The sequence below is a fragment of the Streptomyces sp. NPDC049837 genome (assembly GCF_040674455.1).
In the GTDB taxonomy this organism is placed as follows: domain Bacteria; phylum Actinomycetota; class Actinomycetes; order Streptomycetales; family Streptomycetaceae; genus Streptomyces.
The window spans coordinates 55,154-112,125 of sequence record NZ_JBFAMP010000008.1 but is presented as its reverse complement, the minus strand read 5'-3'; the positions used below and the strand labels follow the sequence as shown (position 1 = coordinate 112,125).

General features: G+C 72.7%; 50 protein-coding genes, 1 pseudogene and 1 riboswitch (2 of these 52 running past the window's edge). Of the genes and pseudogenes, 24 read left to right on the top strand and 27 right to left on the bottom strand.

The features are described from left to right. The 6 genes from AB0J57_RS22340 to AB0J57_RS22315 all read left to right on the top strand — a co-directional run. Positions 1-1,656, top strand: partial view of a pectinesterase family protein gene (locus AB0J57_RS22340; protein ID WP_366130025.1) — the 3' portion only. The gene continues 336 nt to the left of window position 1, outside the view; the window shows 1,656 of its 1,992 coding nt (coding positions 337-1,992); its start codon lies off the left edge, out of view; it ends in the stop codon at positions 1,654-1,656. 12 nt (positions 1,657-1,668) lie between these two features. Further along, positions 1,669-3,009: a sugar ABC transporter substrate-binding protein gene (locus tag AB0J57_RS22335; protein ID WP_366130024.1), complete on the top strand. Its 1,341-nt coding sequence runs from the start codon at positions 1,669-1,671 to the stop codon at positions 3,007-3,009. A gap of 216 nt (positions 3,010-3,225) precedes the next feature. After that, positions 3,226-4,002 (top strand): rhamnogalacturonan acetylesterase, encoded by a 777-nt coding sequence (locus AB0J57_RS22330; RefSeq protein ID WP_366130023.1) that lies wholly within the window; start codon positions 3,226-3,228, stop codon positions 4,000-4,002. A gap of 41 nt (positions 4,003-4,043) precedes the next feature. Continuing rightward, a complete protein-coding gene (locus tag AB0J57_RS22325) occupies positions 4,044-5,258 on the top strand; it encodes a pectate lyase (RefSeq protein WP_366130255.1) in 1,215 nt (404 codons plus the stop codon). A gap of 101 nt (positions 5,259-5,359) precedes the next feature. After that, on the top strand, positions 5,360-7,480 hold the full coding sequence (locus AB0J57_RS22320; protein ID WP_366130022.1) for a cellulase family glycosylhydrolase: 2,121 nt from the start codon (positions 5,360-5,362) through the stop codon (positions 7,478-7,480). A gap of 105 nt (positions 7,481-7,585) precedes the next feature. After that, positions 7,586-9,016: an NCS2 family permease gene (locus AB0J57_RS22315; RefSeq protein ID WP_366130021.1), complete on the top strand. Its 1,431-nt coding sequence runs from the start codon at positions 7,586-7,588 to the stop codon at positions 9,014-9,016. Between the two features lie 12 nt (positions 9,017-9,028). Here AB0J57_RS22315 and AB0J57_RS22310 read toward each other — a convergent pair whose 3' ends face one another. Continuing rightward, positions 9,029-9,895 (bottom strand): AraC family transcriptional regulator, encoded by an 867-nt coding sequence (locus tag AB0J57_RS22310; RefSeq protein WP_366130020.1) that lies wholly within the window; start codon positions 9,893-9,895, stop codon positions 9,029-9,031. Between the two features lie 238 nt (positions 9,896-10,133). Here AB0J57_RS22310 and rox point away from each other — a divergent pair, with 238 nt between their 5' ends. Continuing rightward, positions 10,134-11,600, top strand: coding sequence for a rifampin monooxygenase (gene rox, locus AB0J57_RS22305; RefSeq protein ID WP_366130019.1), 1,467 nt, complete (start codon positions 10,134-10,136; stop codon positions 11,598-11,600). A gap of 187 nt (positions 11,601-11,787) precedes the next feature. On the opposite strand, the gene AB0J57_RS22300 is transcribed toward rox, so the two are convergent. From AB0J57_RS22300 to AB0J57_RS22280, 5 genes are all read right to left on the bottom strand, one after another. After that, the gene (locus tag AB0J57_RS22300) at positions 11,788-13,236 is read right to left on the bottom strand and encodes a penicillin-binding transpeptidase domain-containing protein (RefSeq protein ID WP_366130018.1); all 1,449 of its coding nucleotides are present in this window, start codon (positions 13,234-13,236) and stop codon (positions 11,788-11,790) included. Positions 13,237-13,301: 65 nt separating this feature from the next. After that, positions 13,302-13,964: a response regulator transcription factor gene (locus AB0J57_RS22295; RefSeq protein WP_366130254.1), complete on the bottom strand. Its 663-nt coding sequence runs from the start codon at positions 13,962-13,964 to the stop codon at positions 13,302-13,304. Further along, positions 13,964-15,220 (bottom strand): histidine kinase, encoded by a 1,257-nt coding sequence (locus AB0J57_RS22290; RefSeq protein ID WP_366130253.1) that lies wholly within the window; start codon positions 15,218-15,220, stop codon positions 13,964-13,966. The genes AB0J57_RS22295 and AB0J57_RS22290 overlap by 1 nt, the downstream gene beginning before the upstream one ends. A 5-nt stretch (positions 15,221-15,225) precedes the next feature. Further along, positions 15,226-16,164: a hypothetical protein gene (locus AB0J57_RS22285; RefSeq protein ID WP_366130017.1), complete on the bottom strand. Its 939-nt coding sequence runs from the start codon at positions 16,162-16,164 to the stop codon at positions 15,226-15,228. Between the two features lie 132 nt (positions 16,165-16,296). Then, entirely contained in the window at positions 16,297-17,067 is a 771-nt protein-coding gene (locus tag AB0J57_RS22280; RefSeq protein ID WP_366130016.1) for an IclR family transcriptional regulator, read from the bottom strand. Between the two features lie 118 nt (positions 17,068-17,185). Here AB0J57_RS22280 and AB0J57_RS22275 point away from each other — a divergent pair, with 118 nt between their 5' ends. Then, entirely contained in the window at positions 17,186-18,715 is a 1,530-nt protein-coding gene (locus tag AB0J57_RS22275) for an aldehyde dehydrogenase (NADP(+)) (RefSeq protein ID WP_366130015.1), read from the top strand. Between the two features lie 12 nt (positions 18,716-18,727). Here AB0J57_RS22275 and AB0J57_RS22270 read toward each other — a convergent pair whose 3' ends face one another. Next, entirely contained in the window at positions 18,728-19,729 is a 1,002-nt protein-coding gene (locus AB0J57_RS22270; protein ID WP_366130014.1) for a zinc-dependent alcohol dehydrogenase family protein, read from the bottom strand. A gap of 101 nt (positions 19,730-19,830) precedes the next feature. Between AB0J57_RS22270 and AB0J57_RS22265 the strand changes: the two genes are divergently transcribed. Next, entirely contained in the window at positions 19,831-20,745 is a 915-nt protein-coding gene (locus tag AB0J57_RS22265; RefSeq protein ID WP_366130252.1) for an AraC family transcriptional regulator, read from the top strand. Here the strand turns inward: AB0J57_RS22265 and AB0J57_RS22260 are convergent. Next, positions 20,696-22,102, bottom strand: a complete 1,407-nt coding sequence (locus AB0J57_RS22260; protein ID WP_366130013.1) for an MFS transporter — start codon at positions 22,100-22,102, stop codon at positions 20,696-20,698. The two genes, AB0J57_RS22265 and AB0J57_RS22260, sit on opposite strands and share 50 nt — an antisense overlap. A 71-nt stretch (positions 22,103-22,173) precedes the next feature. On the opposite strand from AB0J57_RS22260, the gene AB0J57_RS22255 reads away from it, so the two are divergent. The 5 genes from AB0J57_RS22255 to AB0J57_RS22235 all read left to right on the top strand — a co-directional run bounded on the left by AB0J57_RS22255 (position 22,174) and on the right by AB0J57_RS22235 (position 25,975). Then, a complete protein-coding gene (locus tag AB0J57_RS22255; protein ID WP_366130012.1) occupies positions 22,174-23,160 on the top strand; it encodes a helix-turn-helix domain-containing protein in 987 nt (328 codons plus the stop codon). Continuing rightward, positions 23,157-23,630: a GNAT family N-acetyltransferase gene (locus AB0J57_RS22250; protein ID WP_366130011.1), complete on the top strand. Its 474-nt coding sequence runs from the start codon at positions 23,157-23,159 to the stop codon at positions 23,628-23,630. Before AB0J57_RS22255 ends, AB0J57_RS22250 begins: the two co-directional genes overlap by 4 nt. Positions 23,631-23,697: 67 nt before the next feature. Then, on the top strand, positions 23,698-24,768 hold the full coding sequence (locus AB0J57_RS22245; protein WP_366130010.1) for a class I SAM-dependent methyltransferase: 1,071 nt from the start codon (positions 23,698-23,700) through the stop codon (positions 24,766-24,768). A gap of 3 nt (positions 24,769-24,771) precedes the next feature. Further along, positions 24,772-25,350, top strand: a complete 579-nt coding sequence (locus tag AB0J57_RS22240) for a dihydrofolate reductase family protein (protein WP_366130009.1) — start codon at positions 24,772-24,774, stop codon at positions 25,348-25,350. A gap of 91 nt (positions 25,351-25,441) precedes the next feature. Beyond that, entirely contained in the window at positions 25,442-25,975 is a 534-nt protein-coding gene (locus AB0J57_RS22235; protein WP_366130008.1) for a GNAT family protein, read from the top strand. Here the strand turns inward: AB0J57_RS22235 and AB0J57_RS22230 are convergent. Further along, entirely contained in the window at positions 25,972-26,907 is a 936-nt protein-coding gene (locus AB0J57_RS22230; RefSeq protein ID WP_366130007.1) for a nuclease, read from the bottom strand. The two genes, AB0J57_RS22235 and AB0J57_RS22230, sit on opposite strands and share 4 nt — an antisense overlap. Positions 26,908-27,037: 130 nt before the next feature. Here AB0J57_RS22230 and AB0J57_RS22225 point away from each other — a divergent pair, with 130 nt between their 5' ends. Beyond that, complete coding sequence (locus AB0J57_RS22225; protein WP_366130006.1) at positions 27,038-28,081, top strand: aminotransferase class V-fold PLP-dependent enzyme; 1,044 nt, start codon at positions 27,038-27,040, stop codon at positions 28,079-28,081. Here AB0J57_RS22225 and AB0J57_RS22220 read toward each other — a convergent pair. Then, entirely contained in the window at positions 28,033-28,671 is a 639-nt protein-coding gene (locus tag AB0J57_RS22220) for a MarR family winged helix-turn-helix transcriptional regulator (protein WP_366130005.1), read from the bottom strand. The genes AB0J57_RS22225 and AB0J57_RS22220 overlap by 49 nt on opposite strands. Positions 28,672-28,794: 123 nt before the next feature. Here AB0J57_RS22220 and AB0J57_RS22215 point away from each other — a divergent pair, with 123 nt between their 5' ends. Further along, complete coding sequence (locus tag AB0J57_RS22215) at positions 28,795-29,874, top strand: alkene reductase (RefSeq protein WP_366130004.1); 1,080 nt, start codon at positions 28,795-28,797, stop codon at positions 29,872-29,874. Between the two features lie 195 nt (positions 29,875-30,069). Here the strand turns inward: AB0J57_RS22215 and thpD are convergent, their stop codons facing one another. From thpD to ectA, 4 genes are read right to left on the bottom strand one after another with little or no spacing between them, the layout of a single operon-like run. Continuing rightward, on the bottom strand, positions 30,070-30,942 hold the full coding sequence (gene thpD, locus AB0J57_RS22210; protein WP_366130003.1) for an ectoine hydroxylase: 873 nt from the start codon (positions 30,940-30,942) through the stop codon (positions 30,070-30,072). Positions 30,943-30,945: 3 nt separating this feature from the next. Further along, on the bottom strand, positions 30,946-31,344 hold the full coding sequence (locus AB0J57_RS22205) for an ectoine synthase (protein ID WP_366130002.1): 399 nt from the start codon (positions 31,342-31,344) through the stop codon (positions 30,946-30,948). 32 nt (positions 31,345-31,376) lie between these two features. Then, on the bottom strand, positions 31,377-32,645 hold the full coding sequence (gene ectB, locus AB0J57_RS22200) for a diaminobutyrate--2-oxoglutarate transaminase (RefSeq protein WP_366130001.1): 1,269 nt from the start codon (positions 32,643-32,645) through the stop codon (positions 31,377-31,379). Positions 32,646-32,702: 57 nt separating this feature from the next. After that, on the bottom strand, positions 32,703-33,248 hold the full coding sequence (gene ectA / locus AB0J57_RS22195; protein ID WP_366130000.1) for a diaminobutyrate acetyltransferase: 546 nt from the start codon (positions 33,246-33,248) through the stop codon (positions 32,703-32,705). A 453-nt stretch (positions 33,249-33,701) separates the two neighbouring features. Here ectA and AB0J57_RS22190 point away from each other — a divergent pair, with 453 nt between their 5' ends. Next, entirely contained in the window at positions 33,702-34,703 is a 1,002-nt protein-coding gene (locus AB0J57_RS22190) for a LysR family transcriptional regulator (RefSeq protein WP_366129999.1), read from the top strand. Here the strand turns inward: AB0J57_RS22190 and AB0J57_RS22185 are convergent. Then, complete coding sequence (locus tag AB0J57_RS22185; protein ID WP_366129998.1) at positions 34,684-35,787, bottom strand: aminotransferase class V-fold PLP-dependent enzyme; 1,104 nt, start codon at positions 35,785-35,787, stop codon at positions 34,684-34,686. The genes AB0J57_RS22190 and AB0J57_RS22185 overlap by 20 nt on opposite strands. 84 nt (positions 35,788-35,871) lie before the next feature. Here AB0J57_RS22185 and AB0J57_RS22180 point away from each other — a divergent pair, with 84 nt between their 5' ends. Then, positions 35,872-36,957 (top strand): amidohydrolase family protein, encoded by a 1,086-nt coding sequence (locus AB0J57_RS22180; protein WP_366129997.1) that lies wholly within the window; start codon positions 35,872-35,874, stop codon positions 36,955-36,957. An 11-nt stretch (positions 36,958-36,968) separates the two neighbouring features. On the opposite strand, the gene AB0J57_RS22175 is transcribed toward AB0J57_RS22180, so the two are convergent. Next, positions 36,969-39,029, bottom strand: coding sequence for a penicillin acylase family protein (locus AB0J57_RS22175; protein WP_366129996.1), 2,061 nt, complete (start codon positions 39,027-39,029; stop codon positions 36,969-36,971). 343 nt (positions 39,030-39,372) lie between these two features. On the opposite strand from AB0J57_RS22175, the gene AB0J57_RS22170 reads away from it, so the two are divergent. The 3 genes from AB0J57_RS22170 to AB0J57_RS22160 all read left to right on the top strand — a co-directional run bounded on the left by AB0J57_RS22170 (position 39,373) and on the right by AB0J57_RS22160 (position 42,697). Beyond that, positions 39,373-40,329 (top strand): SCO1860 family LAETG-anchored protein, encoded by a 957-nt coding sequence (locus tag AB0J57_RS22170; protein ID WP_366129995.1) that lies wholly within the window; start codon positions 39,373-39,375, stop codon positions 40,327-40,329. Between the two features lie 149 nt (positions 40,330-40,478). Then, on the top strand, positions 40,479-40,865 hold the full coding sequence (locus tag AB0J57_RS22165; protein ID WP_366129994.1) for a hypothetical protein: 387 nt from the start codon (positions 40,479-40,481) through the stop codon (positions 40,863-40,865). Positions 40,866-40,879: 14 nt separating this feature from the next. Continuing rightward, positions 40,880-42,697 carry a caspase family protein gene (locus AB0J57_RS22160; RefSeq protein WP_366129993.1) on the top strand — a complete coding sequence of 606 codons (1,818 nt, stop codon included), beginning with the start codon at positions 40,880-40,882 and terminating at the stop codon, positions 42,695-42,697. An 18-nt stretch (positions 42,698-42,715) separates the two neighbouring features. Here the strand turns inward: AB0J57_RS22160 and cobC are convergent, their stop codons facing one another. From cobC to AB0J57_RS22115, 9 genes and pseudogenes are all read right to left on the bottom strand, one after another. Then, entirely contained in the window at positions 42,716-43,789 is a 1,074-nt protein-coding gene (cobC, locus tag AB0J57_RS22155; RefSeq protein ID WP_366129991.1) for an Rv2231c family pyridoxal phosphate-dependent protein CobC, read from the bottom strand. Positions 43,790-43,930: 141 nt separating this feature from the next. Continuing rightward, a pseudogene (locus AB0J57_RS22150) lies at positions 43,931-44,284 on the bottom strand (cobalamin biosynthesis protein); the annotation flags it as partial. Next, positions 44,284-45,621: a cobyrinate a,c-diamide synthase gene (locus AB0J57_RS22145; protein ID WP_366129990.1), complete on the bottom strand. Its 1,338-nt coding sequence runs from the start codon at positions 45,619-45,621 to the stop codon at positions 44,284-44,286. The gene AB0J57_RS22145 and the pseudogene AB0J57_RS22150, both read right to left, overlap by 1 nt. Continuing rightward, positions 45,615-46,223: a cob(I)yrinic acid a,c-diamide adenosyltransferase gene (gene cobO, locus AB0J57_RS22140; RefSeq protein WP_366129989.1), complete on the bottom strand. Its 609-nt coding sequence runs from the start codon at positions 46,221-46,223 to the stop codon at positions 45,615-45,617. The genes AB0J57_RS22145 and cobO overlap by 7 nt, the downstream gene beginning before the upstream one ends. Further along, on the bottom strand, positions 46,223-48,232 hold the full coding sequence (locus tag AB0J57_RS22135; RefSeq protein WP_366129988.1) for a putative cobaltochelatase: 2,010 nt from the start codon (positions 48,230-48,232) through the stop codon (positions 46,223-46,225). Before AB0J57_RS22135 ends, cobO begins: the two co-directional genes overlap by 1 nt. Beyond that, complete coding sequence (locus AB0J57_RS22130; RefSeq protein ID WP_366129987.1) at positions 48,229-49,743, bottom strand: cobyric acid synthase; 1,515 nt, start codon at positions 49,741-49,743, stop codon at positions 48,229-48,231. Before AB0J57_RS22130 ends, AB0J57_RS22135 begins: the two co-directional genes overlap by 4 nt. Then, positions 49,740-50,690 carry a cobalamin biosynthesis protein gene (locus AB0J57_RS22125; RefSeq protein WP_366129986.1) on the bottom strand — a complete coding sequence of 317 codons (951 nt, stop codon included), beginning with the start codon at positions 50,688-50,690 and terminating at the stop codon, positions 49,740-49,742. The genes AB0J57_RS22130 and AB0J57_RS22125 overlap by 4 nt, the downstream gene beginning before the upstream one ends. A gap of 129 nt (positions 50,691-50,819) precedes the next feature. Beyond that, positions 50,820-50,894: riboswitch (cobalamin riboswitch) on the bottom strand. A gap of 158 nt (positions 50,895-51,052) precedes the next feature. Then, positions 51,053-51,274 (bottom strand): hypothetical protein, encoded by a 222-nt coding sequence (locus tag AB0J57_RS22120; RefSeq protein WP_366129985.1) that lies wholly within the window; start codon positions 51,272-51,274, stop codon positions 51,053-51,055. 12 nt (positions 51,275-51,286) lie between these two features. Next, positions 51,287-52,561, bottom strand: a complete 1,275-nt coding sequence (locus AB0J57_RS22115) for an inorganic phosphate transporter (RefSeq protein WP_366129984.1) — start codon at positions 52,559-52,561, stop codon at positions 51,287-51,289. 310 nt (positions 52,562-52,871) lie between these two features. Here AB0J57_RS22115 and AB0J57_RS22110 point away from each other — a divergent pair, with 310 nt between their 5' ends. The 3 genes from AB0J57_RS22110 (at position 52,872) to AB0J57_RS22100 (ending at position 56,265) form a co-directional block, all read left to right on the top strand. Next, on the top strand, positions 52,872-53,522 hold the full coding sequence (locus AB0J57_RS22110) for a class II aldolase/adducin family protein (RefSeq protein ID WP_366129983.1): 651 nt from the start codon (positions 52,872-52,874) through the stop codon (positions 53,520-53,522). Positions 53,523-53,653: 131 nt separating this feature from the next. Continuing rightward, positions 53,654-54,778 (top strand): hypothetical protein, encoded by a 1,125-nt coding sequence (locus AB0J57_RS22105; RefSeq protein ID WP_366129982.1) that lies wholly within the window; start codon positions 53,654-53,656, stop codon positions 54,776-54,778. A gap of 200 nt (positions 54,779-54,978) precedes the next feature. Beyond that, a complete protein-coding gene (locus tag AB0J57_RS22100; RefSeq protein ID WP_366129981.1) occupies positions 54,979-56,265 on the top strand; it encodes a hypothetical protein in 1,287 nt (428 codons plus the stop codon). 7 nt (positions 56,266-56,272) lie between these two features. On the opposite strand, the gene AB0J57_RS22095 is transcribed toward AB0J57_RS22100, so the two are convergent. Both AB0J57_RS22095 and AB0J57_RS22090 read right to left on the bottom strand, forming a co-directional pair. Next, the gene (locus AB0J57_RS22095) at positions 56,273-56,674 is read right to left on the bottom strand and encodes a VOC family protein (protein ID WP_366129980.1); all 402 of its coding nucleotides are present in this window, start codon (positions 56,672-56,674) and stop codon (positions 56,273-56,275) included. Between the two features lie 117 nt (positions 56,675-56,791). Then, positions 56,792-56,972, bottom strand: partial view of a neutral zinc metallopeptidase gene (locus AB0J57_RS22090; RefSeq protein WP_366130251.1) — the 3' end only. The gene runs 770 nt beyond the window's last position; the window shows 181 of its 951 coding nt (coding positions 771-951); its start codon lies off the right edge, out of view — the gene reads right to left on this strand; it ends in the stop codon at positions 56,792-56,794.

The window sequence follows — 56,972 nt, the reverse complement described above, 5'->3', positions numbered from 1 at the left end:
AAGACCATCGTCGGCGTCGGCACCAGCGGCGAGATCGTCCACGGCGAGCTGAACCTCAAGCCCGGCACCCACAACGTCATCATCCGCAACCTCACCATCCGGGACTCCTACGTCGAGGGCGACTGGGACGGCAAGACCAACGACTTCGACGCCATCCAGATGGACTCCGTCCACCACGTCTGGATCGACCACAACCGCTTCACGCACATGGGCGACGGACTGCTCGACGTCCGCAAGGACAGCCAGTACGTCACCGTCTCGTACAACCGTTTCGACAACCACAACAAGGCCTTCGGCATCGGCTGGACGGACAACGTCACCACCCAGATCACCATCGACCACAACTGGTTCAGCGGCACCAAGCAGCGCAACCCGTCCGCCGACAACTGCGCCTACGCCCACCTCTACAACAACTACCTCTCCGCGCAGGCCGCGGACGGCGACCCCGTCTGGTCGTACGGCAACTGGGCACGCGGCCGGACCCGGATGGTCATCGAGAACAGCTACTACGACGGCGTCCAGCACCCGTACCAGGCCGATGCGACGGCGGAGCTGGTGGAGCGTGGCTCCGTTCTGCGGGGCACCACCGGCCGTCATGACGAGTGGGGCGCCGCCTTCGAGCCGCGTGACCTCTACGCGTACCGGCTCGATCCGGCCGCCGCCGTGCCCGCTCTGGTGAAGCGGTTCGCCGGGCCGCAGAAGACGATCGGCGTCGACACCGTGCTCGACGTGCCCGCCGCGTACCCCACCGTGCAGTCCGCCGTGGACGCCGTCCCGGCGGGCAACGACGGGCTCGTGACGGTGCGGATCGCCCCGGGGACGTACCGCGAGAAGGTCCGCGTTCCCGCCGACAAGCCGAGGCTGGCCCTGGTCGGCACGGGCGCGGACCGGGACGACACCGTGATCGTGTACGACACGCCGAACGCGTACGGAGGGTCCAGCGCCAGCGCCACCGTCCTGATCGCCGCCTCCGACGTCGCCGCCCGCAACCTCACCTTCGTCAACGACTTCGACGAGGCGGCGGTCGAGCTGAACGCCGAGCAGGCGCTGGCGATGAAGACGACGGGCGACCGGATCGTCTTCGAGAACACCGCCTTCAAGGGCAACCAGGACACCCTGATGACCGACAGCCCCCGGCTGGACGCCATCAGCCGGGTCTACATCCGCGACTCGTACATCGAGGGCGACGTCGACTTCGTCTACGGGCGCGCGACGACCGTCATCGAGCGGTCCCTGATCCGGGCGCTCAGCCGTGGCTCGGCCACCAACAACGGGTACGTCACCGCCGCCAGCACCTGGAAGGACAACCCGTACGGCTTCCTGATCACCCGGTCCCGGATCGTCAGCGACGCCCCGGCCGGCACCTTCCACCTCGGCCGCCCCTGGCACCCGGGCGGCAACCCGGACGCGATCGGCCAGGTGCTGATCCGGGAGACGGAGCTGCCCGCCGCGATCAAGGCGTCGCCGTGGACCGACATGGGCGGCTTCTCGTGGAAGGACGCCCGCTTCAGCGAGTACCGCACGTACGGCCCGGGCGCCGTCGTCACCGCCGACCGCCCGCAGATGTCCGACGCCGACGCCGCCCGCCACGAGGTCGCCGACTACCTCGCGGGCCGGGACGGCTGGGCACCGCACCACTCCCGCACGAACCGATAGAGAGAGCCGCTCATGGATGATGTGAAGTTCCGCAGACGTCGCAGGGCCGCGGTGGGTGTGTCGCTGGCCGCCGTGCTCGCCCTGACCGCCACCGCGTGCGGTGACGACGGCACCACCGCCGCCGGCGAGGAGGGTTCCGGCAAGGGAACCATTGTCTTCTGGGACAACAACGGTGGTGTGCGCACCGCCGTGTGGCAGGAGATCATCAAGGACTTCGAGGCCAGGAACCCCGGCATCAAGGTGACGTACGTCCCGATACCGAGCGAGGACGTGCAGTCCAAGTACGACACCGCCATCGCGGGCGGCGGCCTGCCGGACGTCGGCGGCGTCGGGGCCGCGTACCTCGCCAACATCGTCGCCCAGGACGCCCTGGAGCCGGTCGGCGGCCGGATCGAGGACTCGTCCCTCAAGGGCAAGCTCGTCCCCAGCATGGTCGCGTCGGTCAAGTCGGCCGGCGGGCGGGGCGACGAGATGTACTCGGTGCCCACGTCGGCCAGCAACGGCACGCTGTACTACCGCACGGACCTGTTCCGGGCGGCGGGCCTGGAGGCGCCGACGACCTGGGCGAAGTTCTACGAGGCGGCCGCGAAGCTGACCGAGGTCGAGAAGAACCGGTTCGGGTACACGATCAGGGGCGGCGCGGGTTCCATCGCGCAGGCGCTGGACGCGATGTACGGGCAGTCGGGCATCACGTCCTTCTGGGACGGTGACAAGACCACCGTCAACGACCCGAAGAACGTGGCGGCGCTGGAGAAGTACGTCAAGCTGTACAAGACGACCACGCCCGAGGCGGACGTCAACAACGACTTCAAGAAGATGGTCGCCCAGTTCGACACCGGCACCATCGGCATGCTGAGCCACAACCTCGGCTCGTACACCGACCACGTGAAGGCCCTCGGCAAGGACAAGTTCGCGGGTATCCCCAATCCGGTGGGGGACGGGGGTACGCGGGTGCAGGTCTCCAACCCGGTGGACGGGCTGGGGTTGTTCAAGAGCAGCAAGAACAAGGCCGCGGCGTGGAAGTTCATCGAGTTCGCCGTCTCGCACGAGTCCAACAGCAAGTGGAACGAGTCGGCGGGCGCCATACCGGCGAACACGGAGGCGGCGGCCGACCCGTGGATGAACGAGGCCGAGGCCACCCGACTGGGCGCGAAGGCGCTCACGGACGGCTCCACCAAGATCGTGGAGCTGCCGTACTACCTGCCCGACTGGAACAAGATCAGCAAGGCTGACAACGAGCCGAACTTCCAGAAGGTGCTGCTCGGCTCGATGACGGCGAAGGAGTTCGCCGACACGCTCGCCGAGCAGCTCAACGCGGCGCAGGCGGAGTGGAACGAGCGCAACCAGTCCTGACCCTGCCCGGCCCCATGGGCCGGTGCACCCACCCGCCGTGCGGTCGCTGCCGGTGGGTGGGGGGCGGGGCCCTCCGGGCTCACCTCCTCGAGGCCGGCGGCCTTGGGCGCCGGTAAGGGGAGCCCGTCCTTCGCCGCCAACCTCTGCGGGGGCGACCCTGCACGGCCCCGCCCCGGCCGGACGTCGGCTTTCTCTTTCGTACGAGAGGTTTCCATCATGTCTTTGAGTCGGAGACGGACCGTGGCTGCTTTCGCCGCCGGCCTTCCCCTCGTGCACGCGAGTGCGGGCACCGCCGGGGCACGGCCGCGCAACCGGACGGTGTGGATCGCCGGTGACTCCACCGCCGCCCAGAAGTACGCCGACGCCGCACCCGAGACCGGGTGGGGCATGGCCCTGCCCTTCTTCCTCACCGCACGCCTGTCCGTGGCCAACCACGCGGTCAACGGGCGCAGTTCGAAGAGTTTCATCGATGAGGGCCGCCTCGATGCCTTGCTCGGGGAGGTCTGTTCCGGTGATCTGCTGCTCGTGCAGTTCGGGCACAACGACCAGAAGGCCGCCGATCCCGCCCGGTACACCGAGCCGTGGACGACCTACCGCGAGCACCTGCTCCGGTACGTGGCCGGGGCGCGGGCGCGCGGGGCGCGACCCGTGCTGCTGACGCCCGTCGAGCGACGCAGGTTCGACGCCGGGGGCAACGCCGTGCCGACGCACGGGGAGTACCCGGCCGCCATGCGGGCGCTCGCCGCCGAGGAGGGCGTACCGCTCGTGGACGTACAGGCGGCGTCGCTCGCCGAGTGGCAGAAGCTCGGGCCCGAGCCGTCGAAGGCGTACTTCACGGACAACACCCATTTCACGCCGCGTGGCGCCATCGAAGTGGCGCGGCTGGTGGCGGCGGGCCTGCGGGAGCGCGGGGTGCCGGCCGCCCGCGACGTACGGCGGCTGGAGGAGCCCGTACCCGCCGCCTGGATCACCTGGCCCACTGACAAGGAGTAGGAATGCGTACCAGAGTCATAAGTGCCTCGGTGGCTGTCCTCATGTTGTCCGCCGGTCCCGCTCATGCGGCCGACCTCGGCCGTCAGACGCTCCCCGCCGGTGACGGCTGGGCGTCCGAGGGCGCGGGCACCACGGGTGGTGCGGCCGCCGCGCACACCCATACGGTCCGGACCTGGGCCGAGTTCAAGGCCGCGCTGGCGGCCGGCGGCGGCGCGCCGAAGATCATCCGTGTGGTGGGCACCCTGAACGCCACGGAAGGCGGCTGTGAGGCGTTCGAGGCCGACGGCTACGACTTCGCCAGGTACCTCGCCGACTACGACCCCGCTGTGTGGGGGTACGACACACCCGTCAGCGGTCCTCAGGAGGACCTGCGGAGTGTTTCGGCCGCCAATCAGGGCCGGGCCATCAAGGCGTACGTCCCCGCCAACACCACCATCGTCGGTGTGGGCAAGGATGCGGGGATCGCTGGTGGCAGCCTCCAGATCCGGGACGTGGACAACGTCATCGTCCGCAACCTCACCATGGAGAGCCCGCTCGACTGCTTCCCGCAGTGGGACCCCACGGACGGTGCGACCGGGGCCTGGAACTCCGAGTACGACTCGATGGTCGTGTACGGCTCCACGCACGTGTGGATCGACCACAACACCTTTACGGACGGCCGGTATCCGGACAGCTCGCTGCCCCGTTACTTCGGGGAGGTGTACCAGCAGCACGACGGGGAGCTGGACATCGTGCGCGGCGCGAACCATGTCACGGCTTCCTGGAACGTCTTCGCCGACCACGACAAGACCCTGATGATCGGCAACAGTGACAGCGCGGCGGCCACCGACGCGGGCAAGCTGAAGGTCACCTTGCACCACAACCTCTTCACGGGCGTCGTCGAGCGCGCCCCGCGCGTCCGCTTCGGGCAGGTGGACGCGTACAACAACCACTATGTGGTGAAGGGCGGGTATGCGTACAGCTTCGGCGTCGGGTTCGAGTCGGGGCTGTACGCCGAGAAGAACGCCTTCACCCTGCCCGAAGGGGTCGCCGCCGGGAAGATCCTGAAGAAGTGGAAGGACGCGCCGGTCACCGCGGTGGGCAACCGCGTCAACGGCCGGGCGGTCGACCTGGTCGCCGCCCACAACGCGCTGAACCCGGAGGACCCGCTGCGGTCCGGCGCCGGCTGGACGCCCACGCTGCGTACCAAGGTGGACGACGCGCGGGCGGTGCCGGGGCTCGTGGGCAGGCGGGCGGGGGCCGGGAAGGTCTGCTGAGGCGGTCCTGCCGGGGAGGTTGACAGCGCCTGCGGTGCCTGGCTTGATGAACAGCGCGACTTGGGAGCGCTCCCACACCCATCGGAAGAAGGGGACACACAGTGGGACTGTCACGAACAGCGAGCAGGCTCCGCCGCGTCCGGGCGCTGGTCGCCGCGGTGCTGACCGCCGGGTTACTGGCGACCGCCGCCCCGGCGAGCGCCGGCCAGGCCGGTGACCCGGGGGCGGCGGCCGCCACCGCTCCCGGGGACGACTGGCTGCACACCCGGGGCAACAAGATCGTCGACGCGAACGGCAACGAGGTCCGGCTGACGGGCGCCAACTGGTTCGGCTTCAACGCCACCGAGCGGGTCTTCCACGGCCTGTGGTCCGGCAACATCACCGGCATCACCAAGTCGATGGCCGACCGGGGCATCAACATCGTCCGCGTGCCGATCTCCACGCAGCTCCTGCTGGAGTGGAAGAACGGCCAGGCCACCGTCCCGAACGTCAACACCCACGCCAACCCCGAGCTCGCCGGCAAGACCTCGCTGGAGGTCTTCGACCACTGGCTCGCCCTGTGCAAGCAGTACGGCATCAAGGTGATGCTCGACGTGCACAGCGCGGAGGCCGACAACTCCGGCCACGTGTACCCGGTGTGGTGGAAGGGCGCCATCACGCCCGAGCAGTTCTACAGTGCCTGGGAGTGGGTGACCGCGCGGTACAGGAACGACGACACCCTCGTCGCCATGGACGTCAAGAACGAGCCGCACGGCAGGGCGAACGAGACCCCGCGCGCCAAGTGGGACGGCTCGGCCGACCAGGACAACTTCAAGTACGCCTGCGAGACGGCGGGTAAGCGCATTCTGGCGATCAATCCCCACCTGCTGGTGCTGTGCGAGGGCATCGAGGTGTACCCCAAGGCGGGCGTGAGCTGGACCTCCACCAACCCGGCCGACTACCACTCCACCTGGTGGGGCGGCAATCTGCGCGGCGTCCGCGACCACCCCGTGGACCTGGGAACCGGCAACGACCAGTTGGTGTATTCGCCGCACGACTACGGGCCGTTGGTCCATGCCCAGCCCTGGTTCAACGGCGACTGGAACCGCACGACCCTCGAACGGGACGTCTGGGACCCCAACTGGCTGTACCTGCACAAGGAGAACCGGGCCCCGCTGCTCATCGGGGAGTGGGGAGGCTTCCTCGACGGCGGACCGAATGAGAAGTGGATGAAGGCGCTGCGTGATCTCATTGTGGAACACCGTCTTCACCAGACGTTTTGGTGTATCAACCCCAACTCCGGTGACACCGGGGGGTTGCTGCTCGACGACTGGAAGTCGTGGGACGAGCAGAAGTACGCCCTGCTGAAGCCCGCACTGTGGCAGCACGGCGGCAAGTTCGTCAGCCTCGACCACGAGGTGCCGCTCGGCGGCACGGGCAGCACCACGGGCATCAGCCTGCGGGAGGTGTACGGGGACGGTGACCCGGCGGACACCACCGCGCCCACCGCCCCGGCCGGCCTGGCCGGCACGGCCAGGACGGCGGCCAGCGTCTCGCTGTCGTGGACGGCGGCGACCGACAACGTACGGGTGACCGGCTACGACGTGTACCGGGGCACGGCCAGGGTGAACGCGGCGCCGGTGACCGGCACCACGTACACCGACACCGGGCTCACGCCCTCCACCGCGTACACCTACGCGGTGCGCGCCCGGGACGCGGCCGGCAACGTGTCGGCGCCGTCCGCCCCCGTGAGCGTCACGACCGCGCCGGGCGGCAGCCCGCCGGGCGCGGTGAAGGTCCGGTACCGGAACAACGACTCGTCGGCGACGGACAACGCCATCCGGCCCGGGCTCCAGGTGGTCAACACCGGCTCGGCCGCGCTCGACCTGAGCACCGTGTCCCTGCGCTACTACTTCACCCGGGACGGTGGATCGCCCTCGGTCAGCGCCTGGTGCGATTACGCGGCGGTGGGCTGCGCCCAGGTGAGGCTCAGGGTGGTCCCGATGGCCACGCCGGTGGCGGGGGCGGACGCCTACCTGGAGGTGACGTTCGCCGCCGGGTCCCTGGCGGCCGGGCGGGACACCGGGGACATCCAGGTGCGGATGAGCAAGTCCGACTGGTCCGCCTTCAACGAGGCGGACGACTACAGCCGTTCGGTGTCGACCGCGTACGCCGACGCCCCGGCGGTCCCGGCGTACACGGGCACCACCCTGGCCTGGGGGACGCCGCCGGCCGGCGCCTGAGCCGACGGGGGGGGATGGTCGTCGCGCGAGGTGTTACATGCCGTAAACCCGGAACGGCGCCCCGCGCGGCGACAATCGGTGCACCCCCATCCGGCGAGGAGTCCCATGACGGCAGCACAGGCGGCGGCACGGGCCGTCGACCGCCACTTCCGCATCAGCGCACGTGGATCGAGCTTCGCACGCGAGGTCCGCGGCGGGTTCGCCACCTTCTTCACGATGGCGTACATCCTCGTCCTCAACCCGCTCATTTTGGGTGGCGTCGAGGACAAGTTCGGTACGCAGTTGTCCGGGCCGCAACTCGCCACCGTCACCGCGCTGGTGGCCGCCGTGATGACCGCCGTCATGGGGCTCGGCGGCAACCTCCCGCTCGCCATCGCCGCCGGACTGGGCCTCAACGCCGTCGTCGCCTTCCAGCTCGCCCCGCTGATGAGCTGGGCCGACGCGATGGGGCTGGTGGTCCTGGAGGGGCTCACCATCTGCGTCCTGGTGGTCACGGGGCTGCGGGAGGCCGTGATGGACGCCATCCCGCAGCAGTTGAAGCAGGCCATCAGCGTCGGCATCGGCCTGTTCATCGCGTTCATCGGCTTCATCGACGCGGGCTTCGTCACCCGCATCCCCGGCGACACCGGTACCGTGCCCGTCCAGCTCGGTGCCACCGGGCAGCTCGGCGGCTGGCCGGTCCTGGTCTTCTGCCTCGGCGTGCTGCTGACCATCGCGCTCATGGCCCGCAAGATGCGCGGCGCGATCCTGGTCTCCATCGTCGTCATGACCGTCGTCGCCATCGTCATCAACGAGCTGGCCGACATCGAGCCGCTCGCCTGGGGCCTGACCGTGCCCACCATCCCCGACGACATCGTCGCCGCCCCCGACTTCGGCCTCGTCGGCTCCTTCAGCCTCTTCGGCGCGTTCGAGCAGGTCGGGGCCGTCACCCTGGTCCTGCTGGTGTTCACCCTCCTGCTGAGTGACTTCTTCGACACCATGGGCACGGTCGTCGGCGTCTCCAGCGAGGCGGGCCTCCTCGACGAGAACGGCAAGGTCCCGGGCATCGGCCGCATCCTGCTCATCGACGGCGCCGCGGCGGTCGCGGGCGGCGCCGCCTCCTCGTCCTCCAACACCTCGTACATCGAATCGGCCGCCGGCGTCGGGGAAGGCGCCCGCACCGGCCTCGCCTCGCTGGTCACCGGCGGCCTCTTCGCCGTGGCGCTCTTCCTCACCCCGCTCGCCACGGTCGTCCCCGCCCAGGCCGCCGCCCCCGCGCTGGTCGCCGTCGGCTTCCTGCTGATGGCCCAGGTGCGGCACATCGACTGGGAGCGGTACGAGATCGCCATCCCCGCGTTCCTGACGGTCGCGGTCATGCCGTTCACGTACTCCATCACCAACGGCATCGGAGCCGGTTTCCTCGCCTACGTCGTCATCAAGACGGTCCTGGGCAAGGCCCGCGAGGTCCACCCGCTGCTGTGGGGAGCGGCGGCACTGTTCGCCGTGTACTTCGCGATCGACCCGATCGAGCAGTGGGTGGGCGTCGGGAGCCAGTGACTCTCCCGGTCGTCAGTCCCGCTCCCGCTCCACCGGAAGCCACAGCTCGGCGTCGGCCTCCGTCCTGTCCGGCGACAGCCGGGTGCGCAGGATCTCCGGGCCGGGGCGGCCGCGGTACGGGTTGGACGGGAACCACTCGGTGAAGACGTCCCGCCACAGCTCCTGGATGGCGTCCGGCGCCCGTCCGGAGGTGGTGAAGACCGCCCAGGTGCCGGCCGGGACGGCCAGCGAGGCCGTGCCCTCGGGCGCGGACGCGGACGTGATCACCGCGTGGTAGTAGTCGAGCTCGGTGCCCTCGGCGCGGCTCGGGTCCAGGCCGTCACAGACCGAGACGATGCCTCCCGGCTCCTGGTCCGACAGGCGCTCCAGACGCTCCAGGGCCTGCGGCTCGATTCCGCGCACGAAATCGGTGATCGCCTTGTTCGGCCCCGTATGGACCAGTGGCACCCGGGCCTTGAAGCCGATGACGGTGAAGTCCGGCCGGTCCGTGACGCGGTAACGCATGCTGCTGCTGCCCTCGACGGTCAGGCGGAAGGTCAGCCGGGGCTGGGAGACGAGCGCGGCACCGTCGCGGCGGGCCTCGCCCGGCCCGACGCCGTGCACGGCACGGAACGCGCGCGCGAACGCCTCGCCCGAGCCGTAGCCGTAACGCACCGCGATCTCCAGCAGCGAGTCACGTCCGGCGAGCACCTCGGCGCCCGCGACGGTGAGCCGCCGGCGCCGGATGTACTCCGACAGCGGCATGCCCGCGAGCGCGGAGAACATCCGGCGCAGGTGGTACTCCGACGTGGCGGCGATGCGCGCCAGCGCGACCACGTCGATCGACCGGTCGAGCCGGTCCTCGATGTGGTCCATGGCCTGGTTGAGCCGCTCCAGCACCCCCGGCCTCCTTCCCTTTGACGATCACCACGCTAGGCCCGCGCAGGGTGCCGTGAAGGAGGGGGTCCGAAAGACAAAGGCAAGGAGGTCAACCCACTCCTTGCCACTCTCAACGTATAGCGCACAGGGGGCCTTGCGGCAAGGCCCCCGTCCTGCTGGAGAATATCCGGCCGAAGCCAGAATTGGCGGAAATCACTGATTCGCACGGTATGTGCGCTTTATCGAATGGGGGGTTCGGATGATTGACGTGATCGTGGCCGGTGGAGGACCGACCGGCCTGATGCTGGCCTGCGAGCTGCGGCTGCACGGTGTGCACGTGGTGGTGCTGGAGAGGCTGGCGGAGCCGACCAGGCAGGCCCGCGCGCTCGGCCTCCATGTGCGCAGCATCGAGGTGATGGACCAGCGCGGTCTGCTGGAGCGGTTCCTGCCGCTCGGCCAGAAGTACGAGACGGGCGGGTTCTTCGCCGGTATCGGCACGTCGTGGCCCGCGAGGCTGGACACCGCGCATTCGTACGTCCTCGGCATCCCGCAGAGCACCACCGAGCGTCTGCTGACCGAGCGCGCCATCGAGCTGGGCGTCGACATCCGGCGCGGCTGCGAGCTGGTGGGGCTGAGCCAGGACGACGACGGGGTGACCGCCGAGCTGGCCGGTGGGGGCACCCCCGCCAATGAGGGCGTAGCCGGCGGGGGAGGCACGCGGCTGCGCTCCCGTTACCTCGTCGGCTGCGACGGTGGCCGCAGCACCGTGCGCCGACTGCTCGGCGTGGGCTTCCCCGGCGAGCCGGCCAGGGTGGAGACGCTGCTGGGCGAGATGGAGGTGGCCGCCCCGCCGGAGGAACTGGCGGCCGTGGTGGCGGAGGTCCGCAAGACCGAATGGCGGTTCGGCACCATGCCCCTCGAAGGCGGGACGTACCGCGTCATCGTGCCCGCCGAGGGGGTGGCCGAGGACCGCACGGTCCCGCCGACCCTGGAGGAGTTCAAGCGTCGGCTGCGGGACTTCGCCGGTACCGACTTCGGCGTCCACTCACCCCGCTGGCTGTCCCGGTTCGGCGACGCCACCCGGCTGGCCGAGCGTTACCGCGTCGGCCGGGTGCTGCTGGCGGGCGACGCGGCGCACATCCACCCGCCGACCGGCGGGCAGGGGCTCAACCTCGGTATCCAGGACGCGTTCAACCTCGGCTGGAAACTGGCCGCCGAGGTGGCCGGGTGGGCGCCGGAGGGGCTGCTGGACAGCTACCAGAGCGAGCGGCGCCCGGTGGCCGCCGACGTGCTGGACAACACCCGGGCGCAGATGGAGCTGCTGTCCTCCGAGCCGGGTGCCCGGGCGGTGCGCCGGCTGATGGCGGAACTGATCGAATTCGAGGAGGTGAACCGGTACCTCATCGAGAAGATCACCGCCATCGCGGTCCGCTACGACGTCGGCGAGGGGCACGAACTGCTCGGCCGGCGGCTGCGGGACGTGACGCTGAAGCGGGGGCGCCTCTACGAGCTGACGCACGGCGGCCGCGGGCTGCTGCTCGACCGGACCGGCCGGCTCTCGGTGGCGGGCTGGGCGGACCGGGTCGACCACGTGGTCGACGTCAGCGAGGAACTGGACGTGCCGGCCGTCCTGCTGCGGCCGGACGGTCACGTGGCCTGGGTCGGTGACGACCAGCGGGAGCTGCTCGGCGCGTTGCCCACCTGGTTCGGCGCCGCCGCCGGCTGAGCGCGGTCAGGTCCGGGGAGGGCGGGGCATGGCCGGCCGGGCCGCGGGGCCCGGCCGGCCGGCGCTCGTACCGCAGTGCCCGAACGGGGGAGAAGGCGGGGCGGCGGTCGCACGGCGGGGCCCTTCTACGCACAGGGGTACGCAGGGCCTGCATACCGTGCGGCCGCCAACCGCCGCCCACTGGGGGCTACTTCAGCGCTGCCGCCATCATCTTCTGCGCCACCGGAGCCGCCAGGCCGTTGCCGCTGACCTCCGCGCGCTGCGCGTTGGAGTCCTCGATCAGCACCGCGACCGCGACCTCCTTGCCGGTCTCCGTGTCCTTGGCGTACGAGGTGAACCAGGCGTACGGCTTCTTGCTGTTATCCACGCCGCGCTGAGCCGTGCCCGTCTTGCCGCCCACCTCCGCGCCGTCGACCTTGGCGTTGGAGCCCGTGCCGTCCTCGACGACCGTGACCATCGCGCTGCGCAGTTGCTCGGCGGTGGCGGAGGAGACGATCCGCCGCGTCTGGCCGTCCTCGTACGCGTTCAGGGTGTCGCCGTCCGCGTCCACGACCTTGGACACCATGTGGGGCGCCGCCAGCAGGCCGTCGTTGGCGATGGCGGACGACACCATGGCGATCTGCAGCGGCGTGGCCGTCACATCGAACTGCCCGATGCCCGACAGTGCCGTCTGCGCCTTGTCCATCCCGGAGGGGTAGACGCTCGGGTACGCGCGCACCGGCACGTCCTGCTCGCCGTCGTTGAAGCCGAACTTCTCCGCCATCGCCCTGACCTTGTCCTTGCCCAGGTCGACGGCGAGCTTGCCGAAGACGTTGTTGCAGGAGTACTGGAGCGCCACGCGGATCGAGGCGTTCTCGCACGGGGCCGAGGGGTTCTCGTTCTCCAGGTCCGTGACGGTGCCCGGCATGCGGTACGGGTTCGGGCTCTTCGTGCGCTCGTCGACCGACCCGTACAGGCCGTTCTCCAGCGCCGCCGCCGCGACGACCAGCTTGAACGTGGAGCCCGGCGCCACCGGCTGCCGGATCGCCCGGTTCACCAGCGGCTTGTCCTCGTCGGTGGTCAACTTCTTCCAGGCCTCGCCGTCCGTCGACCCGGCGATCGTCGACGGGTCGTACGACGGGGTGCTGACCATGCCCAGGATGCGCCCGGTCTTCGGGTCGATGGCGACGGCCGCGCCCTTGACGTCGCCCAGCGCCTCGAACCCGGCCTTCTGCACCGCCGGGTCGACCGTCGTGAGCACATCACCCGGCTCGGTCTGCTTGCCGGTGAGCGCGCCGATCGGGTTCTTCAGCCGGGGGTCGGTGCCGTCCAGCACCTTGGAGTAGATGCCCTCCAACTGGTTCGACCCGTAGGCCTGCGAGCTGTAGCCGGTCACGGCCGCGTACAGCTCGCCGTCCTTGTAGGTGCGCTTGTAGTGGAGGTCCCCGCTCCTGGTCTCCTTCGAGCCGGTGACCGGCGAACCGGCCACGATGATGTCCCCGAGCGGATGGGCGTACTGCGCGATGACGTTCCGCCGGTTGTGCTTGTCGTCCGCGAGCGCCCTGGCTTCGTACGCCTGCACCCAGGTCGCCCGGAGCAGCAGGGCGAACACCAGCAGCAGGGTGAAGACGGCGCTTCTTCTGATCGTCTTGTTCATCCCGCACACAAGGACGAACACGGTGGAGCGGCGGGTTCCGGGATGCCGGTTTTCTCAGGGAACGTTCATGCGCGGGGGTCGGACGGGGTGATGAAGCCGGACTCGTACGCCGCGATCACCGCCTGGGTGCGGTCCCGCGCCCCCGTCTTGGCCAGCACCGCCGCCACGTGCGTCTTCGCCGTCGCCGGGCCGACGCCCATCCGCCGGGCGATCTCCGCGTTCGTCAGGCCCGTCGCCATCAGCCGCAGCACCTCCGCCTCCCGCTCGGTCAGCCTCGCCGCCCATGGCGGGGCGGGCGCCGGGCGCCGCCGCGCGTACTCGGCCGCCAGGCCCCGCAGCGCCGCCGGGTACAGCAGCGAGTCGCTGCGCGCCACCAGCCGGACCGCCGCGACCAGGTCCTCCGCCGCCGCCCGCTTCAGCAGGAACCCGGCCGCCCCGGCGCGCAGCGCGTCGTACACGTAACTGTCGTTCTCGAACGTCGTCACCACCAGGACGCGCGGCCCGGGCTCCGGCGCCGACGCCAGGATCTGCTCGGTGGCGCGAATGCCGTCGATCTGCGGCATCCGTACGTCCATCAGGACCACGTCCGGCCGCTGCTCGCGCACCACGGACACCGCCTCCGCGCCGGTCGACGCCTCGCCGACCACCTCCAGGCCGGGCTCGGCGTCCAGGATGACGCGCAGCGCGGTACGCACCATCCGCTCGTCGTCCGCCAGGACGATCCGGATCACTGAGCACCCCCGTTCAGCGGCAGGCGGGCCGACAGCCGCCACACGCCGTCCACCGGGCGCGCCCCGGCGGTGCCGCCCAGCAGTCGCGCCCGTTCGCCGACGCCCCGCAGGCCGCGGCCGCCGCCGGGGCGGGCCACCGGGGGCCGGGCGTCCGCCGAAGGGGCGGGCAGGGGGTTGTCCATGGTGATCTCCAACTCGTCCTCGTACCGCTCGATGGTCACCGTCACCGGCTCGCCGGCCGCGTGCCGGGCCGCGTTGGCCAAGCCCTCCTGGACGATCCGGTACGCCTCGCGGGACACCGGCTCCGGTACGCCGGACACGTCGCCGCCCCGCACGGTCAGCGACACGTGCCGCCCGGTCGCGGCCAGCAGCACGTCCAGCGCCTCCAGGCCCGGCCGCCCCGGCAGCTCCCCGTCGTCCTCGCCCTGCCGCAACAGGCCCAGCACGGCGTCCAGTTCGCCGACCGTGCGGCGCGTGGTCTCCTCGATGGCCGCCAGCGCCTCCCGGACGAACCCGGGATCGCTGTCGAGCACCTTGCGCGCCGCGCCCGCCTGGAGCGTGACGGCGCTCAGCGCGTGGCCCACCGAGTCGTGCAGCTCCCGGGCGAGACGGTTCCGTACGGCCAGTTCGGCGGCGCGCCGCTCGGCCGCCGCCAGCCGGTCCGCGGGCGTCGGCCCCAGCAGCAGCGGCGCCTCCCTGGCCAGCAGCGCCCCCGCCCCGGCGGCCGCCGCCGCGAGCGCGACCAGCATCGCGAGGCCCGCGGGCACCCCGCCGTACACCAGCCACCGCTGGTCCAGGGACCAGAACTCCACCAGCGCCGCCTCCCGCAGCCCGGCCGAGAAGGGCAGGAGCATGACCGTCACCGCGAACGGCGGCAACGCCAGCGACGCCCCGCTGACCAGCCCGCCCAGCCCCACGTGGAGCGTGAACCACCCGGCCGTGCGCACCCGCGCCGCCCGCGACCTGGCCGGCCCGTCCGCGAACCGGTCCGCCGCGACCCCGCACAGCGTCCGCGCCACCGCCACCGACATGGGCCGGGCCAGCGGGAACAGCGCCGTCACGGCGGCCAGCGGCAGGGCGACGCCGTACGCCCCGAACTGCACCGCCAGGGAGTTGGAGAACATCCCGGCCTCGCCCACGAGGGGCGCGACGACCAGCGTGCCCAGCAGCCAGTAGGGCATCAACAGCGCGCCGCCCAGGATCAGATGGACCCACCGCAGCCGTGCGCGCCGCCCGAACAGCGCCGTGCCCACTCTTCTCACGCCGCGCGCCGCCGCAGGAAGACGGCCACGCAGCAGCCCAGCAGAACCCCCGTGATCATTTCGCCAGCGTAGGCCAGGGCCATAAGCGCCGTCGCCTCGTCGGCCGGATCGGTCTGCGGCATCAGCACCGACAGCAGTAGCCAGCCGCCCCAGCAGCCCACCCCGCCCGACCCGACCCAGGCGAGCGCCAGCGGGACCTTCACCGGCAGTGCCCGCCCGAGGCGGAACACCAGCATCAGTACGCCGGTGACGGCGGCGGCCGCGAAGAGCAGACGCCCGCCCTCCAGGACGTAGAAGTCGCTGGTGCGCTCGACGGCCCGGGCCGCCGACAGCCCACGGGCGGAGCCCGAGACCCACAGCACGTGCAGCGCGGACGGCACCAGCAGGAGCGCCGAAGCGGCCACGGCGGTCGCCCGGACAACGGCCGGGAGCAGCGCGGGGGACACATCGCGCACCCGGCCGCGCCACACCTGGCTCCAGCGGTCCCGCGCGTACAGCACGAACAGCGTGCCGAGGGTCAGGCCCTGGACGATGAAACCGCCGTAGACGACGGAGAAGACCCACTCGTCGAGGAAGGGCTCCTCGGGCGCCGCCGGGCCCTCGCGGACCAGGAGCTGGGCCGGGAATCCGACCATGATCGGCGCCAGCAGCCCGGTCGCGACCCACATCGGGAACGCCAGCAGCCATGCCTTGATGCCCGTCCCCCACCGCTGGGTGAACAGCAGCGCCAGGACGATCACGGCCGCGTCCATCACCACGGTCACCAGGTTGAGGACGACCATCAGGCCCGGGTCGTCCAGCAGCGGGCTCCCGTCGGGGATGCCGACGCGGCTGCCGGACACCCAGGCGATCTTGAGCGTCAGGTACGGGACGCACGAGGCGACGGCGAGGGCGCGCAGCACGCCGCGGACCCTGGTGGGCGAGGTCGTTGTCATGCCCCCCACGCTCCCGCCCGCCCCCGCCCCCGCGCCTCCTGCCTGCCGGTGAACCGTCTCCGCCGCGCGGCGGAGACGGTTCAGCCGTCGGTGGCAGACGCCGCGTCGCGCGGCGTCAGTCCCGTGCGGGCATCACAGCCGCCGCGTCGCGAGGGTCAGCCGGTCGCGGGCGTCGAAGAGGGCGTCCTTGATCATCTGCTCGTGGGCCGGGGTGAGGCGGGCGACCGGTACCGAGCAACTGATGGCGTCGCGTGCCGGGGTGCGGTAGGGGATCGCGACGCCGAAGCAGCGCAGGCCGAGGGTGTTCTCCTCGCGGTCCACGGCGTAGCCCTGCTCGCGGATGGTGTGGAGCTCCTCGATGAGCTTCTCGCGGTCGGTGAGGGTGTGCTCGGTGAGCGCCGGGAGCGTCTCCGGGAGCATCTTGCGGACCTGCTCGTCGCTGTACGTGGCCAGCAGCGCCTTGCCGAGCGAGGTGGAGTGGGCGGGCAGCCGGCGCCCGACGCGGGTGAAGGGGCGCAGGTAGTGCTGGGACTGGCGGGTGGCGAGGTAGACGACGTTGGTGCCGTCGAGCCGGGCAAGGTGGATGGTCTCGGTGGTGTCGTCGGAGAGCCGGTCCAGCGTGGGGCGGGCGGCGGCGACGACCTCGTCGCCGTCGATGTAGGACGTGCCCACCAGCAGGGCGCGCACGCCGATGCCGTACCGCGTGCCGGTGGCGTCCGTCTCCACCCAGCCGAGCTCCACCAGGGTGCGCAGCAGCATGTACAGGCTGGACTTGGGGTAGCCGACGGCCTCCTGGACGGCGGCCAGGGAGTGCATGCCGGGGCTGCCCGCGAAGTATTCGAGGAGTTCCACCGTGCGGACGGCGGACTTGACCTGCGCCCCGCCGGATTCGGTAGCTGACATTCGACCTCGCCCCTCTTGTGACACGCCGCGCCCGGTTAATAGAGTCCAGAGTCCCATTCATCATCAGGAACGCTGTTCAGAATACCGAACAACCACGCAGGGCTGGAAGGACGTAGCGGTGTCAGCAGCACAAGTCTGGAGTGTCGACCCCCGAACCGGGAAGCGGCGTGAACAGGTTGCCGTGGAAGCGACGGCCGAGGACGTCGACCGCGCCGTACGCGCCGCGCACTCCGCCCGTGGCGCGCTCGCCGACCGCGCGGTGCGCGCCGCGTTCCTGCGGACCGCCGCCGGACTCCTCGACGAGGCCAGGGACCGGCTGGTGGCGGCGGCCGACGCCGAGACCGCCCTCGGCCCCGCCCGCCTGACCGGCGAACTGGCCCGCACCTGCTACCAACTGCGGGCGTTCGCCGACCTCGTCGACGAGGGGTCTTTCCTCGACGTCATCATCGACCACCCCGACGACACCGCCACGCCCCCCGTCCCGGACCTGCGCCGCTACAAGGTGCCGCTCGGCGTCGTCGCCGTCTACGCCGCCTCCAACTTCCCCTTCGCCTTCTCCGTGCCCGGCGGCGACACCGCCAGCGCGCTCGCCGCCGGCTGCCCCGTCGTCGTCAAGGCCCACCCGGACCACCCGGCCACATCCGAGCTGGTCGCCGCCGTCCTCGGCCAGGCCGCCGCGCAAGCCGGCGTCCCGCAGGCCGTCGTGGGCCTCGTCCACGGCTTCGAGGCGGGCGTCGAGCTGGTCAAGCACCCGCTGGTCGCCGCCGCCGGGTTCACCGGCTCGGTACGCGGCGGGCGGGCGCTCTTCGACGCCGCGGCCGCCCGCCCCGTACCCATCCCCTTCCACGGCGAACTGGGCTCCCTCAACCCGGTCGTGGTCACCGAGGCGGCCGCCGCCGAGCGCGCCGAGCAGATCGGGACCGGGCTCGCCGGGTCGATGACCCTGGGAACCGGCCAGTTCTGCGTCAAGCCCGGCCTGGTGCTGGCGCCCGCCGGCGCGGACGGCGACGAACTGGTCACCTCCCTCGCCGGAGCGGTCAAGGGCGTCGGCGAGGGCGTGCTCCTCGACCACCGCATGCGGGACAACTTCGTCGCGGGCGTCGCCGAGCGGGCCGCGCTCCCGGACGTCGAGGCCCCCGTCACGCCCGGCGCCGGGGACGAGCACACCGTCAGCCCCGGCTTCCTCACCGTGCCGGCCGCGAGGCTGGCCACCGAGGGCGCGCACGACCTGCTGCTGGAAGAGTGCTTCGGGCCGGTCACCGTCGTCGCCCGGTACGACAGCCCCGACGAGGTCAGCGCCGTCCTGTCCCGGCTCCCCGGCAACCTCACCGCGACCGTCCACCTCTCCTCGGACGAGGCGTCCGGGAGGGGCCGGGGCGCGGACATCCTCGCCGAACTCACCCCGCTCGCCGGCCGCGTCCTCGTCAACGGCTGGCCCACCGGCGTCGCCGTCGCCCCCGCCCAGCACCACGGCGGCCCCTACCCGGCCACCACCTCCACCTCCACCTCCGTCGGCTCCACCGCCGTCGAACGCTGGCTGCGCCCGGTCACCTACCAGTCGACGCCCGAGGCGCTGCTCCCGCCGGAGCTGCGCGACGACAACCCGCTGGGCCTGCCGCGCCGCGTGGACGGGCGGATGGAGCACTGATCGGGTCCACGCTCACACGGTGACGACGATCTTGCCGGTGTGGGTGTTGGACTCCATCAGCCGGTGGGCGTCGACGATCCGCTCCAGCCCGTCGAACGTCTCGGCGATCACCGGCGCCAGCGAGCCGTCGCGCAATCCGGAACCGATGAATCCGGCGGCGCGGCGGCGGCCGGTCTCCGTGCGCATCAACGCGCCGTTGGCGTAGGTGTGCACGGTCTGCGGCCAGTTCATCGACAACTGGACCGGGCGCGGGTCCAGCCACCCGTACAGCACCATCGTCCCGCCCGTCACCAGGGCGTCGCCCAGGGTGCGGAAGGCGGGGCCGCCGATCGCGTCGAAGGCCAGCTCGGCGCCGCGCCCGCCGGTGACGGCGTGGACCTCCTTCACCAGGTCCGCGCCGTCCGTGGTGATCACATGGGCCGCGCCCAGGTCGAGCAGCCGCTGCCGCTTGGCCTCCGAGCGGGTGGTGGCGATCGGGACCGCCCCGGCCCGGTTCGCGATCTGGATGGCCGCCGTCCCCACGCCGCTGGACGCGCCCGTGATCACCACGTGGTCACCCGCCTTGAGGCCGCCGGTCTCCAGCAGGCCGCCGTACGCGGTGGAGTACGTGAGCCACACCGCCGCCGACGTCACGGCGTCCACGCCCGAGGGGCGGCGGACCACCGACTCGACCGGCAGCACGACGGCCCCCGCGTACACGCCGTGGACGCCGAAGTCGAAGTTGGCCGCGGCCATCACCGGGTCGCCCGGCGCGAATTCGGTCACGCCCGCGCCGACCGCCTCCACCACACCGGCCGCCTCGTAGCCGAGCCGCGAGCCGGGGAGCGTGGCCGGGTAGTAGTATGTGCCCGCGCGGAAGAGGGCCTCGGCGCGGTTGATGCCGATCGCCTCGACACGGAACCGGACCTCGCCCGGCCCCGGCTCGCGCAGCTCGACGTCCTCGACCCGGAGGACCTCCGGACCGCCGAGCTCATCGAAGAGAACTGCCTTGGTGATATCGGTAGTTGATGTCATGACGACGACGCTATGCGGGCCGCGCGAGACGAACCATGTCTCAAAGGCTCTTGATCATGTCCGATCGTCTTTGCGAGGACGGGGCGCGGTACGGTGCGGCCATGGATGTGCTGAGCGACGCCATCGCCGCCATGCGCACGGGACGGCCCCACTCGTCGCGTGCGGTCAGGTACGCGCCCTGGGGCGTGCGTTTCCCGGCGAGCAAAGGGGCGGGCTTCCACGTGGTGCTCCAGGGTTCCGCCTGGCTGGTGGCGGATGACGCCGCTCCCCGGCGGCTCGGCCCGGGGGACGTGGTCTTCCTCGCCCACGGCTACGGGCACGGCCTCGCCGACGACCCGGCCACCCCGATGCGGGAGTTCGCGGTCCGTCCCGACGGCACCTGGCCGCCGGCCCCCGACCCCGGTCCCGCCGACGGACGGCCCGAGACCCTGCTGCTGTGCGGCGCCTACCAGTTGAGCAAGGCGCGGGCCCACCCTCTGCTGACCGACCTGCCGGACGTGATCCACCTGCCGGCCAGGGTCGGCGAGTACGCCTCCGTCCGCGCCGCCGTCGACCTGCTCGGCGCCGAACTCGCCCACCCCAGGCCCGGTTCCGACGCGATCGTGCCCGCGCTCCTCGATACGCTCCTGGTCTACCTGCTGCGCACCTGGTGGCTCCAGGAACGGGCGGACGAGCCCACCGGCTGGGCCGGCGCCCTCAGCGACCCGGCCGTCAACGCCGCCCTCCAGGCCATCCACCGGGACCCGGCCCACCCCTGGACGGTGGAGGAACTCGGCGCGGAGGCGGGCCTGTCCCGGGCTGCCTTCGCCCGCCGCTTCACCGCCCTGACGGGCCGGCCGCCCCTCGCGTACCTCACCTGGTGGCGGATGACGACGGCCGGCCGGCTGTTGCGCGAGGACGACGCCCCGCTGCGCTCGGTCGCCGAATGGTCCGGCTACACCTCGGAGTTCGCCTTCGCCAAGGCGTTCAAGCGCGAGTACGGGATGGCGCCCGGCCAGTACCGGAAGGTGACCTGAGCCGGGTGGCCGCCAGCGCGGTGACCGTCATGAGCACGATGCCCAGGACGAGGCTGACGCGCATGCCGTGGACGAACCCGCCCGCCCGGCCACCCGGTTCGCCCGCTCCCCCCGCCACCAGCGACCCGAACACCGCGATGCTCAAGCCGCCCGCCGTCTGCCGCACCGCGTTCAGCAGCCCGGCCGCCGTGCCCGCCCGCTCCGCAGGGACGGCCTCCATCATCGCGGCGATCAGCGGCGGCAGGGCCAGCCCGCAGCCCAACGCCAGGGGCACCAGCGCCACGGCCACCAGCGCGAGGGGCGTGTCACCGTCCACGTACAGCAGGAGCAGCATCCCGCCGACCGCGACGACCTGCCCCGCCACGATCGGCAGCCGGGCGCCGTGCCGGGCGGCGACCTTCGCGGACAGGATGTTCACCCCCGCCAGCAGCCCCGTCATCGGCAGGAACATCAGTCCGGCACCCAGCGGGGAAAGCCCCCGCACCTGCTGGAAGAAGAGGCTGAAGACGAACACCATGCCGTAGAAGGCGACGCTCGCCGCCGACCCGGCCGCCACCGACACCGCCACCGTCGTGGACCGGAACAGCCCCAGCGGCACCACCGGATGCGGGTGCCGCGCCTCGATCACGAAGAACGCGGCGAACGCCCCCAGGGCCACCCCCAGGGCCCACCAGCCCTCCCGCCCGCCTTCGATCGCCGCGAACGTCAGCGCGCCCAGCGCGAGCGTCGCGGTGAGCTGCCCGGGTATGTCCAGCGGCGCCGGGCGCGGCCGTGAGCGCGTCACCCGGACCATCAGGGCGAGGGCGAGCAGCCCCAGCGGCAGGTTGATGAAGAAGATCCAGCGCCAGCTCCAGGCGCTGGTCAGGGCCCCGCCCGCGACCGGCCCCAGCGCCACCGCGACCGTGCCGCCCGCCGCCCACAGGGACACCGCGCGGGCCCGCCGCACCGGATCGGCGTACGCCTCGCGCACCAGCGCCAGCGACGCGGGCAGCATCACGGCCGCGGCCAGGCCCTGCACCACCCGCGCGGCGATCAGCGCGGGCAGACCGGGCGCCAGACCGCAGGCCGCCGAAGCGAGCGTGAAGACGACGACCCCGGCGGCGTACGCCCGGCTCGCCCCCACCCGGTCGGCGAGCGCGCCGGTGGACAGCAGCAGCGCGGCGAACGCCAGGGTGTAGGCGTCCACCACCCACTGAAGCCCCGTCATCCCGCCGCCCAGGTCCCCGCCCATGGCCGGCAGGGCGACATTGACGACGGAGGTGTCCAGGGTGATGAGGGCGAAGCCCAGCAGCGCGGCGCCCAGAGCGGCCCCGGTACGGGCGGGTGGCGTGCCGACGACAAGTGTTTCCGTGTGCATGCCGTCCACCTTCGCGATCTTGGCGCCCGTACAGTAGTGGCCCGAATGCCATACATCCGGAGGATCTGGCCATGCGAACTCCCCATCGGGTCGCGGTGATCGCGGCTCCGCCCGTGTCGATGTTCAACCTCGCCATCCCCGAGATGCTGCTCGCGAAGGTGGAGGTCGACGGGCGGCCGGGGTACGAGACGGTGATCTGCGCCCCCGACCCCGGCCCGGTCGCCACCACCGGAGGCCTGGACATCCACGTCCCGCACGGCCTGGACACCCTGGAGGCGGCCGGCACCGTGGTCGTCACCGGCACCGGATGCCGCGAGAACCCCGACCGGCGGGTCGTCGAGGCGCTGCGGCGCGCCGCCGCCGACGGCAAGCGGCTCGCGTCCATCTGCACCGGCGCGTTCGTGCTCGCGGCGGCCGGACTGCTGGACGGGCGGAGTGCGACCACCTACTGGCAGTACACGCGGGAACTGGCCGACCGTTACCCGGCCGTCGACCTGCGCCAGGAGGTCCTGTTCGTCGACGAGGGCGACATCCTGACGTCCTCCGGATACGCGGCCGGCATCGACCTGTGCCTGCACCTCATCCGCACCGACTACGGTGCCGCCGTCGCCAACGAGGTCGCCCGGCAGGCGCTCGTCGCACCCGTACGGCCCGGCGGCCAGACCCAGTTCACGCACACCCCGCTGCCGCCCGAGCGCGGCGTCGCCTGCGCCGACACCCGTGGCTGGGCCATGCGCCGGCTCGACCGGCCGCTCACCCTGACCGACCTGGCCCGGCACGCGGGCGTCAGCGTCCGCACCCTCACGCGCCGCTTCCACGCCGAGAGCGGCATGAGCCCCCTCCAGTGGCTCCTGCACCAGCGCGTCGAGCGGGCCAGGGAACTGCTGGAGACCACCGAACTCCCCATGGACCAGGTCGCCCGGGCCTGCGGACTGGGCACCGCCGACTCGCTGCGCGCCCACATGGTGCGCCGCACCGGACTCACCCCGAGCGCCTACCGCGCCGCCTTCAGCCGCCTCGCAACCGCGACGCGGCCCCGGTCGTCCTCCGGTTCATGATCCGATACGCCACCCCCCAGGACCTGGACACCGTCGCCGCCCTCCACCGGGAGGCCCGCGCCACCTACTACCGCGGCCACATCCCGGACGCCGACTTCGAGGGCCCCGCCGAGCTGGCCCGCAGCCGCCAGGGCTGGGCCGCGGCCATCGACCGGGGCAACGCCGTGCTGGTCGCCGAGCGGGACGGGGAGGTGGCGGGCGTCGCGGCCTTCCGGCCGGTCGACGGGGTGATGACCCTGACCCAGCTCCACGTCGCCCCCGCGCGCCGGCGCCAGGGCATGGGCACCGAGCTGCACACCGCCTGTGTCGCGGCGTGGCGCGAGGCGGGCGCAACGAGCGTGCGCCTGGAGGTCTTCGAGCACAACGAGCGTGCCCGCGCCTTCTACACCCGTCACGGCTGGGTCCCCGACCCGGACGAGCCGAAGTCGGGCAACCACCTGGTGCTGCGGCTCGCCGTCACCGCTCCGTAAGGCCCCGGGCCGTGATCACGGCGTAACGTGACGAACAGGAGGAAACCGCACGAGGTGAGGAGGGGCCATGACCACCCCGGACCCGGCCCGACAAGAGGCGTTCGCCGAGCTGATGACCGACGTGCTCAACAAGGGCGCACTGGCCCTCCTCACCAGCGTCGGCCACCAGACCGGCCTGTTCGACACCATGAGCACCCTGCCGCCCGCCACGAGCGCCGAGATCGCCAAGGCGGCGGACCTCGACGAGCGGTACGTACGCGAGTGGCTCGGCGGCATGGTCGTCGGCGGCATCGTCGAGTACGAGCCGGAGGGCGCCACCTACCGGCTCCCGCCGGAACACGCGGCCTCGCTCACCACGGCCGCCGGCCCCGACAACCTCGCCGGGATGATGCCCTACATCGCCCTGATGGGCGAGGTCGAGCAGCGGGTCGTCGCCTCCTTCCGGAACGGCGGCGGTGTCCCGTACTCGGCGTACCCGCGCTTCCAGGCCCTCCAGGCCCAGGAGACGGCCCGCGTGTACGACGCGGCACTCGTCGACACCATCATCCCGCTGGTCCCGGGCCTCACCGAGCGGCTGCGCGACGGCATCGACGTCCTGGACGTCGGCACCGGCCAGGGCCACGCACCACTCGTCCTGGCCCAGGCCTTCCCCCGCAGCCGCTTCCACGGCCTCGACCGGTCGGAGGACGGCATCGCGGCGGCCCGCCGGGAGGCTGAGCGGCTGTCCCTGGACAACCTCCACTACACGGTCGCCGACTCCACGGACATCACCGGCCGGTACGACCTGATCACCGCCTTCGACGTCATCCACGACCTGGCCCGCCCGCAGCAGACCCTCGCCGCCATCGCCGCGTCCCTCCGCGACGGCGGCACCTTCCTGATGGGCGACATCGCCGCCTCCAGCAACCTGGAGGAGAACATCGGCCATCCCTTCGGGCCCGCGCTCTTCGGCTTCTCCGTCTTCTACTGCATGACCACCTCCCTGAGCACCGGCGGCGCCGGCCTCGGCACGGTCTGGGGCGAACAGACCGCCCGCCGCATGCTGGAGGAGGCGGGCTTCACCGGCGTCCGGGTCCGCTCGATCGAGGGGAACCCGCTGGACGTCTACTACGTGGCGACGACCGGAGAGGCGAAGTAGCCGATGGGAAAGATCGTGCTGTTCATGTCCGTGTCCGTGGACGGTTTCATGGAGGGGCCGGACCGGGACATCGGCTGGCATCTGGTCGACGACGAGCTGCACGGCTACTTCAACGACCAGCTCGCCGGGATGGGCGCCTTCCTCTCCGGGCGTGTCACCCACGAGCTGATGGCGGGGTTCTGGCCGACGGCAGACTCCGACCCCGCCATCACCGGTCCCATGCGGGAGTTCGCGCACATCTGGCGGGAGAAGCCCAAGTACGTGTTCTCCAGCACGCTTCAGGAGGCCGGCTGGAACACCACCGTCGTCCGGGACGTCGACCCCGAGGACATCGCGGCGCTCAAGAAGCAGTACCCGGGCGGCCTGGCGCTCGGTGGCGCCGACCTCGCCGCGGCGTTCAGGGAGCACGACCTGATCGACGAGTACCACCTCTGCGTCCACCCCGTCCTGCTCGGCCGTGGCAAGCCCCTGTTCCGGGACTCGGACACCATGGCCGCGCTGCGGCTCGTCGAGACACGGGCCTTCGGCAACGGGGTCGTGCTTCTGCGGCACGAGCGGGCGCGCCAGGGCCTGTCCGGTTGATCTTTTGTCCGGGCGTACGCAACCGGCACCTCGCCGGAACGCGTGTCGGTGGGTGGAGAAGCCGGAAGCCGAGAGGACCAGGAGCCGTTCCATGCCGGATGAGGTCACGCTGCGCCCCGTCACCGCCGACGATCTCGACCTGTTCGAGCGGGAGTTCAGCGGGCCGGAGGGGGTCGGCACCCACGTGTGGTCCGGCTTCCAGCCGACGGCCGACCTGCGCCGCCGCTTCGCGGAGAACGGCCTGCTCGGTCCCGACGGCGGCGTGCTCTCGGTCGCCGAGGGTGACATGACGGTGGGCCGGGTCAAATGGTGGCCCGGCCCATGGGGCCCCGACGCCCTCGCGTGCTGGAACCTGGCGATCGGCCTGGTGCCCGCCGCGCGCGGCCGGGGCACAGGCACCCGGGCCCAGCGGTTGCTGGCGGAGTACCTCTTCGACCACACCAGGGCCGAACGCGTCCAGGCCTGGACCGACCGCGCCAACCTCGCCGAGCAACGCGCGCTGGAGAAGGCGGGCTTCGTCAGGGAGGGCGTACTGCGTTCCGCCGTGTGGCGCGGCGGGCAGTGGCACGATTCGGTGCTCTTCTCCCTGCTCCGCGCGGAACGCGCCGGCGCACCGATGTCCTAGTCGGCGCCCACGAGTCTCGGAGACGGCGTCAGATTGAGCCGCGCCACGGCTTCGGAGACGTCCTGCGGCCAGATCCACAGCCGGTAGACCGGGTCGACGCGGAACCAGTCCTCCTGCCCGTGGAGCACCCGGGTGCGCATGTCCACGCAGTACCGCTCCCGCCAGGAGCGGAGATCGGCCGGCCTCAGCTTCCGGTCCGGCTCCGGCTTCTTGTCCTCGTCGACTTTCTTCTTCGTGACGTCGAAGAGATCCTCCATCGCCCGGTACTCGTATCCCAGCAGGGTGGCGGGTTCCTCCCAGATGCCGCGCTGCTCCGTCATCGCCTTCTCGGCGGCGGACAGCAGGATCGGCAGGTCGAGCTCGCCCGGAATGGCGGGGTAGAGGATGAACGTCGGTGACCAGCCGGCCGCGACGAGATCCAGGTTGAACGTCGCCCGCTGCTCACGCGTCAGGGTGGCGAGTTCGTCCTTCTCGTAGGCGGGGGCGAGGTACGCCAGCAGGCGGTTGTCGGGGGCGAACGGGGTGTCGGCGACGCGGATGAAGAGGCTGCGGTCGGCCTTGCCGGGTCTCTTGAGCCGGGCGGTCATGTTCTCGCGGCTGAAGTCGGACGCCGCCTTGCCCTGCCGGTACTGGAGGGTGCCCGCTTTGCCGGTCTCCAGCTTCGGGAGCACGTACTCGGCGAGGCCGTGGGAGATGGGCGCGATGCCCTTGCGGATCCACTCGGCCAACTGCTCGAATTCCTTGTCGACCCTCGCCGCCCCCTTTTCGGACCTGGCGGTCACTTCCGGGGTGTCGACGGAGAGCATGCGGACCGGCATTCTGATCTTCGGGGTGTCACCGTCGCTCGTGGGCGTATCGACCCACGGCTGCGATCCGAGCGACTCGAGGGTCACACCGGCCGGCGACCACAGGACCTGTACGGGATCGATCATGGTGGGGACTCCCGCCCGTGGATGCGTGTGGCTGCGCGGAGCTCCACCTCCAGCATCACGCGCACGCCGTACCCCGGCAACCGCGCGGAACGCGATTGACCTGGCGTGGCGCGCGGCACAGGGTAGGGGCATGGAAACCCCTCTCGGTGGCGCCGAGTTCGCGCCCGCGCTGACGTACCTGAACACCTCCCGCTGCGGGCTGCTGCCGCGCCGGACCGTGGCGGCCGTGACCGCGCTGGCGGAGGGTCTCGCCGCGGGGACGGCGGGCGGGTCGGGGAGTTTCGAGGCCGTGGACGGCGCGCGGCGCGGGTTCGCGCGGGTGGCCGGGGTGGCTCCGGAGCGGGTCGCGGTGGGCAGTTCGGTCGCCGTCCACGTGGGGCTGGTGGCGAACTCGCTGCCCGCCGGGGCGGAAGTGCTCTTCGTGGACGGCGACTTCGGCTCGCTGATCACACCGTTCACCGTGCGCGGGGACCTCAAGGCGCGGTTCGTGGCGCTGGAGGACCTGGCGGACGCGGTACGGCCCGGGACGGCGCTCGTGGCGTTCTCGTCCGTCCAGTCGGCGGACGGGCGGGTGGCCGACCTGGCCGCGGTACGGGAGGCGGCGGCCGCGCACGGGGCGCGCACGCTCGTCGACACGACCCAGTCGGCGGGGTGGCTGCCGCTGGACGCGGGGGCGTACGACTACACCGTGACGGGCGGGTTCAAGTTCCTGATGTGCCCCCGGGGCGCGTCGTTCCTCACCGTCACCGAGGAGGCCCAGGAGTCACTGGTGCCCATCCACGCGGGCTGGTTCGCCGCCGAGGACCTGGACGACCCGTACGGCCCGGCCGACCGGCTCGCCGGCTCCGCCCGCCGGTACGACGAGCCGCCCGCCTTCCTCTCGTACCACGGGGCCGAGCAGTCCCTGGCGCTGCTCGGCGAGATCGGCGTCGACGCCGTGCACGCCCACGCCACGGCGCTCGCCGCCCGTTTCCGGGAGGGCCTGGCCGGCCTGGGCCACCGGCCGGTGCCCGGCGACTCGGCCATCGTCGCCGTCCCGGGCCTGGGGGCGCGGCACGCCGAGCTGGCGGCGGCGGGCGTCGTCGTCTCGGCCCGCGCCGGGAACCTCCGGGCCGCCTTCCACCTCTACAACTCGGCCGCCGACGTGGACCGGGCGCTGGACGTCCTGTCCTGACCGGCGGCCGGGTCCGCCGGGTCCGCCGGGGTCTCCGCGCCCGCCGCGCCCGTCGAAGCCGTCGCTGGAGCGCCCGGCATCCCGGGGCAGCCGGCGGTCTCCCCGCACAGGTTCGCCTCGACCTTGCCCAGCAGCCGGGCCAGCTCGGCGCGCTCGTGCGCGTCGAGCCCGGCGAGGGTGTGCTCCTCGAGGTCGCACCAGGCGGCCTTCACCTCGGCGAGCAGCGAGCAGCTCGCGCCGGTGGCCTCGACGAGGACGGCCCGCCGGTCGGCGGGGTCGGGGGAGCGGCGTACGTGCCCGGTCTGCTCCAGGCGCTGGAGCATCTTGGTGACCGTGGAGGGGTCGAGGTCGACCGCCTTGATCAGCTCGGACTGGCGCACCGGCCCGGTGTCCCAGAGGTACATCATCACGAACTCCTGGCCCGGGTAGATCCCGGCCGCCTTGAGGAACTTGCCCGCGGCGATGCGGTGCAGCCGCGCCACCCGCGACAGGGTGTGGCTGAGGGGTCCGCCGCGTGCGGCCGAGGGCAGCGCGTCGGTACAGGCGGAGGCGGGCTCGGCGCCCGCCGAGGAGTGGTGGGGGGCGGACATCGGGGTCTCCTGGTGGGGTGTCCGGATGATGCTCCCGATTTTACCTTGGTCGGCCAATGAATGCGCTACAGTGGCGGCAGGCAGAAATCCTTGGCCGACCACATAACGCTCTGGGAGCCTCCGATGACCACAGCTTTCGACCCCATCGACCTGTCCGGCACGCAGCTCGCCAACCGCATCGCCATGGCCCCGATGACCCGCAGCAGGGCCGGCGCCGGGCGGGTGCCGACCGACCTCACCGCCGAGTACTACGCCCAGCGCGCCTCGGCCGGCCTGATCATCACCGAGGGCATCCAGCCCTCCCCGGTCGGCCAGGGCTACCCCGACACCCCCGGCCTGCACAGCGACGAGCAGACCGCGGCCTGGCGCAAGGTCACCGACGCGGTGCACGCCAAGGGCGGCAGGATCTTCGCCCAGATCATGCACTCCGGCCGCATCGGCCACCCCGACCTGCTGGCCGACCAGCCCGGCGAGCTGCGCCCGGTGGCCCCCTCGGCCGTCGCCGCCAAGGGGCAGGTCTACACCGCCGAGGGCCCCAAGGACTTCGTCACCCCGCACGAGCTCACCGACGCCGAGGTGCGCGAGACGATCGCCGACTTCGTGGCCGCCGCCCGCAACGCCGTGGCCGCCGGCTTCGACGGCGTCGAGCTGCACGGCGCCAACGGCTACCTGATCCACCAGTTCCTGGCACCCAGCACGAACGTGCGCACCGACGCCTGGGGCGGCTCCGTCGAGGGCCGCATCCGCTTCGCCGCCGAGCTCGTCAAGGCGGTCGCCGCCGAGATCGGCCCCGAGCGCACCGGCCTCCGGATCTCGCCCGGGAACCCGTTCAACGACATCGACGAGCCCGCGCCGGAGGAGACGTACACCGCCCTCGTGGCCGCCCTCGAACCGCTCGGGATCGCCTACCTGCACGTCCTGGAGAGCGGCCCGGACTCCCGCGAGTTCACCCTGGAGCTGCGCAAGCGGTTCTCCGGCACCCTGGTGCTGAACCCGGCCACCGAGGGCCCGACCAGCGCCGAGGACCTCGCGCTGATCGAGAACGGCACCGCCGACATCGTGGCGTTCGGCGCCCTGTTCCTCGCCAACCCCGACCTGCCGGCCCGCCTCAAGGCCAACGGCCCGTACAACACCCCGGACACCGCCACCTTCTACGGCGGCGACCACCGCGGCTACACGGACTACCCGGCGCTCGTCGGCTGAGCCGGAAGCCTCACGCCCTGCTCCCGGCCCCCTCCACGGCCACCGCGCCGACAGCACCGCGAGGGGCGGGACCGCACCCCGGTCCCGCCCCTCCGCGTGTCTCACCCCGGCAGCGGTGTCACCGCACCGGCGTGAAGTCCCGCGCTCCAATGCTGCATCTCCCGGGGGACAACCCCCGGACCCCCGGCAGGGGGCTCACCGCACCGGCGTGAAGTCCCGCGCTCCGATGAACTCCGGTCGCCGGACCGGGGCCGCGAACGGTTCCACCGCCGCGTTCTCCACGCTGTTGAACACGATGAAGACGTTGCTGCGCGGGTACGGGGTGATGTTGTCGCCCGAGCCGTGCATGGCGTTGCAGTCGAACCAGGTCGCCGAACCCGCCTTGCCGGTGAACAGCCGGATGCCGTGCGCGTCGGCGAACTTCGTCAGCGCCTCGTCCGACGGCGTGCCCGCGTCCTGCATCTGGAGCGACTTCTTGTAGTTGTCCTTCGGCGTCTCGCCCGCGCAGCCCAGGAACGTCCGGTGCGACCCCGGCATGATCATCAGGCCGCCGTTGGTGTCCAGGTTCTCCGTCAGGGCGATCGACACGGACACCGTCCGCATCCGCGGCAGCCCGTCCTCCGCGTGCCAGGTCTCGAAGTCCGAGTGCCAGTAGAAGCCCGAGGCACCGAAGCCCGGCTTCACGTTGATCCGCGACTGGTGGACGTACACGTCCGAGCCGAGGATCTCGCGCGCCCGGCCCACCACGCGCTCGTCGCGGACCAGCCGCGCGAACACGTCGCTGATCTTGTGGACCTCGAAGACCGACCGTACGTCCTGGGACTTCGGCTCGACGATCGAGCGCTCGTCGGCACGGATCACCGGGTCGTTGACCAGCCGGTCGAGCTCGGCGCGGTAGACCGCGACCTCGTCCTCCGTGATGAGCCGGTCGACGGCGAGGAAGCCGTCACGCTCGAACGACTCCAGCTCCGGCGACGACACCGGCCCCCAGACGACCGGGTCCTGGCGGGGAGTGACGACCTCGGAGGCGCCTCGGGTGGGGTAGAGATCCTGGAGCGTCGTGGTCATGGTTCAGCCCTCCTCCGTGAGCAGCGGGTAGACACCGTTCTCGTCGTGGTCCTCCCGTCCGGTCACGGGAGGGTTGAAGACGCACACGCACCGGAAGTCGGTCTTCGGGCGCAGGGTGTGGCGCTCATGGCCGTCGAGCAGGTACATCGTGCCGGGCTCGATCCAGTGCGTCTCGCCCGTCTCGTCGTCGGTCAGCTCGGCCTCGCCCTCGACGCACAGCACGGCCTCGACGTGGTTGGCGTACCACATCGACGTCTCGGTGCCCGCGTACAGCACGGTCTCGTGCAGGGAGAAGCCGGCCTTCTCCTTGGCGAGCACGATGCGCTTGGACTCCCAGGTGCCGGAGGCCGCCTTGACATGGCGCTCGGTGTTCTCGATGTCCTTCAACGATCGGACGATCACGGTGGTGCAACTTCCTTTCGTACGGGAGGGACTCAGGCCGTTTCGCGGACCGCGCGGGCCAGCGTCCGCAGCCCCTCGTCCAGCTCGTCGGGCGTGACGGTCAGCGGCGGCAGCAGCTTGACGACCTCGCTCTGCGGGCCCGAGGTCTCCAGCAGCAGGCCCAGCTCGAAGGCGCGCGCACAGACGGCCGCGGCACGGGACTTGTCGGTGAACTCCATGCCCCACACCAGGCCGCGGCCACGGAAGTGGGCGCCGTAGGCGGAGTTCTCGTCGCAGATCGCCAGCAGCGCCTGCTCGACCTGCTCGCCGCGCGCGATGGTCTGCTTCTCCATCTGGCCGTCGGCCCAGTAGGTGTCCAGCGCGGCGGTGGCGGTGACGAAGGCCGGGTTGTTGCCGCGGAAGGTGCCGTTGTGCTCACCCGGGCCCCACACGTCGAGCTCCGGCGTGAACAGGCACAGCGACATCGGCAGGCCGTATCCGCTGATGGACTTCGACAGGGTGACGATGTCCGGGGTGATGCCCGCCTCCTCGAAGGAGAAGAAGGCACCGGTGCGGCCACAGCCCATCTGGATGTCGTCGACGATCAGCAGCATGTCCTGGCGGTCGCACAGCTCGCGCAGCGCGCGCAGCCACTCGGGCCGGGCGACGTTGATGCCGCCCTCGCCCTGCACGGTCTCCACGATCACGGCGGCCGGCTTGTTCAGGCCGGAGCCCTGGTCCTCCAGCAGCCGCTCGAACCACAGGAAGTCCGGGACCCGGCCGTCGAGGTAGTTGTCGAACGGCATCGGCGTGCCGTGCACCAGCGGGATACCGGCCCCGGCGCGCTTGAACGCGTTGCCGGTGACGGCGAGTGAGCCGAGCGACATGCCGTGGAAGGCGTTGGTGAACGACACGATCGACTCGCGTCCCTTCACCTTGCGGGCCAGCTTCAGCGCGGCCTCCACGGCGTTGGTGCCGGTCGGGCCGGGGAACATCACCTTGTACGGCAGGTCGCGCGGCCGGAGGATCACGTTCTGGAAGGACTCCAGGAACGCGCGTTTGGCGGTTGTCGCCATGTCGAGGCCGTGGGTGATGCCGTCACGCTCGATGTAGTCGAGCAGCGCGCGTTTCAGTACGGGGTTGTTGTGGCCGTAGTTGAGCGAGCCGGCGCCGGCGAAGAAGTCGAGGTAGGAGTGTCCGTCCTCGTCGGTGAGGCGTGCGCCCTGCGCGCGGTCGAACACCGCGGGCCAACCGCGGCAGTAGCTGCGCACCTCCGACTCCAGGGTCTCGAAGACACTCAGGGCGGGCGGGGTGATGGTCACAGCGGTTCGTCTCCTCGGTGGGGGTGTCTCAGGCGTCTCGGGCGGCGTTCGGGGGTTTCAGGCGATCGGGCTGATCCGGTAGAGCACCTCGGGCTCGTGTGTCCCCTCGGGGAAGAGCCCCCCGTCGAAGAGGACCTCACGCTCCAGGGACGCCCCACGGCGCTCCGCGTACGAGGTGAAGAGCCGGTCGGACGCCGTGTTGTCCGGGGTGATGGTGGTTTCCACGGTGTGGACGCCCTGCCCGGCGACGCGCGCGGTCAGCGCGTCCAGCAGCACACCGGCCAGTCCCTGGCCCCGGTGCGCGTGGTCCACGGCGACCTGCCAGACGACGAGGGTCTGCGGGCGCTGCGGCCTGATGTACCCCGTGACGAAGGCGATCGGCTCGCCGTCGGCGCCGCGCGCCACCAGGGAGGTGGCGGCGAAGTCGCGGCACCACAGCAAATAGCTGTACGAGGAGTTGAGGTCCAGGACCTCGGAGTCGCGGGCAATGCGCCAGATCGCGGCTCCGTCCTCCACTCGGGGGGTGTCGATACCGATGGCCGGTGCGGCCGGTCGGGGGAATTCGTTTCGGGCACGTGCAAGGTCTGCTTGTGCGGCGGTCATGCGGATTGAACTTACCCAGCAATTTCTGAAATTGCATCGGGGTGAGGGGTTGGGTGAGCGTCTGACCTGTGTTATCGCGCGGGCGCGAGCTCAAGGGTCGACCGCTCGCCGATCGCTGCTTTTTGCCCGGATATTTCCCTGCAAAACGGGCGTCATGTGGAGTCCGTCACACCGGAGTAACGGGCTTGACATGTGCCCGAATTGCCCGTCGAGTCCTTATGAAATCTTTGTGTTTAGGGTCGGGGAAACCGGGCAGAAGAATGCGGGAAGCTGCCCGCGACAATGTAGTGCCAGGAATTCCCCGAAGTATTCACCCGCCGCCATTCCGGTGACAATCCGCCGCCACCGCCGCCCTCGCCCCGGCCCCCGCCGTTGAGCCGTCCGCGCCCGCCGCACGTATCGGTGCGTACGCGTGACGCGACGAAGCGGGAAGAAGACGGGACAGGGAAGCGGTTGACCGGCACAGAGATCATCAACGGCGATGGGTGGGGGCCAGGAGTGGAGCTGCGTGAGCTGGAGAACTTCGTCGCGGTCGCCGAGGAGCTGGGCTTCGTACGGGCCGCCGAGCGGCTGCACACCGTCCCGGCGTCGGTGAGCCGGCGGATCGCCCGGCTGGAAGGGGAGCTGGGGCTGCGCCTGTTCGACCGCACGCCCACGCACGGCGTGCGCCTCACCGCGGCCGGCGAGCGGCTGCTGCCCGAGGCCCGCGCCGCGCTCGCCGCGGCCGCCCGGGTCCGGGACACCGCCGCCGGGATCACCGCCGGGACGGAGGGACTCGTACGGCTCGGCACCAGCCGGGCCTTCGCCGACCGCGTGTACCGCGCCCTCGACGCGCTGGCCGCCCGCCGCCCCGGGCTGCGCGTACGGCTGGAGCGGGCGCCCCAGGAGGCCCGCCTCGCGGCCGTGCGCTCCGGAACGTTCGACGCCGCCCTCGTACGCACCGTGCGGCGGGCCGACGGCGTGGCCCTGCACCGGTTGTGGGACGAGCCGCTGATCGCCGCGCTGCCCGCCTCCCACGCGCTCGCCCTCGGCCTCGCGGACGGCGAGGCGCCGAGCCTCGACCGGCTCGCCCGCCTGCCGCTGCGGCTCGTCCCGCGCGCCGCCGACCCGGCCTTCCACGACCTGGTCACTGCCGCCCTGCCGGACTGGACGGCCGGTCCGCCGTTCACCACCCTCCAGGACACGCTCACCGAGCTCGCCGCCCACCCCGAGCCGTCCTGGACGCTGTTCCACCCGGTGGGCCCCCTGCCGCCGACGCCCCGGATCGCCTTCCGCCCCCTACCGGGCCTCACGGCCCCGGTCTCCCTCGCCGTCCCGGCGGGACGCCCGCCCGCCCCGCCGGTCCAGGCCCTGCTGGAAGCCCTGGCGGCCACCACCGTGACGGCCACCACGGCCGTTGTCACCGGGGCGGCCGGCGCGGCGGTCACCGGGGCGGTCAGCCCCACGCCGCGGTGACCGCCCGGCGGGCGCCCTCCAGGTCCGGCGTCGTGCCGGTCAGCGCGCCCAGGGCGGTGCCGAGCGCGGCCAGCGAGGAGGCGACCACGTCCCGGGTGGCGCCCGGCCCGTAGTGGTTCACCCGGACCATCTCCTTGGCGAGCGCCCCGCCGCCCGCCGCCAGCGGGAGCGACGGGTCCTCCGCCAGGGCCCCGGCGACCAGCTCGGCGGCGTCCACGCCGGGCGGGGTGCGCAGCGTCGTCGCGACCGGGGCGGCGTCCTTCGCCTCGTACACGTACGGCTCCAGACCGCCACCGAGCGCGAGCGCGCCCGCCCGGGTGGCCGCCGCGGCCGAGGCATGGCGGGCCATCAGCGAGTCCAGGCCCTCCGCCTCGATGCGCTCCAGGCACGCCTCCAGCGCCAGCATCTCCAACTGCGCGGGCGCGTGCGGCAGGGCCGTACGCCCACGGTCGATCCAGCGCTCCTTCCAGTCCAGGAGGGAGAGGTACGAGCGGCGCGGCGCCGCCGGGTTGGCCGCGAACCGCTCCCACGCGCGCGTGCTCACCGACACCGCCGAGACACCCGCCGGGCCGCCCATCGCCTTCTGCGCGCCGATGATGCACAGGTCGACGCCCCAGGCGTCCGGCAGCACCGGCTCGGCGCCGATCGAGGCCACCGCGTCCAGGTAGAACAGCGCGCCGTGCGCCCGTACCACCTCACCGATCTCCGCGACCGGGTTGGTGTTCCCGGTCGCCGCCTCGGCGTGCACCAGGGACACGAAGTCGATCTCCGGGTTCCGCTCCAGCGCCCCGGCGATCTCATCGGCCGTCACCGCCGTGTGGAACGGCACCTCCAGGTCCACCACCGTCGCGCCGCAGTCCCGCAGCCAGTCGCCGAAGGTCTGCCCGTACGGCCCGGTGATCACGTTCAGCGCGGTCGACCCGGGCCGGGCGCCGCTGCGGATGCAGCCCTCCAGCGGCAGCAGCGCCTCCCCCTGCGTGATCAGCACGTCCTGCTCGGTGGCCAGCAATGAGGCCACGCGCCGCTCGATGGCCGCGAAGCGGTCGGCGGTGAGCGGGGCCAGGTCGAGGAGGGGGTGCGTCACGGGGGCTCGCTTCCAGGGTGTTCACGTACGGACTGCTCGGCCGAGCGTACTTCCGTCCCCGTCCCTCCCCGTAGAGTGCTGGACATGAGCGTGGTGTTGCATGTGACGGGGCGGGTGCTGGCCGGTCCGGAGGACGTACGCGACGAACTGTGGGTGGTCGAGGGGCGGATCACCTACGACCGGCCGTCCGCCGCACGGGACGTCAGGACGGTCACGGGCTGGGCGCTGCCCGGCCTGGTCGACGCGCACTGCCACGTCGGGCTCGACGCCCACGGGGCCGTGGACGAGGCCACCAGCGAGAAGCAGGCGCTCACCGACCGGGACGCGGGCACGCTGCTGATCCGGGACGCCGGGTCCCCGGCGGACACCCGCTGGATCGACGACCGCGACGACCTGCCGAAGATCATCCGCGCGGGCCGGCACATCGCGCGCACCCGCCGCTACATCCGCAACTACGCCCACGAGATCGAGCCCGCCGACCTCGTCGCGTACGTCGCCCGGGAGGCCCGGCGCGGCGACGGCTGGGTCAAGCTCGTCGGCGACTGGCTCGACCGGGGAACCGGCGACCTGGGCGCCTGCTGGCCGCGCGCCGAGGTCGAGGCGGCCATCGCGGAGGCGCACCGGCTCGGCGCGCGCGTCACCGCCCACTGCTTCGCCGAGGAGTCGCTGCGCGACCTCGTCGAGGCGGGCATCGACTGCATCGAGCACGCCACGGGCCTCACAGAGGAGACCATCCCGCTGTTCGCCGAGCGCGGCGTCGCCATCGTGCCGACGCTCGTCAACATCGCCACGTTCCCGCGCCTCGCCGCCGGGGGAGAGGCCAAGTTCCCGCGCTGGGCCGACCACATGCGGCGCCTCCACGAGCGCCGGTACGACACCGTGCGCGCCGCGTACGACGCGGGCATCCCCGTCTTCGTCGGCACCGACGCGGGCGGCTCCCTGGCGCACGGCCTGGTCGCCGCCGAGGTCGCCGAACTCGTCACGGCCGGCATCCCGCCACTGGAGGCCCTGTCGGCCACGACCTGGGGCGCCCGCGCATGGCTCGGCCGCCCCGCCCTGGACGAGGGCGCCCCGGCCGACCTGGTCGTCTACGACGAGGACCCGCGCGCGGATGTCCGCGTCCTGGCGGCGCCGCGGCGGGTGATCCTCAACGGGCGGGTCATCGACTGACGACTCACCCGTCAGCGGTGGTCGTGCCGCTCCTCGATGAGCCGGTCCCAGTCGGTGACGACGGGCACGAGGTCGCCCCGTAGCCACAGCGGCAGTTGGTCGCGCGCGTGCGGATCGCCGGGGACGCCCGAGGCGCCCAGGGGCACCACCCAGAGGCTGTCCTCGCGCCGGGCCAGGTCCCAGACGTAGCGGGCGGCCGGACCGCGCGCGCTGTGGTCGGTGAGGCCCGGGACGCTGGAGGTGGACAGGACGCAGTCGTGGTCGCCGTCCAGACCGGGCCACTCGTCCGTGCCGTCGGTCAGTGCGGGCAGCGCGGCCCAGGGCGCGAGCCGGTGCGTGGCGCCCCAGGGATCGGTGGGGGGAGCGGCGGCCACCTCCTCCAGGGCGGCGCGGACCGCCGCCAGCCGGTCGGCCTCGGGCACCGGGCCGCCCGCCAGCAGGGTCCCCAGGGCGTACGCGACGCGCGGGACGAGGGCCAGCCACGGCTGGAAGAGCGCGGGGTACGCGGGCGGTTCGGCCAGCCCGGCGAGCGCCGGGTGCTCGGCGAGGCGGCGCACGACCGCCCCGCGTACGGCCGCGAACAGCGCCGCGTCCGTGCTGCCGGCCGCCATGCGGCGGTTCCAGCACAGCAGCCGGTCGCGCACCTCCCGCGCCTCCAGCCCCAGGTCGGGCAGGGCCGCGAGCAGGGAGAGCAGCGGGCGGGCCGAGGCCAGGTGGGTGTCCGTGTGGACGGCGGCCATCTCCGGCGCGGTCCAGCTCTTCGACGCGTCCAGCAGCCTGGCGATCCGCTGCGCCCGGTGCGGTGCCGCGAACTCGACGCCGAGCGGAGTGGCGAGTCCGCGCGCGTTCGCCATCACCGCGACGCCGTCGACCGGTTCGCGGGGCATCGGGTCGTGGGCGCCGCCGTGCCACTCGTGGCCGGGCTCCCAGGCGGGGACGGTGCGCAGCCGGTTGTCGCGCCCGCGCAGCGGGACGTGCCCGGCGACCCGGTGGAGGGTGCCGCCCTCGGTGTCGGCGGCCTGGACGACGTTGACGGGCTCCACCCAGCGGTCGAACGCGCGGTCCACGTCGGCGACGGTGCGGGCGGCGAGCAGCGCGGGCAGGGTGGCGAAGCCCAGTTCGCCGGTCAGGCGCGGCGGGTAACGGAGGCTGATCACGTCCTCCGGCCCGTCGATGATCACTGGTCCGCGCGCGGTCTCGATCACCTCGATCTCGACCGGGTCGGCGCCCTTGACCTCGACGGTCTCGGTGTGGACACGCGCGGGCGCCCAGCCGTCCGGGCCCAGCGCCGCCACCTCGCCGTCCTCGGTGCGCCGCAGTCGCTCCCGGTACAGGTCCTGGTAGTCGGCCATGGCGTTGGTGATCGCCCAGGCGACGGTGCCGGTGTGCCCGAAGTGCGCCAGGCCGGGTACGCCCGGGACGGCGAGCCCGACGACGTCGTACTCGGGGCAGGCCAGCCGGATCTGCTGGTAGACGCCGGGCGCCTCGATGATCCGGTGCGGGTCGCCCGCGATGAGCGCCGCCCCGGTGGCGGTGCGGTCGCCGGTCACCAGCCAGCCGTTGCTGCCGGAGGCGGCGGGGCCGTCGGTGGCGAACAGCTCGGCGTACTCCTCGCCGAGCCGGCGGGCGACGTGGTCGCGCCACAGCTTGCTGGGGAAGCCGGCGAACAGGATGTGCCTCGACAGCCACACGGCCAGCGGCGTCCACGGCTCCCACCGCCCGGGGGCCAGTCCCGTGGCGGCGAACTCGGGCGCGCGGCGGGCGCCGGCCGCGAGCCCGGCGTTGACCCCGTCCACGTACGCGCGCACCCAGGTACGGGTGGGCTCGTCGAGCGCGTCGAAGCAGCGGCGGGCGGTGTCGGCCAGTTGGGCGCGGCGGGCGAAGACGTCCCACTCGACGGCCTCGGTGCCCAGGAAGGCGGCCGTGGTGCCCTGGGCGCGGTGCCGTTCGACCTCCAACTGCCAGGCCCGGTCCAGGGCGGTGGTGCGGCCCTGCGCGTGGACGAGTTCCAGCGCGTCGGCGGCGCGGAGATGCGGGATGCCCCAGGTGTCCCGGTAGACCTCGATGCTCACTCTTGTCCCGATCTTTTAGTTAGGCTGCCCTAACTTAAGCTCACGGTCGCGCGAGAAGCAATCCGTATCCTGTGGACACCCGTTGACACCCCGTGACGACCTGCCGCCGCCTGTCGTTGATTATTTTTCGCCACTTCGCGCAACGGGTGGGATTTCGGCGAACGTCCGTGCCGAAAGATTCGAATATGGGAACGGAAACCCCACTTTGGGGTGAACTCACGTCAGGCGGCCGCCCGTTCACTCTCCGTGCGTAAAGATTCCGGTGTCCCACGTCGCCGCCGCTCATGCGTTCCCCATGGGCCGGGGCCGGCGACGCCATGTCTCCCTGTGGGGGTTCCACACCTTGAACGGCACCACCTTGCGCCTGCCTGCCCGCCACCGCTCCCTCACCGCCGCGGCGGCCGCGGCGGCGCTCACCGCCGGACCCGTGCTCCTCGCCGCCGCGCCCACGGCTCACGCCACCGGCGGGGGAGAAGGGCGCGCGAGCGCCGTCGTCCTGCGCACCGACCTGGACGTGTCGCTGCTGGACAAGTCCGTGCACGTGCCGCTCAAGGCCACGCTCAACGAGGTCCAGGCGCCCGCGAGCGCCGAGAAGACCGCGCTGACCGTCACCCTGGACGGCGTCGAGCAGGGCAGGCCGGTCAGCGTCCTCCGGGCCGACGTCGCCACCGCGCGGGCGACCGCCGACGCGCGGCGTGCGGAGGGGCACACCCGGCTCGCCCACGCGAAGCTGCACGTCCCCGGGCTCCCGCTGCTGTCGCTGATCGAGGTCGAGAAGGCCACCTCCCGCGCGGTCTGCGAGGCCGGTAAACGGCCCGTCGCCGAGGCGAACCTGCTGGGCCGCGTCACCGTCCTCGGCAAGCGGGTCACGCTCACGGCGGGCGGCCCGACGAAGGTCGACGTGCCGGGCGTCGGCGAGGTGACGCTCGACCTGTCGAAGACGCACACCACCTCCCGTACCGCCGCCGCCACCGCCCTGACCCTCACGGTGTCGGTGAACCCGCTCAAGGCGAACGTCGCGGATGTCACCGGCACGGTCACCCTCGCCGGGGCCACCTGCGAGTCGCCCAAGGCGCCGCCGAAGGCGGCCCCCCGGCCGGCGGACGCCAAGCCCGCCGACGCCGGGCCCGCCGGCGTACGGCCCCAGACGGCCGCCGAGCCGAAGGAGGCCAACCTCGCCGAGACCGGCGGGAGTTCGCTCACGCCCTACCTCGCGGGCGGCTCCCTCGCCCTCCTCGCCGCCGGTGCCGGGGCACTGACCCTCACGCGCCGCGCCCGCGCGGCCCGCGAACGCGGCTGACAGAACGCCGCTGACGTACGGTGCACGGTGTTCCGGGGGGATGCCGTGCACCACTTCCGCGATTTCCGCGATTCTTGCGGTGGTGCCGAGAAGCGCACAGACTGGATGCGAGGGACGCCTGCCCCTGACAGAAAGAAGGGCGGCTTTCCATGGAAAACCAGTTGCAGATTCACCTTTTCGAGGAAGGGACCGATCCCGAACGGATCGACAGGATGACCGGCCACCTCCGCCGGGAACTCCTCGAACTCGACGTCGACAATGTGGAGACACTCCCCGCCGAGGAAATCCCGCCCGGTGCTCGGGCCTTCGGGCCGATGGAAATCGGCGCGCTGCTGGTCACCATCGGCCAGTCCGCCACCGCCATACGCCAGGTCGTCGGCGTCCTCCACGGCTGGTGGTCCCGGTTCCAGGAAGCCCGCCCATCCCTGCGCCTGACGATGGACGGCGACGTACTCGAAGTCTCCGAAGCCTCACCCGACCAGGTCGCGGACGCCTTCGAGGCATTCATCAAGAAACACTCCGCTGTTGAGGCATAGCCCGAGGCACCGCCATGGACGACTCCCGGCACGCCCTGATCATCGCCAACGACGACTATCAGGAAGGCGGCCTGCAAAGGCTCTCGTCACCCGCCGCGGACGCCGAGGCGCTCGCCGACGTGCTGGGGGATCCCCGTATCGGGGGTTTCGACGTGCAGGTCGTGCGGAACGAGCCGTCCTACGTCGTCCGCAGCCACATCGAGGACTTCTTCGCGGAACGCAAGACCACCGACATGCTGCTGCTGCACTTCTCCTGTCACGGTCTGAAAAGCGAATCGGGTGAGCTGTATTTCGCGGCGCCCGACACCCGCCCGAAGCGCCTCAAGGCGACCGGAATCGCGGCCGAGTTCGTTGAAGAATGCATGGCCGACACCCGCGCGCGTACCACGGTCCTGTTCCTGGACTGCTGCTACGGAGGCGCCTTCTCCCCGGGCACGGTGGCCCGCGCGGCCGGAGACGTGCACGTCCTCGAAAAGTTCGCCGGTGAGAAGCTCGGCAGCGAAGGCCGCGGATGGGCGGTCGTCACCGCCTCCGACTCCATGCAGTACGCCTTCGAGGGCGCCCGGCTCGCCGACGAGGGGAACCCGAAGCCGTCCGTCTTCACCAGCGCCCTGGTGTCCGGCCTCTCCACCGGGGAGGCGGATCAGAACGAGGACGGCAAGGTCTCCCTCAACGAGCTGTACGACTACGTCTACAACCGGGTGATCCGGGAGAACAGGAACCAGACGCCGAGCTGCAAGTCCGACCTCCGGGGCGACCTGTACCTCGCGCGCAGCGACCGGCGGCGGATCGTCCCGGCCCCCCTCCCGGAGCGGCTGCGAGCCGCGCTGACCAGCGAGGAGATGTTCACCCGGCTGGGGGCCGTCACTGAGCTGAGCAACTGGATGAGGCACACCGACCTGCCCATCGCCGCGGGCGCCCGCCAGGCACTGGAGCAGGTCGCCCGCAACGACATCCACGCCGTGGCGGAGCAGGCGAGCGCCGCCCTCGACCTGGTGCGGATCAGCCCCGAACCGGCGACGGTCCGCTTCGACCCGGTGGACCAGCACGCGGTCCCGCCCGCGCGGCACGTGCGGCTGCTCGGCCCGCCGCTCGCCCGCAGTTGCACACCGCGCCCCAAGGACGACCGGCTGCACGCGGTCCCGGCGGGGGACGGGCTGGACGTCACCGTCGACACGGCCACCCCGGGACGCCTGAGCGACGACATCGTGCTGAAGGGCTTCGTGGGCGAAGCCGTGCTCCACGTCGAGGCGGAGGTACGGGAGCCCAAGACGGTGCCCAAGGACATCCCCCCGCCCATGCCCGAGCCCCCGACGCCCGAGCCGCCCGGGCCCGAGCCGCCCAGACCCGGGCCCCCGCCCCCGCCCAAGCCCAAGCCGCCGCCCTCGCCACGGCCGCCTCAGCCACCGCCACCCCAGCCACCACCCCAGCCTCCGCCTCCGCCGCAACCGACGGGCATCAAGACCTTCCGCGCGCCGGCGCTCGCCACGGCCGCCCTGGGGACGGCCATCGCCTCCCTGGCCATGGGCATCAAGGCGGCCGTGGAAGCCGCCCGGCTGCAGCAGGCAGGGGAGACCTGGGCCGACATCCAGGCCCACTTCGCCCAGGAGTCGACCCGCGACCTGGTGATCTGCCTGGTCATGGCGCTCGTCTCGCTCATCCTCGTCGGCGTGGCGCGCTATGACCTCCGCTCCTCGCCCGGGCTGTACAGCAAACCGCGAGCAGCCGCCACGAGCCTGCTCGACTGGTCCGCGAAGGTCCTCGCCCTCCCGGTGTTCGTCCTGGCGCTGCTCGGCGTCATCGCCGTCATGATCGCGGCCAACATCAACTGACGTGATCGACCGGACGCGTCAGCGGCCCTTACCGCACCCCGATCCCGCCATCACCAGCGCCTGGTCCAGGGCCTGGAGGAACCGGTTCGTCGTCACCCGGTCCCGGACCGCCAGCCGCAGCCACTGCGGGCCCAGGCCCGGGAACGTATCGCCCCGCCGGGCCGCGAAGCCCAGCGACCGCAGCCGGTCCCGCACCACGTCCGCGCCCTCCATGCGGACCAGCACGAACGGACCCTCCGCCGCCGTCACCGCCCGCACCTCGTCGAACTCCGCGAGCCCCGCCAGCAGATGCGCGCGCTCCACCGCTATTCGGCGCGCCGCGTCCTCCGCCTCCGCCAGCGCCGCCCGCGACATGCACGCCTCGGCGGCCGCCAGCGCCGGCGACGAGACCGGCCACAGCGGCTGCGCCCGCTCCAGGGCCGTCACCGTCGCGGGATCGGCCAGTACGTAGCCGATCCGCAGCCCGGCCAGGCCCCACGTCTTGGTGAGGCTGCGCAGTACCACCAGGCCCGGCACATCGGTCCGCCCCGCCAGCGCCTCCCGCTCGCCGGGCACCGCGTCCATGAACGCCTCGTCCACCACCAGCGTCCGCCCCGGGCGGGCCAGCTCGGCCAGCAGGGCGGCCGGATGCAGCACGGACGTCGGGTTCGTCGGATTGCCGACCACCACCAGGTCGGCGTCCTCCGGGACCGCCTCCGGGGCCAGCCGGAACCCGTCCTCCTCGCGCAGCAGCACCCGCCGCACCTCGTGCCCCGCGTCCCGCAGCGCCGCCTCCGGCTCCGTGAACTGCGGGTGCACCACCACTGGTCTTCGCACCGGCAGCGCCCGTGCCAGCAGTACGAACGCCTCCGCCGCGCCCGCCGTCAGCAGCACCCGCTCGGCGGGCAGGTCGTGGCGTGCCGCGACGGCGGCCCGTGCCGCCCGCCCGTCCGGATAGGCGGCGAGCCCGGTCAGCGAGGCCGCGATGCGCTCCCGCAGCCAGTCGGGCGGGGTGTTCGTCCGGACGTTGACCGCGAGATCGGTCAGCTTCTCGTCGCGGACCTCCGCGTCACCGTGGTGCCGCAGATCGTGAGTGTCGGTGTGGGTATACATGGCCGCCAGCGTGTGGGTGAAGTGGGGGGTGGGGGACGGGAGACATACGGCCTCCCGGTAGCGCTCCATGAACAGGGTCTAACACTCCGGTGTCTCCCCACCGGTGTACCCGTGACCCACATTCAACAACCGCCCGCGCGCCACCGCACATGTCACCCGCGCCTTCCTCGACACCCGCTTCGGCACGAGGAGTTCGCCCCCGCCCGCCAGCGCCGCCGCCTCCGCCACCGACGGCGTCCCCGCCGCCGCCCTCACGGCCTCCGACGGGTGCGGTACGGCGACCAGCGCCAACTCCCGCGCGGGGTACGTGCGCAACGGCACGCCCAACCGCCGCGCGGCGCCCACGATCCCCGGCTCGTCCGCCTTGGAGTCGACCGTCGCCAGCTCCCCGACGGCGGACGCGGCCAGCCCCGCCTCCCGCAGCGTCTCCTCGACCAGCCCGAGCACCGCGTCGGCGGACACGCCCCGCCCCGCGCCCACACCGACCACGATCGTCATCCCGTGCAGTGCTCCACGAACCGCCGCGCCGTCTCCGGCACGGCCGCCCAGTGCGTGTGCACGTAACTCGCGTGCACACCGCCCCGTACGAAGCCCTCCACCCGGCGCTCGGGCTGCCGCAGCCCCCACGCGGGCGCCGGGCCCGCGCCCGGCTCGATCACCGTGCGGTGGAATTCGTGCCCCCGCATCCGCGTCCCGGCCGCCGCCAGCGGGCTGTCGCTCACCGCCACCGCGTCCCGGTAGCCCAGCGTCAGCCGTTGCGACATGCGCGCGTCCGCGTCCAGGACGCCGCACATGGGCTGCCCGTCCAACGAGCGTGCCAGGTACAGCAGTCCCGCGCACTCGGCCGCGACGGGCGCCCCGGACGCGGCGAGGTCCGCGACGGCCTTGCGGAGCGGCTCGTTGGCGGACAGCTCGGCCCCGTACATCTCCGGGAACCCGCCCCCGATGACAAGCCCGCTCGTCCCCTCGGGAAGGGCCTCGTCCCGGAGCGGGTCGAACGTGACGACCTCGGCCCCGGCGGCGCGGAGCAACTCGGCGTGCTCGGCGTACGAGAACGTGAAGGCAGCCCCACCGGCGACGGCGACCATGGTCCGGCCCGCGACCGGCTCCAGAGCCGGATCCCACGCCTCCACGTGCAGCTCCGGCGCCGACCGCGCAAGGGCCAGCAGCCCCTCCAGGTCGCACCCCGCCCGCACCTGCTCCGCCTGCGCCGCCACCGCCTCCACCGCCGCCGCCTGCCGCTCGGCGACCGGCACCAGGCCCAGGTGCCGCGACGGCGTGGCGACGGAAGGCGCCCGCCGCAGCACGCCCAGCACCGGCACGCCCGACTCGCCGAGCGCCTCCCGCAGCAGGTGCTCGTGCCGGTCGGTGGCCACCTTGTTGAGGATGACCCCGCCGATCCGCACCTCCGGGTCCCAGGACGCGAAGCCGTGCACCAGCGCGGCCACCGACCGGGACTGCGAGGACGCGTCCACCACCAGCACCACCGGTGCCTTCAGCAGCTTGGCGACCTGCGCCGTGGACGCCAGCTCGCCCTGGTCGGCGGCACCGTCGTACAGGCCCATCACGCCCTCCACGACCGCCAGGTCGCAGCCGCGCGCGCCGTGCGCGAAGAGCGGCGCGATCAGCTCCGTACCGCACATGTAGGCGTCGAGGTTGCGGCCCGGGCGGCCGGTGGCGAGCGCGTGGTAGCCCGGGTCGATGTAGTCGGGGCCCACCTTGTGCGGGGACACCGCGAGACCACGGCCGGCGAACGCGGCCATCAGGCCGGTCGCGACCGTGGTCTTGCCCGCGCCCGACGAGGGCGCGGCGATGACGAGACGTGCTACCACTCGATGCCCCGCTGGCCCTTCTGACCCGCGTCCATCGGGTGCTTGACCTTCGACATGTCGGTGACGAGATCGGCGAAGTCCAGCAACTCCTGCGGAGCGTTACGGCCGGTGATCACCACGTGCTGCTGACCGGGCCGGTTCCTCAGCACCTCGACGACCTCGGCGGTGTCGATCCACCCCCAGTGCAGCAGGTACGCGAACTCGTCGAGGACGTAGAACTTGTACTTCTCCTCGGCGAGGTCACGCTTGACCTGCTCCCAGCCCTCACGCGCCTTGTCCTCGTGCGACTGCTCGCCGTCCTTGGGGTCGCGCTGGATCCAGGACCAGCCCTCGCCCATCTTGTTCCAGGTGACGGTCCCGCCCTTGCCGGTCTCGCCGAGCGCCTTGAGGGCGTTCTCCTCGCCGACCTTCCACTTGGCGGACTTGACGAACTGGAAGACCCCGATCGGCCAGCCCTGGTTCCAGGCGCGCAGCGCCATCCCGAACGCGGCCGTCGACTTTCCCTTGCCGACGCCCGTGTGCACCATCACCAGCGCGCGGTTTCGGCGCTGACGGGTGGTGAGTCCGTCGTCCGGTACGACGGTCGGCTGTCCCTGCGGCATTAAGCGGCCCTCCCAGTAGTTGCTCTGACATCCCTGACGAGACCCGCGATGGCATCCGCCCGCAGTTCGTCCAGTGTGACGGCGGTGCCGCCGAGGTTACGGGCCAGTTCGGCAGCCATGCCCAGCCGTACCGGGCCGGTCTCGCAGTCCACCACCACCGACGCGGTGCCCTCGGCGGCGTGCAGGCCGGCCGCGCGGGCTGCCAGCGCCACCGGCTCCGGCCCGCCGGTCGCCCGGCCGTCCGTGACGACGACCAGCAGCGGGCGGCGCGCCGGGTCGCGCAGCCGCTCCACGCGCAGTACGTCGTGGGCCTTCAGCAGCCCCGCCGCGAGCGGGGTGCGCCCGCCGGTCGGCAGTTGCTCCAGGCGGGCGGCGGCCGCGTCGACGGACGACGTGGGCGGCAGGGCCAGGTCGGCGGACGAGCCCCGGAAGGTCACCAGTCCCACCTTGTCGCGCCGCTGGTAGGCGTCCAGCAGCAGCGACAGTACGGCGCCCTTCACCGCGCCCATCCGCTGCCGGGCCGCCATCGAACCGGACGCGTCCACGGCGAACAGCACCAGGTTTCCCTCGCGCCCCTCGCGCGTCGCCTGGCGCAGGTCGTCACGCCGTACGACCAGCCCGGGACCCGACCGGCCGCGCGCCCGCTGGTGCGGGGCGGCCGCCTGCACGGTCGCCGCCAGGTGCAGCTTGGTGAGCGTCCCCTGGGGGCGCCGCGCCCCGGTCGTCCTGCCGTGTTCGGTACGGGCCCGGGAACGGCGTCCCGCCGCGCCCTCGCCCAGGCCCGGCACGCTCAGCACCTTGGTGCGGAACGGCTCGGCGGCCTTGACGGGCGCCTGCTCGGGCGAACCGCCGCCGGGACCGGGCGCGGGAGCCGGGGTTTCCTCGGGGGAGGCCTCCGGCTCACCGCCCTGCGGGGGCACGCCGCCACCGCCACCGGGGCCGCCACCCGGCCCGTCGGGCCCGTCGGGCTCCGGGTCCGGCTCGTCGTCCCCGCCGCCGAACTCCTCCAGCGTCTCGTCCAGTTTGTCCTCGTCGAGCCCCGGCGCGTCGAAGGGGTTGCGCCTGCGCCGGTGCGGCAGTGCCAGCAGCGCCGCCTGCCGTACGTCGTCGGAGGTGACGTCCGTCCGCCCCGCCCACGCGGCCAGCGCCGTCGCGGTACGCGCCATCACGATGTCGGCGCGCATGCCGTCCACCTCGAACGCCGCGCACGTCGCCGCGATCTGCCGCAGCGCCGCGTCGCCGAGCGTCACGGACGGCAGCAGCGCCCGCGCGGCCACGATCCGCTCCCGCAGCGCGGCCTCCTCGTCGGCCCACCGCGCCGCGAAGCCGGCCGGGTCGTCGTCGAACGCCAGCCGGCGCCGCACCACCTCGACCCGCTGCTCGGGCTCCCGCGAGGCGGCCACCTCCACGGTCAGCCCGAACCGGTCCAGCAACTGCGGCCGCAGCTCGCCCTCTTCGGGGTTCATCGTCCCGACGAGCAGGAAGCGGGCGGCATGCCGTACGGAGACGCCCTCGCGCTCCACGTACGAGGCACCCATGGCGGCCGCGTCCAGGAGCAGGTCGACCAGGTGGTCGTGCAACAGGTTGACCTCGTCGACGTACAGCACACCCCGGTGCGCGTCCGCCAGCAGACCCGGCTCGAACGCCTTCACGCCGTCCGCCAGCGCCCGCTCGATGTCGAGGGCGCCCACCAGCCGGTCCTCCGAGGCGCCGACGGGCAGCTCGACCATCCGGGCCGGGCGGCTCACCGCCTCGGCGACGGTGTGCGGCCCGTCGGGGCAGGCCGGGTCGGGGGAGCCGGGCGGGCAGGAGAAGCGGCAGCCCGCGATGACGTCGACGTCCGGCATCAGGGCCGCGAGGGCACGGACGGCCGTCGACTTGGCGGTGCCCTTCTCACCGCGTACCAGGACACCGCCGACGGCCGGGGACACCGCGTTCAGCAGCAGCCCGAGCCGCAGGTCGTCCTGCCCGACGATGGCGGTGAAGGGGTAGTGGGGTGCAGCGCTCATGAAGGTGCTCCGGGTGCGATGAAGGGAAGTCCTGTGGGCGGGCCCTGCTCGATCAGTTTCCAGAGCGCGTCCGTGTCCGCGTGTTCCTCGATCAGGTCGCCGAGCCGGTCCAACTGCTCCTCGCGCAGCGCGCCGAACGACGTGTCGGGCGCCGGGACGAAACGTCTGCCGGCCGCCCGCGCCACCTGAGTGAGGAATGCCCGGCGGAAGCCGTCGCTCTCCAGGGAGCCGTGCCAGTGCGTGCCCCACACGGCCCCGACGCGGCACCCGTCCAGGAACGGCTCGCCGCCGCCCACCTCCGCGACGCCGTGGTGGATCTCGTACCCGTCGACGTGCTCGCCGAGGGCCTCGCCGACCGGCCGGGCGAGGGTCTTGTCGGGCGCGAACCGCACCCGTACCGGCAGCAGCCCGAGGCCGGGGACCTCGCCCGCCCGGGACTCGACCTCGTCGTCGATGTGCTCGCCCAGCGCCTGGAAGCCGCCGCAGATGCCGAGCACCGGACGCCCCTCGGCCGCGCGCCGTACCAGCGCGTCCGCCAGGCCCCGTTCACGCAGCCACGCCAGCGCCTTCACCGTCCCGCGCGTGCCCGGCACGACCACCAGGTCCGCGTCCACGAGCTCCTCGGGCCGGTCCACGAAACGGACGACCACGCCCGGCTCGGCGGCCAGCGCGTCGACGTCGGTGAAGTTGGACATCAGCGGTACGGCGCAGACGGCGACCCGCAGCACGTCCTCACCGACCGGCGGCGCGACGACCGATTCGCGCACCGCGCCCCGCATCGACACGCGCAGCCCGTCCTCCTCGTCGATGCCGAGCCCGTGCGCGTACGGCAGGACCCCGAACGTCCGGCGCCCCGTCAGGCCCAGCAGCATGTCGAGGCCCGGCTCCAGGAGCGTCACGTCGCCCCGGAACTTGTTCACCAGGTAGCCCGCGACCAGCTCCTGGTCCTCGGGCGCCAGCAGCGCCGTCGTACCGAAGAACTGCGCGAAGACCCCGCCCCGGTCGATGTCGCCGACCACGACCACGGGGAAGCGGGCCGCCCGCGCGATGCCCATGTTGACGATGTCGGTCCGGCGCAGGTTGATCTCCGCCGGGCTGCCCGCGCCCTCGCAGATCACGGCGTCGTACGTCTCGCGCAGCTCCTGGAGGCAGGCCAGGACCGGTTCGAGCAGCTCACGCTGCTTGCCGCCGTGGTAGCCGCGCGCGCTCAGCTCGCCGACCGGCTTGCCCATCAGCACGACCTGACTGGAGCGGTCGCTGCCCGGCTTGAGCAGCACCGGGTTCATCAGCGCGGTCGGCTCCACCCGGGCCGCCTGCGCCTGCATGGCCTGCGCCCGGCCGATCTCCGCGCCCTCGCGCGTGACGAACGAATTGAGGGACATGTTCTGCCCCTTGAACGGCGCGACCTTCACGCCCTGCCGCACCAGCCAGCGGCAGATGCCGGCCGTGACGACGCTCTTGCCCGCGTCGGACGTGGTGCCCGCGACGAGCAACCCCCCACCCTTGCTCATGTACGCCTCCGCTTGATCGCCCCGTACGCCAGTCGCCCACCCGCGCACACCGCGAGCGTGAGGGCGCTCACCCGGCGCGACAGCCGCACCGCGCGCTCGATGTCCGCCACCTCGACGGCCCGCCCCTCGGCGTTGAGCACGGGCCGGTGCTCGACGCGGCCGCCGTACGAGAGCGTCCCGCCGAGCCGTACGCCCAGGGCGCCCGCGAACGACGCCTCGACCGGGCCCGCGTTGGGGCTCGGGTGCCCGGCCGCGTCGGCCCGCCAGGCCCGCACCGCGCCGCGCGGGTTGCCGCCCGCGACGGTCGCCAGCGCGGCCGTCAGCCGGGCGCCCGGCCAGCCGGCCACATCGTCGAGGCGGGCGGACGCCCAGCCGAAGCGGCGGTAGCGCGGCGACTTGTGACCCACCATCGCGTCCAGGGTGTTCACCGCCCGGAACGCCACCAGCCCCGGTACGCCCCCGATCGCGCCCCATACGAGGGCGCCGACCACGGCGTCGGAGGTGTTCTCGGCGACCGACTCCACGACCGCGCGGGCCATGCCCGGGCCGTCCAGGGCCTGCGGGTCGCGCCCGCACAGGTGCGGCAGCCGCTCCCGGGCCACCTCCAGGTCACCGGCGGCCAGCGCCCCGCCGATGGCGCGGGCCTCGCGGCCCAGCGTCGTACCGCCGACGACCGCCCACACGGATGCGGCGGTCAGCGCGACGGGGAGGACGCCCCGGTTCCGTACCGCCCGGGCCGCGAGTGCGGCCGCCCCGGCCGCGCCCCCGGCGCACACCACGGCGTGCAGGGCGCCCCATGCCCGGTGGTCGCGCCACAGCGCGCCCTCCACGCGGGCCGCCGCCCGTCCGAAGGCGGCCACGGGGTGCCCCCGGCGGGGGTCGGCGAGGAGCAGATCGGCGGCGAGCCCGGCGGCCGCGCCGTACGCGAAGACGCGGTCACCGCGCATGGGTTCTCGATGCGCTGGGCGCTGTGCTGGGCGCAGTACTGGGCGCTTCCGGGGCAGCGCGAAGGCAGCCGGGCATGGCGAATGTCCTCACTCAGGGTCCGCGCCCTGGCTCGACGTGACCGGCGGCGAGAGTTCCTGACTCATCCGCCCGTCGGGGCGGACTCACAGTGGCGGGACCGCGCCGGATTCGCACCGGCTTCCTCTCCTGCCGCCGTAATGGCCCCGGCAGTCCACCACGCCCCGCGAACGCCCGTCAACTCGCCGTTGACCTGCGGCGGGAGGTTGTGCTGAGGCACACACCGGCGCACGACGGCGCCCCTGGAACGAAAAGCGTTCCAGGGGCGCCGTGGGGCCTGTCGTCGTCAGGTGACGATCAGGAAGATCCCGTACGCCACCGCTGCGGCGCACAGCGCGAAGCACGCGTACGCGCCCGTGCGGGCCAGGGTGGCGGACCCTCCGGCCGCCGAGGCCGTCTCCTGCTTGGAGAGGCCGACGATGCCGAGGGTGAACAGGCCCACCAGTGCGACGGTGGCCAGGAGGCTGACACCGAAGACGGAGCCGAGAGCTGCCCAGTCGATCTTCATGCTGTTCTTTCCTTACACCGTGGCGGCGGGAGCCGGGGCGGCCTCGCCGGCCGGAGCCGGGATACGGGCCTTGAGGTCGTCCAGGTCGTCGAGGTCTTCGGAGGCGGTGGCCGCGACGGCACCGGCCGGCGGCGGGGTGACGGCCGCGATCGCGGTGGTCACGACACCCGCGGGCTCGCCCGCCGGCTCGACGTCGTTGACGTTGGTGTGGTCGACGACCTGGCGGCGGGAGATGAACCAGATCGCGGCGCACGAGGCGACCAGGAAGACCACCACGGCGGCGACGCCCCAGTCACCCTGCCGGGTGACGAGCTCCGAGCCGGCGGCGACCAGACCGGCGGCCGGCAGGGTCAGGCCCCAGGCGACGAACATCCGGGTGGCCGTGGACCAGCGGACCACACCGCCCTTGCGGCCGAGGCCCGCGCCCATCACGGCGCCGGAGCAGGAGTGCGTCGTCGAGAGCGAGAAGCCCAGGTTGGACGAGGCCAGGATGACGGCCGCCGCGCTGGTCTGGGCGGCGAAGCCCTGCTGCGGCTGGAGGTCGGTGAGGCCCTTGCCCATGGTGCGGATGATGCGCCAGCCGCCCAGGTAGGTGCCGAGCGCGATGGCCAGACCGGCGGAGACGATCACCCAGACCGGCGGGTTGGAGCCGGGCGCGAGGGCGCCGGCGGCGACCAGGGCCAGGGTGATGATGCCCATGGTCTTCTGCGCGTCGTTGGTGCCGTGGGCGAGGGAGACCAGACCGGCGGAGGCGATCTGACCGGCGCGGTAGCCCTTGCGGCCGGTCTTCTCGTCGATGTTCGCGCCGGCCTTGTACGTCAGGCGGGCGGCGAGCATCGCGGCGAGGCCGGCGACCAGCGGTGCGGCGACGGCCGGGATCAGGACCTTGGTGACGACGACGCCGCCGTTGACGCCGCCCAGGCCGACCGAGGCGATGGTGGCGCCGACGAGGCCGCCCATCAGGGCGTGGGAGGAGCTGGAGGGCAGGCCGACCAGCCAGGTCAGCAGGTTCCACAGGATCGCGCCGACGAGCGCCGCGAAGATCACTTCGGGTTGGATGCCCTCTTCGTTGACGAGTCCGCTGGAGATCGTCTTGGCGACCTCGACGGAGAGGAAGGCGCCGACCAGGTTGAGCACGGCGGACATGGCCACCGCCGTCTTGGGCTTCATCGCGCCGGTCGAGATGGTGGTCGCCATCGCGTTGGCGGTGTCATGGAAACCGTTCGTGAAATCGAACACGAGAGCTGTCACGACCACAATGGCGAGCAGCAGCGTGATGTGTTCCATTTACCCAGGCAATCGTTCGACGTCAGTGGCTCGCCGAACGTAGGCAACCTGAGTGAACGGAAGGTGAACTGGGTCGGGCGTCATGGTGACCCCGAGTGGGGTCCGGCCATTCCGCTTCCGGTTCCCGGCGACCGCCCCGGAGGGCGCCGACCCGGCAATACGGGCGTTTGGGGCCCCGGCTCCGCTCCGGACACCCCTTCGCGACGCCCCGGGGCGGACCCCGCCGAGCCGCCGAACGAGATACTTGTCACCCCCGGCGGCCGACGCGAACGCGGCACCGGCGACCGGGCCGGCTGACAGGATCGGCCGCATGACACAGGACGCGATCGCTCGGGCATGGGACGCCCTGGTGGACACCGCCCGCAGGACAGTGGCGGACGGGCTGGTCGTCGGCACGTCGGGGAACGTCTCCGTACGGGTGGGGGACCTCGTGCTCGTCACGCCCAGCGGCGTGCCGTACGACCGGCTCACCCCCGCCGACACCGTCGCCGTCGACCTCGACGGCACCCAGGTGCGCGGCCGGCTCACCCCCACCAGCGAGCTGCCCATGCACCTGGAGATCTACCGCCACACCACCGCCCGTGCCGTCGTGCACACCCACGCCGTCCACGCCACGGCCGTCTCCACCCTCGTCACCGAACTCCCACTGATCCACTACATGGCCGCAGCCCTCGGCGGCCCCGTCCGGGTCGCCCCCTACGCCCTGTACGGCACGGAGGAGCTCGCCGGGCACATGCTGGGCGCCCTCGACGGCCGCACCGGCTGCCTGCTGCGCAACCACGGGACGATCACCTACGGGGACTCCCTGGACCAGGCCTACGACCGCACGGCCCAGCTCGAATGGATGTGCCGCGTCTGGCTCACCGCGAGCTCCGTACCCGGACACACGCCCAGCCTGCTGTCCGCCGCCGAACTGGACCAGGTGGCGGAGAAGTTCCGCGGGTACGGCCAGCCCCGCTGACCCGTCGGACCACCGCCCCGCAGCACACCACCTGCATCACCCGCACCACCGCCCGCACCGGTCGCACGCGCCCGCCACCCCGCCGGACCCGCCCACTGGCAGGCGGCCACGTCCGCGCCGACACTGGAACGGTGCGCCCGGCTACAGCGACGGCAGCGGCCGTCACCACCCTGATCGGTGTCGGCGCGGCCACGGTCGCCGCCGGCCGGTACGCCAGCAGCGCCGCGCTCAAGGTGCCGCCCGGCAAGCCCCTGCCCGGCGAGCCCCGGCTCACCGTGCACGCCACGGCCGCCGGGCAGATCACCCTGACCCGCTGCCTCGCCTCCCGGCGCCCCGGCACCTACGGGCTGGCCGGCCCCGGCGTCCACGCGGTCGTCGGCCCCGTCCTGGACGACGTGCCGCACTCCGCCGACACCGTCGTACGCCGCCTCGAACGCGTCGTCAGCGGCAAGCTGGAGGTCGGCAGCCGCGTCACGCTCACCCCGCAGCTCCACACCGGCACCCCCGCCGCGCTCGGCCTGGGGTACCAGGACGTCGAGGTGCCCGGCGAACTCGGCGTCCTGCCCGCCTGGTTCGTCCCCGCCGCCCGCTCCACCTGGGTCGTCGCCATCCACGGCATCGGCACCACCCGCGAGCACCCCATGAACCTGATGGGCTTCCTCCACCGCATGCGCCTCCCGGTGCTCGACCTCGCCTACCGCGGCGACCCCGGCGCACCCCGGCCCGCCGGCGGGCTCGGCCACCTCGGCGACTCCGAGTGGCGCGACCTGGACGCCGCGATCCGCCACGCCGTCCGCTCCGGCGCCGAACGGGTCATCCTCCACGGCTGGTCCACCGGCGCCTCCATGGCCCTGCACGCCGCCGCCAACTGCGGCCTGCGCGACCGGATCAGCGGCCTCGTCCTCGACTCACCCGTCCTGGACTGGGAAGCAACCCTCCGGGCCCTGGCCACCGCACGCCGCGTCCCCGCCCCGCTGCTCCCGCTCGCCGTCCGCGCCGCCCGGGGCAGCACCGGAGTGCACGGCGACCGGCTCGCCGAGGCGGCCGACCCGCAGGGGCTGCGCGTCCCGGCGCTCGTCTTCCACGGCCCCGACGACCACCTCGCGCCCTGGCAGCCCTCCCGCGAGCTCGCCTCCCGCCGCGCCGACCTGGTCACCCTCCACACCGTCCGGGACGCCCCCCACGCCGCCATGTGGAACGCCGACCCCCACCGCTACGAAGAGGCCCTGCGCCGCTTCCTCACCTCCCTCGTGTGACCCACCGGGCCTCCCGCACGGGAACCCCCCGACCGCCTCCTCCCGGGCCGCGAACCCGGCGAAACGGATTCCGTTTGGGCTTTCGGGGCGTCAGCGGGAAGACTGCCCCCGTGACGTCTCGAAAGCCTGATGAGCAACTGGCGCGCAACTCCAGACTCCGACTCGTCCGTCCGCGGCCCCTGACCACGGCCCGACGGGCCGTGACGACCCGGCGCACCCGGCCGATGCCGCGGCCGCCGGAGGGGACACCGCCGCCCGCCGAGCTGGCCCGACAGGCGAGGGCGGTGCTCGCCGACGCCGTGCGCATCGCCCGCTGGGCCGCCGTCGAGCGCGACCGCGACCACGGCCGCGACGCCACCTCCGCGACGGAACGGGCGGCCGCCGCACTGGACCTGACGCCCGCCCAGGTACGGGCCGGCTGGGACCGCGCCCGGCTCGCCGGACTCGTCGAACTCCACGGCGACACCGCCCGTCCCGGCTGGCGGCTGCGCGCCTGGGACCGCGACGACTCCGCCGTACTGCGCGGCTGGGTCGCCCTCTTCGACGCCTGGTCGCTCGTCCACCCGGCGCCCGCCGACGTCGCCCCCGCCGCCGTCGCCGAGGTCGTGGAAGCCGTCCCCCAAGTGCTCTCCCTCCTCCAGCTCTCCGCCGGGCCCGTGCCCGTACCGGCCCTGCTCGACCTGCTCCAGCAGCGCGTCGCCGAACTCCGCGAGGAGCGCTGCGAGGTGCCCGACGGCCCGAGCCCCCAGCCCCTGCCCGGCCCGGACTCCCTCTCCCGGCTGCTCGACTGGGCCCTGGAGGGGCTGGCCGCCGTCGGCGCGCTGACCCTCGGCGAGGGCCAGGCCACCCTCACCCCCCTCGGCAACTGGGCGGTGTGGGTCAAGCTGGAGCAGATCTGCGTCGCCGCCCAGAGCCCGGCCGGCCACATCGAGCAGTCCGCCGAGGACATGCTGCGCGGCTGCGCCCGCCTCACCCCCGGCCCGGCCCGCGTCGAGTACCGCGCCTGGCTCGCCGCCCGCCCCGTCGGCAGCGCCGTCACCGAGCTGCTCGCCGTCGCCCGTGGCGAGGACGCCCTGCTGCGCGGCCTCGCCTTCGAAGCCCTCCGGGTCGTCGGCGCGCCCGCCGAGGCGGAGGTGCGGGCCGCCGCCGAGGAGGTCAGCCTGCGCCCCTACGCCCTGCTCTGGCTCGCCGAGTACGAAGGCGCCGACCCGGACGAGGCCCCCGACGTCCTGACCCGCGAGGAGGCCACCTGGCTCTGGGTGGACACCGCGGCGGCCGTCGCCGACCACGGCGAGAGCGCCCTGCTGGTCCGCCACCTGGAGTCCGCCGTCCAGGGCACCGTCCCCGCCCTGCTCGACGAGGTCCGGGCGGTCGGCCACCCCCGCACCGTCCAGGTCCTGGTCGCCCTGGCCGCGGCACACCCCGACCCCGCCCTCGCCAAGGCGATGCGCCGCGCCGCCTTCCAGGTCCACACCGGCGGGGCGTGACCGGGCCCTATCCCGCGCCGCCGGGGGCGTACGTCCCGAAGCTCCAGACGTTGCCCTCGGCGTCCCGCGCCATGTAGTCCCGGGAGCCGTACTCCTGGTCCGTCGGCGGCATCAGGATCTCCACCCCGTGCTCCACCGCCCGGGCGTGGTGCGCGTCCACGTCCTCCACCACCACGTACACCCCCACCGGGCCGCCGCCCGCCATCGCCTTGGCGAAGACCCCGTCCCCGCCCTTGGTGCCCAGCATCACCATGCCGTCGCCATAGGCCAGCTCGGAGTGGACGACGTAGCCGTCCTCGCCCTCGTACACACTCACCTCGGTGAAACCGAAGGCTTCCTTCAGCGTTCTGATGGCCGCCTTGGCGTCCTCGTACAGGATCGTCGGATAGATGCTCGGTACGTTCGCCATGCTGATCACTCTCCGATTCCGCGCTCGACTTTCCGACCTTGCGACTGTGATCCGGATCTCAGCTTTTCCTCAGTCTGGCACCCGGCACTGACATCTCCGCCCCGAGCGGCATCCGGCTCACCGGAAGGTGTTGCACCGGTTCATGTCGCCCGTCCGGTAGCCCGCGCGGAACCACCGCTGCCGCTGCTCCGCCGAGCCGTGCGTCCAGCTCTCCGGAGTCACCCGCTCCTGAGGCCGCCCATGAGGCCGCTCATGAACCCGCCCCCGCACCAGCCCTTCAAGCCGCCGGCTCCGGTCC

Coding starts and splice junctions, on each gene's coding strand:
- cobC (WP_366129991.1), bottom strand. CDS start 43,789: ATGTATACCCACACCGACACTCACGATCTGCGGCACCACGGTGACGCG.
- AB0J57_RS22315 (WP_366130021.1), top strand. CDS start 7,586: ATGACGGCAGCACAGGCGGCGGCACGGGCCGTCGACCGCCACTTCCGC.
- AB0J57_RS22265 (WP_366130252.1), top strand. CDS start 19,831: ATGGATGTGCTGAGCGACGCCATCGCCGCCATGCGCACGGGACGGCCC.
- cobO (WP_366129989.1), bottom strand. CDS start 46,223: ATGCCGCAGGGACAGCCGACCGTCGTACCGGACGACGGACTCACCACC.
- AB0J57_RS22220 (WP_366130005.1), bottom strand. CDS start 28,671: ATGTCCGCCCCCCACCACTCCTCGGCGGGCGCCGAGCCCGCCTCCGCC.
- AB0J57_RS22180 (WP_366129997.1), top strand. CDS start 35,872: ATGAGCGTGGTGTTGCATGTGACGGGGCGGGTGCTGGCCGGTCCGGAG.
- AB0J57_RS22260 (WP_366130013.1), bottom strand. CDS start 22,102: ATGCACACGGAAACACTTGTCGTCGGCACGCCACCCGCCCGTACCGGG.
- AB0J57_RS22110 (WP_366129983.1), top strand. CDS start 52,872: ATGACACAGGACGCGATCGCTCGGGCATGGGACGCCCTGGTGGACACC.
- AB0J57_RS22330 (WP_366130023.1), top strand. CDS start 3,226: ATGTCTTTGAGTCGGAGACGGACCGTGGCTGCTTTCGCCGCCGGCCTT.
- AB0J57_RS22135 (WP_366129988.1), bottom strand. CDS start 48,232: ATGAGCGCTGCACCCCACTACCCCTTCACCGCCATCGTCGGGCAGGAC.
- AB0J57_RS22215 (WP_366130004.1), top strand. CDS start 28,795: ATGACCACAGCTTTCGACCCCATCGACCTGTCCGGCACGCAGCTCGCC.
- AB0J57_RS22120 (WP_366129985.1), bottom strand. CDS start 51,274: ATGAAGATCGACTGGGCAGCTCTCGGCTCCGTCTTCGGTGTCAGCCTC.
- thpD (WP_366130003.1), bottom strand. CDS start 30,942: ATGACCACGACGCTCCAGGATCTCTACCCCACCCGAGGCGCCTCCGAG.
- AB0J57_RS22160 (WP_366129993.1), top strand. CDS start 40,880: ATGGACGACTCCCGGCACGCCCTGATCATCGCCAACGACGACTATCAG.
- AB0J57_RS22165 (WP_366129994.1), top strand. CDS start 40,479: ATGGAAAACCAGTTGCAGATTCACCTTTTCGAGGAAGGGACCGATCCC.
- AB0J57_RS22300 (WP_366130018.1), bottom strand. CDS start 13,236: ATGAACAAGACGATCAGAAGAAGCGCCGTCTTCACCCTGCTGCTGGTG.
- AB0J57_RS22255 (WP_366130012.1), top strand. CDS start 22,174: ATGCGAACTCCCCATCGGGTCGCGGTGATCGCGGCTCCGCCCGTGTCG.
- AB0J57_RS22325 (WP_366130255.1), top strand. CDS start 4,044: ATGTTGTCCGCCGGTCCCGCTCATGCGGCCGACCTCGGCCGTCAGACG.
- AB0J57_RS22225 (WP_366130006.1), top strand. CDS start 27,038: ATGGAAACCCCTCTCGGTGGCGCCGAGTTCGCGCCCGCGCTGACGTAC.
- AB0J57_RS22240 (WP_366130009.1), top strand. CDS start 24,772: ATGGGAAAGATCGTGCTGTTCATGTCCGTGTCCGTGGACGGTTTCATG.
- AB0J57_RS22095 (WP_366129980.1), bottom strand. CDS start 56,674: ATGGCGAACGTACCGAGCATCTATCCGACGATCCTGTACGAGGACGCC.
- AB0J57_RS22280 (WP_366130016.1), bottom strand. CDS start 17,067: ATGTCAGCTACCGAATCCGGCGGGGCGCAGGTCAAGTCCGCCGTCCGC.
- AB0J57_RS22125 (WP_366129986.1), bottom strand. CDS start 50,690: ATGCGCGGTGACCGCGTCTTCGCGTACGGCGCGGCCGCCGGGCTCGCC.
- AB0J57_RS22245 (WP_366130010.1), top strand. CDS start 23,698: ATGACCACCCCGGACCCGGCCCGACAAGAGGCGTTCGCCGAGCTGATG.
- AB0J57_RS22230 (WP_366130007.1), bottom strand. CDS start 26,907: ATGATCGATCCCGTACAGGTCCTGTGGTCGCCGGCCGGTGTGACCCTC.
- AB0J57_RS22285 (WP_366130017.1), bottom strand. CDS start 16,164: ATGACAACGACCTCGCCCACCAGGGTCCGCGGCGTGCTGCGCGCCCTC.
- AB0J57_RS22250 (WP_366130011.1), top strand. CDS start 23,157: ATGATCCGATACGCCACCCCCCAGGACCTGGACACCGTCGCCGCCCTC.
- AB0J57_RS22130 (WP_366129987.1), bottom strand. CDS start 49,743: ATGAGCAAGGGTGGGGGGTTGCTCGTCGCGGGCACCACGTCCGACGCG.
- AB0J57_RS22235 (WP_366130008.1), top strand. CDS start 25,442: ATGCCGGATGAGGTCACGCTGCGCCCCGTCACCGCCGACGATCTCGAC.
- AB0J57_RS22115 (WP_366129984.1), bottom strand. CDS start 52,561: ATGGAACACATCACGCTGCTGCTCGCCATTGTGGTCGTGACAGCTCTC.
- rox (WP_366130019.1), top strand. CDS start 10,134: ATGATTGACGTGATCGTGGCCGGTGGAGGACCGACCGGCCTGATGCTG.
- ectA (WP_366130000.1), bottom strand. CDS start 33,248: ATGACCGCCGCACAAGCAGACCTTGCACGTGCCCGAAACGAATTCCCC.
- AB0J57_RS22335 (WP_366130024.1), top strand. CDS start 1,669: ATGGATGATGTGAAGTTCCGCAGACGTCGCAGGGCCGCGGTGGGTGTG.
- AB0J57_RS22270 (WP_366130014.1), bottom strand. CDS start 19,729: ATGACATCAACTACCGATATCACCAAGGCAGTTCTCTTCGATGAGCTC.